This is a genomic window from Myceligenerans indicum (genome assembly GCF_016742955.1).
In the GTDB taxonomy this organism is placed as follows: domain Bacteria; phylum Actinomycetota; class Actinomycetes; order Actinomycetales; family Cellulomonadaceae; genus Myceligenerans; species Myceligenerans indicum.
Window position 1 is genome coordinate 1 of the sequence record NZ_JABBYC010000027.1, and the last position, 55807, is coordinate 55807.

Consider the following 55807-nt stretch of genomic DNA (forward strand, 5'->3'; position numbering starts at 1 on the left):
CCGGCGGGTCCTGGGCCTGCAGACGGGTCTGCAGCAGGTCCTTCGCCGCCGACCCGGCGCCACCGGCCACCGCACCGTTCACGAACTCGATGTCGGGGTGCTGCTCGTTGAACACGCCCACCAGCGCGTCCAGACCGGCCTTCTCCGAACCCGCGGCCCACCAGGTGAACACCTCGACCTGGTCCGCGCCGCCCTCGGACCCGGCGTCGTCGGACCCGCCGCCGCTGCCGCATGCCGCCAGGGTCATGCCCAGGGCGGCGACCGAAGCGGCCACAGCGGCCGACTTCTTGTTGATTCGCATTTCGTGTCCCTCAAACCTTCGTTGGTCGGTGGATCGAACCCTCCTCCGCAGCGGCACGATCCCGGGGCAGGACGGTGGCGCGTCCGGAGGTGGCCGGGCGTCTGAGGCGCCCGAGAACCGCGCCCTATCAAACGGGTATCCCGCCTTGATGTCAAGAAGTGAACGCAACGCCGCCTCGCTGGTGAGACTTCGTTCATGGCGTGTATTCAACGCGGGCACGTGCCTGGGGCGCCCGCGATATCGCAGATGGGGCCCGCCCAGCGGTCTATTGTGTGGCTGTGCGCGCGGATCGGGTGACCCCGGGTTCGCAGACCTCCCTCCGGGAGGCCAACAGAGCCCGGATCGTGAGCGCCGTCCAGCAGCGTGGCTCACTCACGCAGATCGAGCTGGCCGGCGTCACCGGGCTGTCCCCGGCCACCATCTCGAACATCGTCAAGGAACTGTCGGCCGCCGGCGTCCTTGCCACCTCCCAGTCCGTGCGCAACGGGCGCCGCGCCCTGCAGGTCACGCTCGCGCGCAACCTCGGGCTCGTCGCGGGAGTCCGGTTCGGCGTGCGGTCCCTGAGCGTCGCACTGGCGGACGCCTCGATGCGCGTCCTGGCCGAGCAGCGCATGCCACTCGCCGCCGACCACCGCGCCGACGTCGGGATGCGTCGCACCGCGCTGCTGGTCACCGAGATGATCGAGTCCGTCGGCGCGTCGCCGGACGAGCTGCTCGCCGTCAGCGTCGGAGTGCCGGTTCCGGTCGACCCCGCCAGCGGCGAGGTGGTCACCCTGGGCATGATGCGCGGCTGGGACGGTGTCGACGTCGCGGCCCTGTTCCAGGCCGAACTCGGTGTTCCCGTCACCGTCGACAACGACGCCACCCTCGCCGCGATCGCCGAGTACCGCTACGGAGCGGCCCAGGGGTTCGACTCCCTCGCCTACATCCGTGTCTCCCACGGCGTCGGTGCGGGCCTGGTCATCGGAGGGCATGCCGTGCGGGGCCGAGCCGGTGTCGCAGGCGAGATCGGCCACGTGTCGGTCGACGAGAACGGGCCCGTCTGCCGCTGCGGCAACCGGGGATGCCTGGAGATGCTGGTCGGCGCGACGAGCCTGCTGGGCATGCTGCCCGCCGGGGCCGGCCACCTCACGCTCGCCGACCTGGTCACGCGAGCGACCGGCGGCGATCCCGGCTGCCGCAGGGTGGTGTACGACGCCGGCCGCCATCTCGGAGTGGCGCTGGCCAACCTGTGCAACATCGTCGACCCGGCGATCGTCGTCGTCGGCGGGCAGCTCGTGGAGGTCGGGGACCTCCTGCTCGAGCCCCTGCGCACGACCCTCGGCCAGCGCGTGGTCGCGACCTCCCGGGGCCCGGTCGACGTCGTCCGCTCGGAGCTCGGCGGATCGGCCGGCGTCCGGGGCGCGCTGGCGGTCGCTCTCGATTCGGCCCGGTCGGCCGGCGTCCTCGGCGTGGTGGGATCATGATCGCACCACGAGCAGGAGGGAACGAGGTGCCACGAGGGCGACGACGGCGAGCCGGCCTGGCTGCCGCGCTGCTCACCGCCGGGGCCGCCGCGATGCTTTCCGCCTGCGTGGCCACTTCCGGGGCCGCGGCGACCCCCTCGGGAACGGTGGGACTCCTGCTGCCGGAGTCCCAGACGGCACGTTACGAGGCGTCCGACCATCCCACGTTCGCGCGCGTCGTCTCCAGCCGCTGCCCGGGCTGCGACGTGCTCTACGCCAACGCGGGCCAGGACGTCGCCAGCCAGCAGGAACAGGCCGAGTCGATGCTGGTGCGAGGGGCGGACGTGCTGGTGCTCGACGCCGTCGACACGGTTGCCGCCGTCGGGATCGTCGAGGAGGCGCACCGGCTCGGCGCCAAGGTGATCGCCTACGACCGGTTCGTCGACGGTGCCGACTACTACGTGTCCTACGACTACGAGTTCCTCGGCTACCTCATGGGGTCGGCGCTGGCCGGGGCACTCGATCCGGACGTCGACCCGGGGCTGACGACGATCGAGGCCCGGGCGGCCGCCGGGACCACGCAGGGGCCGGGCGTGCTGCTCGTCCAGGGAGCGGTCACCGACCCGAACTCCCGCGCGATCGCCGACGGCGCGCACCGAGCCCTCGAAGGCACCGACATCGACGTCCTCGCGGAATATCACACGCCGGACTGGAGCCCCGACAAGGCCACCGAGTGGGTCGAGGCGATGCTCACCAGATACCGCGGTCAGGTCGACGGCATCCTGGCGGCCAGCGACGGCGTCGCGGGGGGTGCGGTCGCGGCGGCCAAGGCGGCCGGCCTCGACCCGGTCCCGCCGACCACGGGCCAGGACGGCGAGCTCGCGGCGGTGCAGCGCATCGTCGCCGGGGACCAGTACATGACGATCTACAAGGCCACCGACCAGCAGGCGGCCACGGCCGCCGAGCTCGCGGTGCGCGTGCTGCGCGGCCAGGACCCCCGCACCACGGCCGTCACCGACGGCGTGCCCACCCTGCTGCTCGCGCCCCGCGCGGTCGGGGCCGACGACATCGAGCACGTCATCGTCGACGGGCACGTGTACACGGCCGACCAGATCTGCACCCCCTCGTACCGGGCCGCGTGCGAGGCACGCGGGCTCGTCGGAGGGACCCAGGAGGAGCAAGGATGACCGAGCCCATCGAGCCAGGCGCCACGCCTCCGCGCGCCTCGGGCGCCCCCGTGGTGTCGCTGCGCGGGGTGAGCAAGCACTTCGGGGGCGTGCGAGCCCTCGTCGACGTGGACGTGGACATCCACGAGCACGAGGTGCTCGCCGTCGTGGGGGACAACGGCGCGGGCAAGTCGACGCTCGCCGGCGTGCTGGCCGGCGCCCACCGGCCGGACGCCGGGCAGGTTCTGGTCGACGGGTCGCCCGTGGTGCTGGACTCGCCGGCTGCCGCACGTGCCCTCGGGATAGCCACCGTGTTCCAGGAGCTGGCGCTGGTCGACGACCTCGACGTGGTCGAGAACCTGTTCCTCGGGCACGAGGTGGGCTCCGGCGTCTTCCTCGACGAGGTGGAGATGGAGCGCCGCACCTGGCAGGTCCTCGACCAGCTCGCCGCGAGCGTCCCTTCCGTCCGCGAGCCGGTACGGGCCCTGTCGGGCGGGCAGCGTCAGGTCATCGCGGTGGCGCGGGCGCTGCTCGGGTCCCCGCGCGTCGTCGTGCTCGACGAGCCGACGGCGTCGCTCGGGGTGCGGCAGACGGCGGAGGTCCTCAACCTGATCACACGGCTGCGCGGGCGGGGGCACGCCGTCGTGCTGGTCAGCCATCAGGCGGGCGACCTGCAGGCCGTCGCGGACCGGATCCTGGTGCTGCGGCTCGGCCGGGTGCACGGGACCTACACCGGCGAGACGTCGTACGAGGACCTGTTGGCGGCGATGACCGGCGCGGTGCTCCCGGGCTCGGGGGGACGATGAGGCCTGCGAGCGCGCGCGGAGTGCGTGGGGTGGAGAGTTCGATGAGATCCGATGGAGCGCGGGAGTGTGGGGCCCGATGAACGCCGACGGCACACGCGGTGGCGGGAGCACGCTCGCCGCGGTCGATCCCGGACAGGCCAGGACCCGGGTGGGCCTGCGAGCCGTGCTGGGGCAGTGGTTCCACGGCGAGCACGGCGTCGCGCCGATCGTCGTCGGGCTGGCGTTCGTGTGGGTGGTGCTCGCGGTGATCCAGCCCGACTTCCTCTCCGCGGAGAACCTGGTCAATCTCACGCTGCAGAGCGTTCCCGTCGGGGTGATCGCGCTCGGTGTGGTGCTCGTGCTGCTGGTGGGGCAGATCGACCTGTCGGTGGGTTCGGTGAGCGGGCTGGCGGCCGCGATCGTGGCGGTCGGCACGGTGACGGCGGGCTGGCCGTTCGTCCTCGCGGTGGCCGTCGCCCTCGCCTGCGGCATGGCCGTCGGGCTCGTCTACGGCATCCTGTCCTCCCGGCTGGGCCTGCCCAGCTTCGTGATCACGCTGGCCGGGCTGCTCTTCCTCGCGGGCCTTCAGCTGCGGGTGCTGGGGCCGCTGGGCTCGATCAATCTTCCGTTCGAGTCGTGGTTCGTGCGCTCGATCCAGCAGGGATTCCTCGACCCGGCGGTGGCGTGGGCGCTCGTGGTGCTCTGGGTTCTGGCCTACCTGGCCATGCAGGTCTGGGGGCGTGAGCGCCGCCGGCGGGCGGATCTGGCGTGTGCGCCGTGGTCGCAGGTCGTGCTGCGGACGGGCGCCCTCGCGGCGGTGCTCGGTGCCGCGGTGGGGTATCTCTCCACGGCCCGGGGCGTGGGCTACTCGGTGGTGCTGTTCGTGGTCCTCGTGATCGTGGCCGACGTGGCGTTGCGGCGCACGAGGTGGGGCCGATCCGTGCGTGCGGTGGGCAGCGACAGGCGTGCCGCGCTGCTCTCCGGGGTCGCCGTGCACCGGACCGTGGTCTCGAGTTTCGTGGCCTGCTCCACGCTCGCCGCCCTGGGCGGCGTCCTGGCGGCCGGCCGACTGGGTGCCGCGAACCAGGGCACCGGGGGAGCGGACACGTACCTGACGGCGATCGCGGCCGCCGTGATCGGGGGCACGAGCCTCTTCGGCGGGCGCGGCAGCGCCTGGTCGGCGCTGCTGGGGGTGCTGGTCATCCAGTCCGTCGCGAACGGGCTGACGCTGCTCGACCTCGACCAGGCCACGCGCTACATGGTCACCGGCGCCGTGCTCCTGGGTGCGATCGTCGTCGACATGCTGGTGCGACGTCGTCGTCAGGAGGCTTGAGGATGCCGGTGCGAGGAGCCCGTCGGCCGACGCTCGCGGGAGTGGCCGACCATGCGGGAGTGAGCCTGAAGACGGCGTCCCGCGTGCTGAACGGCGAGCCGAACGTGGCCGAGGCGACACGGGAGCGGGTCCGTGCGGCAGCGGCGGCGCTCGGGTTCCGGCGCAACGCGGTGGCGGCCGATCTCGCGCGGGGCGGCGTGTCCAAACTGCTCGGCTTCATCTCCGGCGACATCGGCAACCCGTTCTACTCGGCGCTGGCCAGCGGCATCGAGCAGGTGGCACGGGACCACGACATGCACCTGATCACGACGTCGTGCGGCGAGGACGGGGAGCGCGAGCGCCTGCTCACGGAGGAACTGCTCGAACGGCGCGTCGGCGGCCTCGTGGTCACCCCTGCCACGGGGGACCACGCCTCACTGGCCGGCGAGCTCGCCGCGGGTACGCGCCTGGTGTTCGTGGACCGGCCGGCCGACGGCCTGGTGGCGGACACGGTGGTCATCGACAACCGGGGTGGTGTCCGGTCCGCCGTACGGCACCTGAGCGATCACGGGCATCGGAGGATCGCGTTCGTCGGGGACAACCCGCAGGTGTGGACGTTCCGGGAGCGGCGTGCGGCCTTCCTACAGGTGATGGCGGAGCTGGGGAACCCGGGCGCGGAGAACTGGGTGCGGTCGGGAGCGCACGACGCCGCCGAGGCGCGATCGCTCGTCACGGCCCTGCTCGACGGCCCCGAGCCACCGACGGCGGTGCTCGCCGAGAACAACCGTGTCACCGAGGGTGCGCTGCGCGCGCTGGCGGACGCGCCCGGTGGTGCGCGTGTCGCGCTCGTGGGCTTCGACGACTTCGATCTCGCGGACCTGCTGGGCGTGACGGTGGTCGCGTACGACGCCGTCGAGCTGGGCCGCCGCGCGGCGGAGCTGGCGGTCATACCGCACGACCCGGCCGCTTCGCCGAGGACGGTCACGCTGGCCACGCACCTCATCCCGAGGGGCACGGGGGAGCGCCGCCCCTGAGAAGGTGCCGCGCACTCCGCCGGGCGTGACCTGGGAGCCGCTCCGCCGGCGCGGGGCCGACCGCCGCCTGTCTGTTCCGGTCCGCGGCTCCCTCCCGCCTCTCCCTCTCGGCCCTCCCTCCCGCTCGGCCCCGCCGAGCGAGGCTCAGTCGTGAGCCCGGGTGAGCCCGGACGGGGGGAGGGAGGCGGCCGGGGCCGTGTCCGGGTGGCCGGTCCCGGCAGCCTCGCCGCGACAGGTCACCAGATCTTGACGCGCTCCTCGGGCGACAGGTAGAGACCGTCACCCGGGAGGGTGCCGTACGTCTCGTGGAACTCGTCGACGTTGCGCAGCACGCCGTTGCACCGGAACTCGTTGGGGGAGTGCGGGTCCACGGCGATGCGCCGCACGATCTCCTCGTCGCGGCCCTTGGACTGCCACACCTGCGCCCAGCCGAGGAAGATCCGCTCCAGCGCGCTCAGGCCGTCGATCTCGGGTGCCTCGGACAGCGGCTTGCCGAGTGCGATCCGGTACGCCTTGATCGCGATCGACAGGCCACCCAGGTCGCCGATGTTCTCACCGATCGTCAGCGACCCGTTGACGTGCACGTCCGAGTGCTCCTCGGCGTCGAGCTGCGCGGGGCGGAACGCGTCGTACTGCGCGATGAGGGCGCTGGTGCGCTTCTCGAACTCCTCGCGGTCCGCGTCCGACCACCAGTTCTCCAGCCGGCCGTCGCCGTCGTACTTGGACCCCTGGTCGTCGAACCCGTGGCCGATCTCGTGCCCGATGACGCCACCGATCCCGCCGAAGTTCACGGCGTCGTCCGCGGCCGGGTCGAAGAACGGCGGCTGCAGGATCGCCGCGGGGAAGACGATCTCGTTCATCCCCGGGTTGTAGTAGGCGTTGACCGTCTGCGGCGTCATGAACCACTCCTCGCGGTCCAGCGGCCTGCCGATCTTGCCCAGCTCGTGGTCCTGGTCGAACGCGTTCGACCGGCGCACGTTCCCCAGCAGGTCGGCCGGGTCCACGGTGAGGCCCGAGTAGTCCCGCCACTTGGTGGGGTACCCCACCTTGGGTGTGAACTTCTCCAACTTGACCAGGGCCTTCTCGCGGGTTTCCGGAGTCATCCAGTCGAGGCCCTCGATGGACTCCCGGTAGGCGGCCACCAGGGCGCCCACCAGGTGGTCCATCTTCTCCTTGTGCTCCGGGGGGAAGTGGCGCGCCACGTACTCCGCCCCGACGACCTCTCCGAGCGCGCCCTCGACCAGCGACACCCCGCGCTTCCAGCGTTCGCGCACCTCCTGCGCGCCGGTGAGCACGCGGCCGTAGAACGAGAAGTTCGCCTCGACGATCTCCTCGGTCAGGTACGGCGCCCGTGCGGTGATCAGGTGGTACGTCATCCACAGCTGCCAGTCGAGCAGGGACACGTCGTTCCAGAGGGCCGCGAAGCCTGTCGCGAAGCTGGGCTCGCGGACCACGATCTGGTCGAGTGCGCCCTGGGGCGTGCCGAGCGCGTCCACCCACGCGAGCCAGTCGAAGCCCGGGGCGTCCTCGGCCAGCTCGCCGAGGGCCATCGGGTTGTAGGTGAGAGTGGCGTCGCGCCGCTTCACCACGTCCCAGTGGTGCTCCGCGAGGCGGGACTCCAGCTCGACGACGCGCGCGGCGGCGTCGTCGGCGCCGATGCCCCAGGCCCCCGAGACGTCCGCGAACGCCAGCATGCGCGCCACGTGCGGCTCGTACTTCTTGCGCACGGACGCGTACTGGTCGTCGTGGTAGTAGGACTCGTCGGGCAGGCCGATCCCGGCCTGCACCAGGTAGACGACGTAGCGCTCGGTGTCCTTGGCGTCGTTGTCCACCCAGAACTGGACGGCCCCCGCGCCGCCTGTACGCTGCAGCGCGCCCAGGGCACGCGTGAGCTCGGCGTGATCCGCGGCGCCGCGGATCAGCGCGAGGTCCTCGGCGAGCGGCTCCACCCCGAGCGCCTCGATGCGCTCGGTGTCCATGAAGCTCGCGTACAGGTCACCGATCGGGGAGCCGGCCGGGGCGTCCGTGATGATCTCGCGGACGTGCTCCTCCGCCTGGTCGTGCAGGGCGCGGAACGCACCGTCCATCGCACGGTCCGCGGGGATCTCGTGGGAGTCGATCCAGCGGCCGTTCACGTGGCGGTACAGGTCGTCCTGCGGACGGACTCCGGGGTCGAGGGCGTCGAGGTCGATTCCCGACTTCACGGGGGTGGATTCGGTCGTCATGGCGTCAGGGTACGCGCGGCCGTCGTCGTCCATCGTGCGGGCCGTGCTGGAGACCACCCGGGCTCGTGATGGAAGATGGTTTCATGCACCTGCACATCGCCGCTGACCATGCCGGGTACGACCTCAAGACTCACCTGGTGCAGCACCTGACCGACGCCGGGCACGAGGTCACCGACCACGGCGCCCACGAGCTCGACCCGCTGGACGACTACCCGTCGTTCTGCCTCGCCGCGGGGGAGGCGGTCGTCGCGGAGCCCGGTTCCCTCGGCATCGTGATCGGTGGTTCCGGCAACGGTGAGCAGATCGCCGCGAACAAGGTCAACGGTGTGCGCGCCGCGCTGGCCTGGTCGATCGAGACGGCCAGGCTCGGGCGCCAGCACAACGACGCGAACGTCGTCGCCGTCGGCGGCCGCATGCACACGGTCCGGGAGGCGACGGCGATCGTCGACGCCTTCGTGGCCGAGTCCTTCAGCGGCGACGAGCGCCACCAGCGCCGGATCGACCAGCTCGCCGCCTACGAGAAGACCCGCTGACTTGCCCGAGGGGCACACCGTCCACCGCCTCGCGCGGACCCTGCGAGAACTGTTCGGCGACCAGGCGCTGCGGGTGACCAGCCCGCAGGGCCGGTTCGCCGACGGCGCCGCCGTGCTCGACGGCCGGCGGCTGGTGGCCGTGGAGGCGTGGGGGAAGCAGCTGTTCTGCGGATTCGCGGCCGGCACCGACGACTCCGGACACCGCACCATGCCGGGCGCCGGGGCCTCGCCTCGGGCCGGCGAGGGGACGCTGTGGCTGCGGACGCACCTCGGCCTCTACGGTGCCTGGACCTTCGCGGGGGCGCCGGGCGCGTCCGAGGTGGCTCACGCCATCGGCGCACCCCGCAAACGCATCGGCGAGCGCGAGACCCTTCCCCCGGCCCCGGCCCCGGCCCCGGATGCGTCACCGCCCGCAGTCCCGGCTGCGGCGTCGGCCTCGGTCCGTACCGCACAGGGTCCGCTCGACGACGCCGCCGTCCGCGGTGGTCGTGCGTCCACCGCGGAAGGCGGCGTTCTCGCCCAGCCCGCCGCGCGACCTGGCGCGCCCGGCGCGGAGTGGACGCCGCCCGCGCCTCGGGGGCAGGTGCGGGTGCGGGTGCTCGGGAGGCGGGCCGTCGCCGATCTGACCGGGCCCGCCGCGTGCGAGGTGATCACGACGGCCGAGAAGGAGGCCGTGACCGGGCGGCTCGGGCCCGATCCGATCCGGGACGGGGAGCCCGGGCACGACGCCGAGGCGTTCGTCGCGAAGGCCGGGCGTTCCCGTGTGACCATCGGGCAGCTCCTCATGGACCAGGCGGTGATTGCCGGCGTCGGCAACATCTATCGGGCGGAGGCCCTGTTCCGGGGCGGCGTGGACCCGCTGCGGCCTGGCCGGGAGGTCGCGCCGCCGTCGGTCCGCGCGATCTGGGACGACCTCGTCGTCCTCATGCGCGAGGGTGCCCGCACCGGCGCGATCGTCACCACACGCCCGGCCGACCGGGACGCGGCACCGTCGCCCGCCGGACCTGGCACCATGCCCGCTGCCGGGCCCAACGCCGGGCCCAACGCCGGGCCCAACGCCGGGCCCAACGCCGAGCCCACTGCCGGGCCCACTGCCGGGCCCACGCCCCGGCGCCAGACCCAGCGCCAGACCCGGCAGAACACCGACGGGACACCCGATGCGGTCGCCGCCGACCAGGCGTTCTACGTCTACCACCGCGACGGTCTGCCCTGCCGCGTGTGCGGCGCCCCGGTGCTGCTCAAGGAGCTCGCGGGCCGCAATCTCTTCTGGTGCGGAACCTGCCAGACCTGACCCGGCGGTACCCGCCCCGCCCGACCGGGCAGGCTCGCCGGACCCGACCGGGCAGGCTCCCCGGACCCGACCGGGCAGGCTCCCCGGACCCGACCGGGCAGGCCCGCCGGACCCGACCGGGCAGGCCTGCCGGACCCGACCGGGCGACGTCGGGGCCAAATGTCTCGCGCCCGCGAGCGCGGACGGGCACCATCGGCTCATGGACACCGCCACCCTCCCGGACGTGCCCCTGCCGGACGGCTACCGGCTCCGCACGCTCACCGAGTCGGACCGCCGCGCCGTCGTCGACCTGGACCTGTGGGCGTTCCCCTCGGGCGTCGCGCTCGACGACGCGGTCCGGCATCCCTTTCCCCTCGGCTGGGACCGTACGATCGGCGTCGAGGCGGACGGGTTCGACGGGCTCGCCGCACTGCACGGCTCCTATCCGTTCCGCGAGTTCGGCGTGCCCGGCGGCACGCTCGCGACAGGCGGGCTGACCTGGGTGGGGGTGCATCCCCAGCACCGCCGCCGCGGCTTGCTGACCGCCATGATGGACTGCCATCTGGCGCGCTGCCGCCGGCGTGGCGAGCCGTTGTCGGCCCTGTTCGCGGCCGAGGCGCCGATCTACGGACGGTTCGGCTACGGCCGGGCGGCCGACGACGTCCGGCTCACCATCGCCCGCGGGGCGGTCCTGCGCGACGTGGCGGGCGCGGGCGAACACCGCGTGCGCATCGAGCACGCGTCCCGGGCGCAGCACGGCGACCTGGTGGAACGGGTTCACCGGGCGGCGGGGAAGCGGCCCGCGGGGGTCGACGGGATCAACAGGCCCGGCTGGTGCGAGCGTGAGACCGAGGAGCTGCAGGCGCACTTCTGGGACGATCCGCCGGCACACCGCGGCGGACGGGAGTCGCGCCGGATCGCCGTCGTGGAGCGCGGCGGGGAGCCGCGCGGCTACGCGCTGTTCCGCCGGAAGCTCGACTGGGAGGCGTTCGGCCCGCGCGGCTCGACGGTCGTGGTCGAGGCCGTCGCCCTGGATGCCGCGGCCGCCCGCGCGCTGTGGGGCGTGCTGATCGACTTCGACCTGACGACCGAGACGGCCGTGTTCATCCTGCCGGTCGACGACACCGTCACCCAGCTGCTCGCCGACCCCCGTGCGGCGCAGCCGCGCGTCGTGGACAACGTGTGGGTCCGGCTGGTCGACGTGCCCTCCGCGCTCGCCGGACGGCAGTACTCCACCGACCTCGACGTGACGCTCGCGGTGACCGACTCCCGGATTCCCCGGAACGCCGGAACGTACCGGCTCCGGGCCCGGGCCTTCGGCGAGGCCACGTGCGACCGTGTCGCGGATCGCGCGGACCTGTCCCTCGACGTCCGTGAGCTCGGTGCGGCCTTCCTGGGCGGGACCTCTCTGATGTCGCTCGCCGCGGCCGGGCTGGTCACCGAGCACACGCCGGGCGTGCTCGCCGCTGCCGCCACGGCCTTCGGCTGGCCGGTTCGCCCGGTGTGCAGCTGGATCTGGTGAGGCCGGCAGATCACGACCGTACGGGCGCAGGTCAGCGCGCCGGGTCGGGACCGTCCGGGAACCAGACGGCGCGCTTCAGGTCGACGCGGCGGCCGTCGCGGGTCAGCGGGCAGCCCTCGGCGCGCAGCGCGTCCAGCGCGGCCGTCAGGTGCTGGGCCGGCGGTGAGCCCGCCGCGTTGACGACGCGCCACCAGGGCACGTCGAAGCTGTCCTGCGCGGGACCGACGACGACGGCGTCCTCCGGCACCAGATGCTGGTAGCGGTCCCCGGACCCCGCCATGACGTTCCCGACCTGCCGTGGCCCGCCACGCCCGAGGTCCTCCGCCACGATCTCCGCGATCAGCCCGTACGTCATCGCGCGGGCCGGCGGGATCCTCCGCACGAGCCCGAGCACGGCGGCCGCGTACTCCTCGGCATCCGTCAGCGCCGTAGCGCCCTGGGGCGGTTCGCCGCCCGCACCGTCGTCCGCCCGCAGCTTCCGGTCCACACCTGGCATCGTAGGCGGAGAACCACCTGGCCACCGCACACTTCGGAGCCGCGCCCCTCGTCCACTCAGCGTGCGCCCGGGACCTTGGACGGCGCCAGCGCCGCCAGCGCACGGCCCGCCACCGAGCGGGTGCGCGCGGTCCGGCGGGCCCGCGGGCTGCTCCCGGCATCCCGCGCGGCGTGCTCCTGCGCGATCGACAGGATCGTGAGCACCGAGGACGGGTCCCCCTGCACCAGCATCGTCGTCAGGAGGGTGTCCTCCCAGGCGGCGAAGCGCTCCCTGATGCGCTTCGCGGGACCGATCAGCGCCACCTCGTCCACCAGCTCGGTCGGCACCGCCCGGGCCGCGTCTTCCTTGCGGCCGGCCAGGTACAGGTCCTGGACCTCGTCCATGGCCTCCTTGTACCCCATCCTGTCGAGGGACTGCTTGTGGAAGTTCGCGCCCTTGGCGCCCATCCCGCCCGCGTACAGCGCCACGTACGGGCGGATGAGGTCGGCGGCGGCCTCGACGTCGTCGCGCACGAACACCGGGACCGTCGCGATCGCCTCGAACCCGCTCGCCGGCGAGCGCTCCTCACGGCGCTTCGCGAACCCTGCGTCCAGCAGCTCCCGGAACTCCCCGTCCAGCCGGGGCGCGTAGAACGACCCCATCCAGCCGTCCGCGATCTCCGCCGCCAGCGCGATGTTCTTCGGGCCCTGCGCCGCCAGCACGATCGGGATCTCGGGACGGAACGGGTGCACCGTCGGCTTCAGCGCCTTGCCCAGGCCCGTCGCGCCGGGCTCGTCGGCCGGCAGCGGCATGCGGTAGAACGAGCCGTCGTAGGAGACGGGGTGTTCGCGGGCGATCACCTCCCGCACGATGTCGACGAATTCCCGCGTGCGGGCCAGGGGCTTCTGGTACGGCTGGCCGTACCAGCCCTCCACGACCTGCGGTCCGGATGCGCCGAGTCCCAGCACGAAGCGCCCGCGGGACAGGTGGTCCAGGGTCATGGCGTGCATGGCGGTGGCGGTGGGCGTGCGTGCGGCCATCTGCGCGATCCCGGTGCCGAGGCGGACGTTCCTGGTCCGCGAGCCCCACCAGGCGAGTGGTGTGAAGGCGTCCGAGCCGTAGGCCTCGGCGGTCCAGACCGAGTCGAGGCCCAGCCGGTCGCCCGCCAGGATGGACTGCTGGATGCCCTTCGGGGGCTTGCGTGACCAGTAGCCGGTCTGGATGCCGATGCGCATGGTGAGTCCTCGTCGTCGAGCGGTCGGGGTCAGGCGGGCAGGATTTCCTGCGACTGCGCGTCTCAGGTACCGGTTGCCACCCTATCGTGGACGACGGCGTTCGTGGCCGGATCCGGGCATGTCCGCGGTCCCGGGAGGGTGCTGCCGGGCCGGCGGCGGCGGTCGGTCGTACGCTCGGGACCATGGCTTCCTACGACGACGTGGCCCGTCTCGTCGCGGATCTCCCCGAGACCGCCGAGGGAACCCGGTCCCGGGGCCGGGCCTGGTTCGTCGCGGGCCGGGCGTTCGCGTGGGAGCGCCCCTTCTCGAAGGCCGATGTCCGGCGGTTCGGGGACGACGACGTGCCGGCCGGGCCGATCCTCGCCGTGAGCGTCGACGACCTGGGTGAGAAGGAGGCGGTGCTCGCCGAGGGGCGACCGGGCGTGTTCACCATCGAGCACTTCGACGGCTACGCCGCACTCCTCGTCCAGCTCGATGTGGTGTCGGGCACACACCTCGCCGAGGCGGTCGAGGACGCATGGTGCGCGAAGGCGCCTCCCGGCCTGGCAGGACGCCGCCGCCAGGAGTGATCGTGAGTCCGTCACCAGGGGCGTCGGCGATCGGGCGGCGTCCGAAATCTGCTCGCCGCGTCGTGGTCCGCGGGGGCAGGATCGGCCCGTGACATCTTCTCCATCCCGCGGCGCCCTCGGCTTCTGGTCCGAGTTGCCCCGCGACGGCCGCTGGCTGTTGTCCACGGTGGTGGTCAACACGTTCGGCCGCGGCCTGACGCTGCCGTTCACGATCATCTACCTGCACGAGGTTCGCGGCTTCTCACTCGAGCTCGCCGGCCTTCTCATGGGTCTGATCGCGGTGTCCGGCCTGCTGGCCACCGGTCCCGGCGGGGTGCTGATCGACCGGATCGGCGCGCGGAAGGTGGTGCTGATCGGGCTGGCCTGCGCGGTCAGCGGGCAGGTCATCCTGGCGTTCGGCACCGTGCCCTGGGTGGTCGCCGTCGGGCTGGCGCTGTTCGGGGCCCAGTTCGGCATCGGCTGGCCCGCCAACACCGCCCTCATCTCCACGGTGGTCCGGGGGGATCTGCGGCAGCGGTACTTCGCGGTGAACTTCGCGCTGGTCAACCTCGGCATCGGGGTGGGAGGCGTGGTCGGCGGACTGATGGTCGACGTCGAACGGCCCGTCACGTTCGTGGTGGCCTTCCTCGTGAACGCACTGACGTTCTGCATCCCCGGCGTCGTGCTGTTCGGCCCGCTGCGGCACCTGACCGGGCGCGCGACTTCTGGTGCCGGCACCGCCGGGGGGGACGCCGCCTCGCGGGAGACGGGTGAGCCGGACGGGCCGCGACGGGCCACGAGCACGGGGTACCTCGCCATCCTGCGGCGGCCCGAGGTGGCCTGGCTGACCCTGCTCGCGGGGCTCGGCGCGTTTGCCGGGTACGGGCAGATGGAGAGCGGGTTCCCGGCGTTCGCGCGACAGTTCGCCGAGGTCTCGACCCGGACCGTGGGCTTCGCGTTCGTGGTGAACACGGCCGTGATCGTGTTGTTGCAGTTCTGGGTGATGGAACGCGCCCGGGGGCGTCGCAGGACCTCCGTGCTCTGTGCGCTGGGGCTGATCTGGGCGGCATCCTGGCTGCTGCTCGGGGCCGCGGGGGTGATGCCCGGCACCTGGGGTGCCGTCGCCGTCGTGCTCGGGTTCATGGGGATGTTCGCGCTAGGGGAGACCCTGCTGCAGTCCGCGATGCCCGCCCTGGTCAACGACCTGGCCCCGGATCACCTGCGGGGCCGGTACAACGCGGTCAACGCGGGAGCGTTCCAGGCAGGGACCATCGTGGGCCCTGTGGCGGCGGGTCTGCTGCTGGACCGTGGCCTGGCGGGCGGATTCACCGTGATGGCGGTCCTGGTGTGCCTCGGGATCGCGGTCACGGCCCTGATCCTGAGGAGGCAGGTCACCCCCGAGGCGGACGGCGTCGCGGTCCCCGAACCGGCGATGCGGTAGGCCCGCGTGCCGGTGAGGTGACCGTCCGCGGGGCGGCAGGGAGCGGCAGGGGGCGGCGCGGGCGCCGGGCCGTCCAGGGGACACCCGGCCCGCGTTCAGCCCCCGGCGGCCGCATACCGGCGCGCGAGCACCCGCAGGTGATCCACCAGCCCCGGCGGATCCTGCACGGTGAAGTCGAGCCCGAGCATCCCGATCCACACGGCGACGACCTCGAGGCTGTCCCCGCCGGTGACCAGGACGCAGGTGTGCTCGTCCACCGGCTCCACGGTCCCCACGGCAGGGTTGATGCGTTCGAGCACGACGCCGGCCGGTGCGTGGACCCGGATCCTCGCGTGCACCGCCCAGCCGGTGCGCGCCACCTCGCGTACCACGAACTCCGTGAGGTCGAACGGAGGTTCCTCCGGGGTGAACCGCCGCCCGCCCGGCGTGCGCAGTTCCAGCCAGTCCACCCGGAACGGAGCCCATCCGCCCAAGCTCGCGTCGCGTCCGACCAGGTACCAGCGGCGCTGCCAGGCCACGAGCCGATACGGCTCCACCTCCCGCATCTCCTCCTGATATCTGCATCGCAGCCCCTGGTGGTCGCGAATGGCCGTCGCCAGCGCGGTCAGCAGCCCGGGGTCGACCGCCGGGTCCTCGACGTTGCTGTCCGTGTTCGCGGGGCCGGCGCTCGTGGCGGAGCGCAGCGCGGAGACCTGGCGGCGCAGGCGGTCCGGCAGGACGTGCTCCAGCTTGCCGAGCGCGCGGGCGCTGCTCTCCTCGATCCCGGCGACGGCGGTCGCCGCCCGCAGGCCGATCGCGACCGCGACCGCCTCCTCGTCGTCGAGCAGCAGGGGCGGGAGCTTGCCGCCGGAGCCGAGCCGGTAACGCCCACCGGGTCCGCGGGCCGAGTCGACCGGATAGCCGAGGTCGCGCAGGCGGGTGACATCGTTCCGGATCGTCCGGTCGGTGACGTCCAGCCGCGCCGCGAGCTCCGGCCCCGACCACTCCGCGCGAGCCTGGAGGAGGCCGAGGAGCGCGAGGAGCCGGCCTGCTGTCGTACTCATCCCGGCAGCGTATCCATGCCCCGTGAATAGCGGAAAGATCTGTTCCTGAACCTTCCGTACCGTCGTTCTCATCAGCACGATCCCCGAGATGGACGTCACGCAGGAGGAACCATGAGCATCGACACGACCCCCGACATCCGCCCCTTCCGGATCGAGATCCCCGAGTCCGACCTCGACGACCTGCGCGAGCGGCTCGGCCGCACCCGCTTTCCCGTCGCCGCCCCGGGGGACTCGTGGGACTACGGCACTCCCACGTCCTACCTGCGCGAGATGGTCGGTCACTGGCGCGACGGGTTCGACTGGCGCGCCCTCGAGGAGCGGGCCAACGCATACCCGCAGTTCGTGACGACGATCGACGGGCAGGACGTGCACTTCGTCCACGTGCGCTCGGCGGAGCCGGGCGCACGCGCTCTGGTGCTGACCCACACCTACCCCGGGTCGTTCCTCGAGTTCCTCGACCTGATCGGACCGCTCACCGACCCGGTGGCGCACGGCGGCCGGGCCGAGGACGCGTTCGACGTGGTGATCCCCTCGATCCCTGGCTTCGGCTTCAGCACTCCGCTGGCCGAGGGCGCGTGGACCCTCGCACGGGTCGCTCGGACGTGGGACACCCTGATGCGCCGGCTCGGGTATGCCTCCTACGGCGCCCACGGCAGTGACGCCGGTGCCCTCGTCAGCCGCGAGCTGGCGATCCTGAACCCCGAGGGGTTCCTGGGGGCGCACGTGCTGCAGCTCTTCTCCTTCCCGCGGGGTGATGCGGGGGAGATGGACGGATTCGGCCCGAAGGAGTTCGCGGCCCTGGAGCACCTGCGGTGGTTCCAGAGCGTAGGTGGGTACAACGCCATGAACGGTTCGCGCCCACAGACGGTGGCTGCCGGTCTCAGCGACTCGCCCGTCGGGCAGCTCGCCTACAGCGAACTCTTCGAGAGCTTCGGGAACGGCACCAGCCTCGTGAGCCGGGACCAGGTCCTGGAGCAGGTCAGCCTCTACTGGCTCACCAACACCTCCGCCAACGCCGTGCGCTACCACTACGAGGAGGGGCACTCGGGGGCGGAGCCGGTGGTCAGCGACGGGCGCACCGGGGTGGCCGTCTTCGCCTCCGACTTCCAGACGATCCGCGCCTTCGCGGAGCGGGACAACAGCCGCATCGAACACTGGGCGGAGTACCCGGAAGGTGGCCACTACGCCGCACTGGAGGTCCCTGGACTCGTGGTCGAGGATCTGCGGGTGTTCTTCGCGAAGCAGCCCTGATCCGCGGCCGACGCCGCCCCGGCACCCTCGGTGCGGGGGCGGCGTCGGCCGGCGTGCTACGCCTGATCGCCCTGGTGGCCGGTAATGCCGCCGGGAGCGGTCCGCGACCGGTCCGCCAGCGTGTTCAGCAGCGCCGCGGCCTGATCGGCGCCGTCGACCGTCACGACGAACGCCCGGCCGTTGGTCTGCCGTACCTCCAGAGCGTCGCCCGACCGCAGGACGACGCCAGTGCGGCCGCCGCGCCCGACGCGCCAGCCCCAGCCGCCGAACTCGGCGAACGCCCGCACCTGCGCCCGATCTGCGCGCTCCACCTCGTCGGCCGGGAGGTGCGTGCGCGGCCAGCCGAGCGCCGAGCGAACGGTGAGCCCGGTGGCGTCGACGCGCACGGTGAAGGTCAGCATCGCCGCGAGCAGGAGCACCAGCAGTGCCGGGACCGTCAGCATCACCCAGGTCTGCGTGGCGACGGCGAGCACCGTCGTCACGGCGATGGACCCCACCGCCACGACGCTTCCGGGGCCGCCCGACGCGCGCCCCAGCCACACGGCCCGCTCGGCGTCGCCGAGCGCGGCCCGCGGTGCATCCGCCGCGACCGGTCCCGTGGCCGGTGCCGGGGCGTCCCGCGGCACGAGGAGCGCGGCGGCCACGGCAGGCAGCAGCGGTGCGACGATGGCGAGCGCCGTCACCGTACCCAAACCCCCGGTACTCCGGGCGTCGTCGAGATCGCGCTGGATCCACAGGCTGCCCAGCAGGGCGATTCCCAGGAAGGCGTTCAGCCACACGATCGACCCGATCGCGGTGCGGCGCGTGGAGGAGGCCTGCCCACGGGCGGCGGCGAGAACGGCGAACGCGGCGGTGAGCGTCGCGCCGATCCCCACCATGCCGCCCACGAACATGCCGAGCGCCATGAACCCGTCCGGAGTCCCCGTGCCAGACCAGTGCGTCGCCACGGGGTCCGGGAGGTCGCGCCGCCAGGACAGTGCCACGCCGCCCGCGAGGAGGAGCGCCGAGAACGCGACCAGGGCGGCGATCAGGACCCGCCCCCGGTGGTTGTCCCCGAATCTCCGGCGCAGCAGGATTCCTGTGGTCATCTCATCGCCTCCTTGACGAGGGCCGCCGTGGCGTCCGGTGACAGTTGTGCCGCCTTGGCGGCTCGGATCAGCTCGGTCATCGCCTGCTCGACCGCGGACAGGTCCGCCTCCGGGCGTCCGGTCACGATCGCGCCCCGCCCGCGCCGCAGGTCGATCAGTCCCTCGTCCCGGAGCACCTGGTAGGCGCGTAGCACGGTGTGCACGTTCATCTCCAGCGCATCGGCCAGCTCGCGGGCGGCCGGGAGCCTCTCCCCGTGTACCAGGCGGCCGCGGGCGATGCCGACGCGCACCTGGGTGACCAACTGCTCGAAGAGCGGCTGGTCACTCGCGGGGTCGATCCGGAAGATCATGTGCGCAAGACTAGTTCATCTACTGCAACTAGAACAAGTGGCGCCCGGGTGAGCCTCGTGACAGCGGTGTCGGCGGCTGTCCCGGCCAGGTGCACCGGCCGCCGGTCAGCGCCTCAGATCACGTACTCGATCAGTTCCGACGGGTCCTCGACCGGTGACGCCGCTCGTGCCGGTGCGGGCGTGCGGTTCCGCGCGGGAATGCCTACGGCCACGGCGCCGTTCGGCACGTCCCGCGTCACCACCGCGTTGGCACCGACCTTGGCGTCGTCCCCGATCCACAGCGGCCCGAGCACCTTCGCACCCGATCCGACCAGCACGCGGTCACCCAGCGTCGGGTGCCGCTTGCCGGGCCGCATCGAGCGCCCGCCGAGCGTCACGCCGTGGAACAGGAGGCAGTCGTCGCCCACCTCGGCCGTCGCACCGATGACGACGCCCATGCCGTGGTCGATGAACAGTCGCCGGCCGATCCGCGCCCCCGGGTGGATCTCCACGCCGGTCAGCAGACGGGAGACGAGGGAGAGGACCCGCGCGGGCAGCCGCAGCCCGGGGCGCTGCCACATCGCGTGCGCGATGCGGTAGTGCCAGACGGCGTGCACGCCCGGGTAGGTCATGATGACCGCGCTCAGTGAGGTCGCGGCCGGGTCCTGGGCGCGCGCCGTCTCGGCGTCCTCCTTGAGGAGTCGCCAGAATGCGGGCGCCCAGGACGTCGCCATCAGTCCACCAGTCCCTCGAACAGCGGGGTCGACAGGTAGCGCTCGCCGAAGTCGGGGGCGATCACGACGATCGTCTTGCCGGCGTTCTCGGGGCGCTTGGCGACCTCCAGGGCGGCCGCGAACGCCGCACCCGAGGACGTGCCCACGAGCAGGCCCTCCTCGGCGGCGGAGCGCTTGGCGGTCTCGACGGCCGTGGCGAAGTTGATGTCGACGACCTCGTCGTAGACCTCGGTGTCGAGGATCTCCGGGACGAAGTTCGCGCCGATGCCCTGGATCTTGTGCGGGCCGGGCTGGCCGCCGTTCAGGATCGGGGACTCCTCGGGCTCCACGGCCACGATCTTGATCTCCGGCTTGCGCTCCTTGAGCACCTGGCCGACGCCGGTGATGGTGCCGCCCGTGCCGATGCCCGCCACGACGATGTCGACGTCGCCGTCGGTGTCGGCCCAGATCTCCTCGGCCGTGGTCTCGCGGTGGATCTTCGGGTTGGCCTCGTTGGCGAACTGGCGGGCCAGGATGGCGCCGTCGCGCTCCTGGGCGATCTTCTCGGCGGCGGCGACCGCGCCCTTCATGCCCTCCGCGCCCGGGGTGAGCACGATCTCGGCGCCGAAGGCCCGAAGCAGCGCCCGGCGCTCCTTGGACATGGTCTCCGGCATGGCGAGGACGACGTTGTAGCCGCGGGAGGCGCCGACCCAGGCCAGGGCGATGCCCGTGTTGCCGGACGTGCCCTCGACGATCGTGCCGCCCTCCTTGAGCTCGCCCGACTCCTCGGCGGCGTTGATGATCGAGACGCCGATCCGGTCCTTGACCGAGTTGGCGGGGTTGTAGAACTCGAGCTTGGCGAGGACGGTGGCCTCCAGGTCCTTCGCCAGGGAGTTCAGCTTCACCAGGGGAGTGTTCCCGATGAGCTTGGTCGCGTCGTCGTAGATGCGGGCCATGGTGTCTCTTTCCTTCGTGTCGTCCGGCGTTTGCGGTGGTTCTTCTGCTCGGCGGCCCAGCGGCAGGTGCGTGCGCGTGGCTGTGCACCGTGCATGGCGCTGCCGGTTGTCCCTGAGGTCAGGAGGGGTCAGGATGGTTCGGGAGCGTCACACGGGCGTCGCGACCGGTGGTCCGTGGGGGCACGGTGTCGACACGGGTCAGACGTGGCGTGGACGCTCTACCGACAGAGGCGGCACATTCGGACGATCCGCATGTGGCGAGCCTAGCCTCGGCGCGACAGATCGACAAGATCGGTCTCACTGATTGGTCACGTCGATGTGTGGCGTCCAGGCTCTGATCCTCGTCGCTCCGGACGCCGGACCGGCGCCGTCCTGCGGGAAGCCGGAGGCGCCGCGCTCGTGGCCGTGCCCGGCACGGCATCGCCCGCCGTGATCGCCATGAGCGAACGCCGGGGCGCCGACCGCGCGTGAGGTCGGCGCCCCGGCGTCGGGGGTCACCGGGACGGATGGGGCGGCCGTCCCGGCCTGCCGCCGGGCGGGTCGTCAGCCGGCGGAGCAGGCGGCCGCGAGGCCGTCCGCGCTGCCGCTGCCGATGAACCCGGCGGTGGTCGAGCCTCCTGCGGCGAGGGCGCCGTTCCAGTCGGCGTTGGTCAGGGTGTCGCCCGACACGGTGGCGTTCCAGGCCTGGGTGATCGTGGCGCCGTCCACCGCGACCTGCCAGCCGCTGATGGCCGAGTCGCCCGCGGTCACGGTCACGTCGGCCTGGTAGCCGCCGCTCCAGGAGTTCGTGACCGTGACGGTCGCGGTGCAGCCCGCGGTGCCGTCGCCCGGGTCCGAGGGCTCGGGGCCGGGATCGGTGGGTTCGGGCTCCGGCTCGGTCGGGTCCGGGTCGGGCCCCGGCTCCTCGGGCCACAGATCGCCCCCGCCGATGTTGATGTCCGAGCACAGGAAGTACTTCTGGTCCATGTGCCCCGCCAGCCAGACGGTGAACAGCACGGCGCGGCCGCTGCGGTCACCCAGGTCGACGTCGGTCTCGTACGTGCCCTGCGACGGGTAGTAGCCGGTCTCCTGGACCAGTTCGACGTCGTCCCACCCGAGTGCCTCCGTGGTCGGGTCGAAGCCCGGCCGGGACACGTAGATCCGCAGGTAGTCGGCGCCGTGCTCGGCACCGTCGGTCAGGGTGAGGTGGAACTGCGGGTCCACCCCTGTCGCGACCCACTCGCCGGGAACGTCCAGCGAGTCGTACCGGCCGGACTCGGCGTGCCCGCCGGAGCAGAGCTGCCCGTCCGGGATGGCCTGCTCGTAGTTCTCGCCGAGGCCGTTGACGTACAGGCCGTTCCAGTTCCACATGGCGTTCGGGTTGGCCTGCCACGCCTGCCAGCACATGGGGTCGACCGTGGCCATCTCAGGGTTGAGGTGGTCGTCGCCCCACCGTTCGAGGCAGCCGTAGTTCCGGCTGGGCGGGTCGGTGACACTGCCGTGGGCCGCTGCCGGCGGTGCCATGGCGGTGTCCGCCGAGACGGCGGCGACCAGCCCCATCGGGGCCGCCAGCGCCATGGCGGCGGCGAGGATCAGGCCGCGCGTTCGCGCACGCACTGTCATGGGATGCTCCTCCTCGAGCTCCGGGCCGTCCGGGTGGGCGACCCCTCGGTGTGGCGCCAGCCTGGGCATCGCCGCCGTGCCCCGGCCAGGGGGCGAATCGTTTACGGCAGGCCGGGGCGACGTGCGCCGGGGACGCCGTCCCCGGCGCGCCGCCCGTCCCGGCCTGCCGCCGTCCCCGGCCGTACCGCTGTTCCTGGCCGTACCCCTGTCCCCGGTCGCGTCGTCGTTCAGCCGAGCAGGGGGGCGAGGTGCGGCGACCCGAGTGCCCGCACGGCCTGACGGGCCCCGGCACGCAGGCACTCGCCCGTGCTCGCCCCCGTCAGGTGCGCCGTGAGGAACCCGGCGAAGAACGCGTCCCCGGCGCCGTTCGTGTCGACGATCTCGGCCGGCTCGGCCGGGCACTCGGCCCACCCGTCGCGGGTCAGCGCCACCGCGCCCCTGGCCCCGAGCGTGCAGACCACCGTGGTCGCCCCGCGGTCGAGCAGCGCCCGCATCACGCCCGCGTGGTCATCGGTGCCGTCGTCGTTCAGGAAGATGTGGGAGCAGGCGTTCGCGAACGGCTGGTGGAACTCGCTCACCCCGTCGTAGTCGTGCAGGTCCGTCCACAGCTCGGCGCCGCCGGCGCGAGCCGCGTCGAGCAGTTCCAGGCTGCTCGCGGCGAGGTCGAGCACCACGTTGTCGGCCGCGGCCAGGCGCTCGGCGACGTGGGCGTCGTCGAGGCGGGCGGGCTCCGCCGGGACCGCGAGGTAGACGGAGACGCGCTCGCCGGCGTCGGTCATGAGGTTGAGGTGCTGTTCCGTGGGGCCGGGCGCGCGGTGCGCGAGGACCTCCAGGCGGTCCCCGGCCCGGGCGAGCGCCCCGAGCACCAGCTCGGCCTCCGGGTCGTCGCCGACCGCGGTGACAAGGGTGGCCGCGGTGCCGAGATCCGCGAGGTGCAGCGCCTTCCCGGCGCTGGTCCCGCCCACCGTGCGGACGGTCTCCCGGGCGAAGACGGTGTGGGGCCGGGGCTCGGGCAGCGCGTCGAGCCGCACGAGCGTGTTCCAGGAGGCGGGGCCGACGACGACGGTCGTGGGTGTGCTCATGCGCCCATCCTCGCCGGACCGTACAGCCTGTTTCGCCTCGCGCCCTCCACCGACGTCGGCGGTGCCTCGCCGCGGTGCGTCGCCGCGATGCCGCCGGGATGCCGCCGTTCGCGCCCGGCGGCGTGGTTCCCACCCGCGGGCGTCCCCCGTGGAGCGTTGCGCCGCACAGCGGACCTGTGACACATTAGGAACCGAACGTTCGGTCAGTAATTAGCCGGATCATGGAGGTCACGATGACGTCGGCCGTCGAGCCGGGCACCGTGCCCGGCGGGGAGCCGGGTGCCGCCCCGGCGGAGCTCGAAGCGCACTTCGAGGCCACGCTCGCGCACAAGGACCGTGTCGAGCCCCGGGACTGGATGCCCGAGCGATACCGCAGGACGCTGGTGCGGCAGATCGCGCAGCACGCGCACTCGGAGATCATCGGGATGCAGCCGGAGGGCAACTGGATCAGCCGCGCGCCGTCGCTGCGCCGCAAGGCGATCCTGCTCGCCAAGGTGCAGGACGAGGCCGGCCACGGGCTCTACCTCTACTCCGCGACGGAGACCCTCGGCGTCACGCGCACCGAGCTCACCGAACGGCTCGTGTCCGGCGCCCAGAAGTACTCCTCGATCTTCAACTACCCGACGCTCTCCTACGCCGACGTCGGCACGATCGGCTGGCTCGTGGACGGCGCCGCCATCTGCAACCAGGTGCCGCTGTGCCGCACCTCCTTCGGCCCCTACGGGCGCGCCATGATCCGCATCTGCAAGGAGGAGTCCTTCCACCAGCGCCAGGGCTACGAGCTGCTGATGACGATGATGCGCGGCACGGACGAGCAGCGCGCCATGGTGCAGGAGTCCGTCGACCGCTTCTGGTGGCCGTCGCTGATGATGTTCGGCCCGCCCGACGACGCCTCCCCGAACACCGCGCAGTCCATGGCCTGGGGCATCAAGACGCACACCAACGACGAGCTGCGCCAGCGCTTCGTCGACATGACGGTCCCGCAGGCCGAGGCGCTCGGCGTCACGCTGCCCGACCCGGAGCTGGCGTGGAACGAGGAGCGCGCGGCGCACGACTTCGGCGAGATCGACTGGGACGAGTTCTGGCGCGTGGTCGGGGGAGACGGCCCCTGCAACGCCCAGCGTGTCGCCCACCGCAAGAAGGCATGGGACGACGGCGCCTGGGTCCGTGAGGCGGCCACGGCGTTCGCGAGGAAACAGGAGCAACAGCAGGAGGCGGCATGAGTGATCATGGCGGAGCCGCGCTCGTGCCGGCCGACCGGGTGCGGGTGTCCCGCATGGAACAGCAGGAGGCGGCATGAGTGACGAGGTCCGGGCCGAGTGGCCCCTGTACGAGGTGTTCGTGCGCGGCAAGCGCGGACTGAACCATGTTCATGTCGGCTCCCTGCACGCTCCCGACGACGCGCTGGCACTGCGGCACGCCCGTGACGTGTACACCCGGCGCAACGAGGGCGTCTCCCTGTGGGTGGTGCGCTCCGACGCGATCGCGGCGTCCAGCCCCGACGAGAAGGACCCGCTCTTCGCGCCGAGCGGCGACAAGGTCTACCGGCATCCGACGTTCTACACCATCCCCGAGAACGTCCCCCACATGTAGCGGAGAACCACCCATGCCCGACGACCACGTGACAGACCCCACCGCCGCGGACCTCAACGCCGCGGAGCCCGTCGTCACCGAGCCCACCCGGCCCGACGAGCACGACAACGCCTACGCGGGCCTCCTCGTCAACGACGCCCACTGGGCCTTCGGCACGGACTTCGAGGACCCGCTGGCCGGTGTGGACACCACCGTGCCCGACGGCGTCGAACCGTCCGTGCTCGCCGGCTACTGCCTGATGCTCGGCGACGACGCCCTCGTGGCGTCCGAACGAATCTCGGAGTGGTGCAGCCGCGCCCCGGACCTCGAGGAGGACATCGCGCTCGCGAACATCGCCCTCGACCTGCTCGGACAGGCCCGGCTCCTGCTCGCCCGCGCGGCCGCCGCCGACCCTTCGGTCGTACCCGCGCTGCCCGGCGACTCACCCGTACCCGACGAGGACCGCCTGGCGTTCTTCCGCGACGACCAGCAGTTCCGCAACGTGCGCCTCGCCGAGCTGCCGGGCGGCGACTTCGCGGAGATCATCACCCGCATCCTGCTGCTTGCCACCTGGCGGCTCGCCCTGTTCGAGCGCCTCACCCGGAGCAGCGACGCGGTCCTGGCAGCCGTCGCAGCCAAGGGCGTCAAGGAACTCACCTACCACCGCGACTTCGCGGGCCGCTGGTTCCTCACCCTCGCCCAGGGCACCGACGAGTCCCGCCGCCGCGTGATCGCCGCCCTCGGCGAGCTCATGCCCTACTGGGCCGAACTGACCGAGACTCACCCCGTCGAGGCTGCCGCGGCCGCCGCCGGAGCCGGCGTCGACCCCGCCGACGTCGCGGACGAGGTCGACGGGGTGCTCGGCCAGGTGCTGTCCGTCAGCGGCGTGGAACGGCCCGAGACCGCGCCGCGCGCCGGCATCCAGGGGCGCACCGGACGCGACGGCGTGCACACCGAGGCGCTGAGCCGGATGCTCGCCGAGACCCAGTCCGTCGCGCGCGCCCATCCCCGAGGGCGATGGTGAGCATGGCCCCGACACGCACCGGAGTCGCCTCCGGCGTCGAGCGAGCCCGCCAGGTCGCCGCGTCCGTCGTCGACCCCGAGCTGCCCATGCTCACCCTCGCCGACCTCGGCGTCCTGCGCGACGTCGAGGCCACCGACGACGGCACCGTCGTCGTGTCCATCACGCCCACCTACTCCGGCTGCCCCGCCATGGCCACGATGCGCGACGACCTCGTGCGCCGCCTGCAGGAGGAGGGGTACGACGACGTCCGCGTCCGGGTGGCGCTCCACCCGGCCTGGACCACCGACTGGATCACCGACCGGGGGCGGGCGGCGCTCGCGGAGGCCGGCATCTCGCCGCCTGCCCCCCGGGCGGCGGCGGGCGCGCTGCGCTCCGCGAGCCGCGCTCCGGTTCCGCTCACGCTCGGCCCGACGCGCCGGCAGGTGCGCTGCACCCGCTGCGACTCGGCCGAGGTCGAGCTGATCTCGGAGTTCGGGTCGACGGCGTGCAAGGCGATGTACCGCTGTCGCGCCTGTCTGGAGCCGTTCGACCACGTGAAGGAGATCTGATGACGCTCAGTGCCGAGGGGCCGGCCACCGTGGACGGTGACACCGTGCAGGCGCGGGAGCCTCGCAGGTCGGCGTCGTTCCACACGCTGACCGTCGCCGACGTGCAGCGTCTCACGGACGACGCCGTCGCCGTCACCTTCGACGTGCCCGGCGAACTGCGCGAGGTGTTCGACTTCGCCCCCGGGCAGTCCCTCACGCTCCGGCGGGTGATCGACGGCGTCGAGCATCGCCGCACCTACTCGATCTGTGCCCCCGCGGGTGCCCGTCCTCGGGTCGGTGTCCGGGAGATCCCGGGCGGGCTGTTCTCGACCTGGCTGGTCCGGGAGGTGCGGCCCGGCACGAGGATCGACGTGGGGGCGCCGTCGGGCAGCTTCCGCGCCGACCCGGCCGCCGGCGGGCGGCACCTGTGCATCGCCGCGGGCTCCGGGATCACGCCGATGCTCTCGGTCGCCGCGTCGGTGCTGGCGCATCCCGACGCGCAGGTGACGATGCTCTACGGAAACCGCACCACGACGTCGGTGATGTTCGCCGAGGAGCTTGCCGACCTCAAGGACGCGCACCATCGGCGCTTCGACCTGATGCACGTGCTGTCCCGGGAGCCCCGCGACGTGGAGCTGTTCTCGGGCCGCCTCGACGCCGGTCGGCTGCGTCTGCTGCTGACCACGCTGGTGCCCGCCACGGAGATGGACCATGTCTGGCTGTGCGGCCCGTTCGGCATGCTGTCCGACGCCCGACAGGTCCTCGACGAGCTCGGCGTGCCGCGGCACAAGGTGCACTTCGAGCTGTTCTACGTCGACGAGCCGCCACCGCAGCTCCGCCACCCCGATGCCGTGGTCGAGGGCGTGACCAGCGACGTCACCGTGATCCTCGACGGCCGCAGCACGACGACGCCGATGGCGCGCGACAGCAGCGTGCTGGACTCCGCCCAGCGCGTTCGCGGTGACCTGCCGTTCGCGTGCAAGGGCGGGGTCTGCGGCACCTGCCGGGCCAAGGTGTGCGCCGGCGAGGTGGACATGGTGCGCAACTACGCCCTCGAGCCCGGCGAGGTGGAGCGCGGCTTCGTGCTCACCTGTCAGAGCTTCCCGGTCAGCGACCAGGTGACGGTCGACTACGACGCCTGACGGCGGGTGTCCCGGGACGTCCCGGGGGGCCGTCACGCCGCGAGTGCTCCCGCCACCGCCTCGGGAACGGTCGTGTCGCCGCCGACGAGGTTCCACTGGTGGCCGGCGGTGTCGTCGTTCTCCAGCACCGCGGCGAGCACGGCCGCGACGTCGGCCCGGGTGACGTCGCCGCGCGGGACGTGGGGACCGAGCGCGACCAGGCCGGTGGCCTCGTCGTCGGTGAGCCGTCCCGGGCGGATGATCGTCCAGTCCAGGCCGGAGGCGCGCAGCGCCGCGTCGGCGTCGCGCTTCGCCTCGACGTAGGCCCGCCACACCTCGCCGCGGTCACGAGGTGGCGGGTTGTCCACGCCGATGGCCGACACCTGCACGAACCGCGTGACCCCCGCCTGGCGGGCGCCGTCGATCGACTTCAGGGACCCTTCGAGGTCGACCGTGCGCTTGCGCACGATGTTGCCGTCGGGACCGCCGCCCGCCGCGAACACCACGGCGTCGCAGCCCGCGAACGCCGCCGCGAAGGCGGCGGCGTTCGCGTTCTCGATGTCGAGGATGCGGACCTCTGCCCCGAGACCGTGGAGCTCGTCGCGGTAGGCGTTGTTCCGCACGAGTGCGACGGGCGTGTGCCCGGCCTGGGCGAGGAGTGGGTGGAGCCGCAGGGCGACCTTGCCGTGGCCGCCGACGATCGCGATGTGCATGCGAACCACGATACGGCCGGCTCTCGTCGCGCGTGGCGTCGGCCCGACGGCCCGGCCGGGACGTGCTCGCGGCGCCGGCGGCTCAGTCCTTGCGCCGGCACGCGCCGGCCACGACGTCGTAGACCCCGTTGAGGTCGGTCATCCTGGGCAGGTCGGCCCGGTCTATCGTGATGCCGAGGGTGTTCTCCAGCGTCGTGATGATCTCGACCATGACCAGGGAGTCGGCGCCGTGGCGCTCGAGCGGAGCCGTCTCGGGGACGTCGCGCGGGTTGACGTCGAGGATGTCGCATACCAGGTTCCTGATGTATCTCTCGGTGGTGTCATCCAGACTCGACACGCTCGCTCCCATGCAATCGTGATCGGGTTGGTCCAACCTTAGAGGTGTCGTCGGCCGATGGTGTCGCCGTGAGTGTCATCCGAGCCTGATCACGACGTCCGGATCCCGGGCGGCGCCCCCCTGAGCGAGGACGGGCAGGCGCCGCGACCTGCCGCGACGCCTGCCCGCCTTTCAGGGCCGTGCGCGGCTCCCCCCGAAGCTCACGCACGGCCGGTCTCAGCAGTTCACGGGCGGCCCTGCGGCTCGCCGAGCGTGAACGTGAAGTCCCGGAACATGCCGGGATCGGTACTGTCCGCGCCGCGTTGCCTCAGCGCGTACCCGATCAGCGCGTGATCGAGGATGTGGAGCCGGCTGCCCTCGGCCGTGGCGTCCGGGGAGAGCTGCGTCGCGACCCACTCGAAGGCCGACCTGCCCGCGTACCGGTCCCGCGGCTCGAACAGCCGGTCCAGGGCGTCGAGCTCGCCGAGGACGTTGACGAGATACCCGAACGGATACGGGCGGTTCACCCGGTCGATCTCGTTCCGTTCCAGGTCGGGGTAGGAGTCGACGACCCGGTCGAGCATGTCGTCCGTCACCAGGTCCGTGCGGCCGGTCACCATCGCGGTCTGGATCATGTACGGATAGGCGATCCCGTTGAGGAAGAAGTTGTCGCCCGGATCGACGCTCCGCCAGGTGCCGACGATCTCCTCCACGAAGTGGTCGAGCGACGGCAGCTCCTCGTGTGTCCGCCCCAGGTTGTGCAGCGCGACCAGGTAGTAGAGCCCCATGTGGGTGCGCTCCGCGGGCGAGATCGCCTCGAACAGGTCTCGGGCCTCCCCCAGGCGGTCCCTGCCGTGGGTCAGGTACTCCGCCCGGCCGGTCACCGCGATCGCGTTCAGCATCGTCAGGAGCGGATAGATCCGCCCGAAGGACTCCGTCATCGCCTGCGGGAACGCCGGCGGGAGCCGCAGTTCGTCCGCCCGGTCGAGATAGTCGAGCACGTCGCGCAGACGATCCCTGTCCCCGTCGAGCGCCAGTTCGTCGTACCCCAGCAGGGAGGTGGCAGACAGCAGCATCGAGCCGCCGCGCCCCCGGAAGAACGGCCCCGGGATGCGGTCCAGGAGATCGAGGCTTTCCAGCACGAAGTTCCGCGGGCCCGTGACGAGCCGGTCGGAGATGCCCAGCTGACCGTGGGAGAGCAGGATCGCCGTACCGGCGGAGAGACGTTCGTAGTCGCCGTGCCGTCCCTGGTTCTCGTCCCGGATGCGGTCCGGCTCGATGTCGTCGGCCATGGACACGATCTCGGCGGGGACGTCGATGCCGTCGCCCGAGACGAGCGAGAGGTCGAGTCCGAGCTTCGCGACCCCGTCCAGCAGGATGCAGCCGGCCATCACGCGCCAGTAGGGGTCCTTGACGCTCCGGACCGCGTTCAGGACCTCGGTGACGTGCCGTTCGGTCTCTCGGCGGTCGAGCGCGACCCTGGGATCGGTGACGTCCAGGACGAAGCCGGCCATCAGCCTGCTGAACCGGTGGTAGGAGTTGGCGTCCGTCACCCGGTTGCCGATCAGCGCGAACGCCGTACGGATCCGGTCCGCCGCCTGCGGGTCGAAGGCGGCCGGGTACTGGCCGAGGCCGATGCCGCGGACCAGCCTGCTCCAGGGCGTGGCGATCACACGGGACTCGTTCCCCAGGTCGTCGAGTCCGGCCACGGGCGGCTTGGTCGAAGCTGTTCTCATGGTGGTTTCCCCCTTGTTCCGTCGTTCGGGACCGTCTGCGCGGTGCGACCCGGTCAGGGCAGCGCCGGGACGGGGATACCGAGGAAGGACGTCCGCTCGCCCTCCAGGATCTCGACCGCCCAGTTGAGCCACTTGACGCCCTCGCAGTAGATCGCGACCGGCCGCCGCTGCACCTGGTAGGTGTCGGTGAGCGTGCCGTCGAGCTCGGCCTGGAAGTGGAAGGGCGGCATCGCCGTGAAATGGGTGCCCATCATGAAGACGAACCGCACCAGCCAGTACGGGTCGTCGGCGAGGTAGGGGGAGGCTGGGTCGTCCAGACCGAGAGCCTCGGTCATCACCGCGGCGAAATGGTCCTCCATGCCGCGAGGCTCCGCGGGATGCACGGCCAGGCCGTGCGGAACGACGTCCCGGACCCGGTAGGCGCGCTGGAACGGGTTCCCCTCGTCGAACTCGACGCGTACCTGCGGGGCGGTGCCGGAGGTGCGGACGTCGAGCTGGAAGTGTTCGAAGTGGATCTCGTCGTAGTGCCCGATCGAGTTGTGCCAGGGCTTGTTGTCGTACATCGGGTCGTCGATGGTCTCCCGACCGGTGCTGCGGTACCCGATCGCCCGCGGGTCGAGGAACTTGATCCCCAGCGTCGTGGGCGTGATGGCGGCGAGTGCCGCGTCGACCTCCCGCCGGGATGCCCCGTGCTCGATCAGGTCCTGGGCCGTCCGGAGCGGACCGGTGTGGGAGATCTTGATGTTCTCGGTGTTCGTGTCGCCCATCACGAGGGAGTGGAAGCGCGGCTCGAGGACCTGGTGGTACTCGGGGTGCTCGCGGAACCAGCGCACGAGTGCCGTCGCGTTGCGCTGCGTGTGCCCGTTGATGGTGATGGTCTCGGGGTCGAGCAGTTGCGGGCCGAAGGTCTGCGGCGCGGTCCGGCGGCACAGGTCCAGCCGGTCCTCGATCTTGCGCAGGTAGGACTCGTCGAGCGTCCCGCCGGGGGCGGGCACGCGGTTGACCGCGTGGATGTCGCGCTCGAGCACCTGGTAGACCGCCTGGTAGATCTTGGCGACGACGCGCGGCGGCGGGGAGTGACGCTCGACGTAGCGGCTGACCTCGTCCCCCGCGACGAAGCTCATCTCGTAGATCACCTCGTGGTGGGTGCCCGGTCCGTCGGGCCCGGCGCCCGGGACGGGCAGTTCGCGCTCCAGCACGTCGTACACCTCGGGGAAGTACCGGCTCACCGGTTCCGGGAGGTGGCGCAGGAACTCGGCCTGCTGACGTGCCTTGGCGAACGGGGGCAGCATGACTCCCTCGCCGTCCGCCCGCCAGGCCGCCGTGACGAGCGCTTCGCTGAGGATCTTGCGGACGACCGTGCGCGTGCTGCCGTCCTTGACCAGGAACACCGTCATGGACTCGCTTCCACCTGCGCCGAAGCCGACGACGCGCTCGTCGGTCTCGATGTAGGCGTTGACCGTGGTGCTCAGGATCCGGCGGCCTTGCGCGTGGTGCAGGACCAGCCCCTTCTCGACGGTGAGCTCCAGCGCGGAGCTGTCGTCGAGTCGGTCGAGCGGGGTGTTGACACCGCGCTTCGACACGTCGAGGTCCGACGAGATCACGACCGTCCGTGCCGCCGCCTCGCGCCCGGGGTCCGGTACGGCCCCGGGGTCGAAGGCGATGCTCCAGGTGTCACCGGCGAGGTGCGTCGCCGCGACGCCCGTGTCGAGCGCGCCGGCGAGGAACACGGATCGTGTGGCGGTGGCGATGTCGCGCCGGGCGTAGAGCGGTACGCCGTCGGGGGCGATCACCGGGGTCTGCGCATCCTGGAGGGCGGCGTCCAGCCGGTCCAGCGCACGGCCGAGGACCTCGCGGTCGTGTGTTCCGTGCAGCCGCAGCTCGTAGAGCTCGACGACGTCGGCAGGGGTGGCGGCGCCCGAGACGGCCAGTGCGGACAGCCAGCCGAGGGGGTCGTCTCCCCGCAGGTAGCGGTCGCGCTGGGCCAGAACGGCGGGGCGGTGCAGGCGCATCAGATGGTAGAGCGTGTGGTGGTAGGTGATCCGGTCCGCGGTGCTCGTGGCCGGGACGGCCCGTTCGGCGCGTTCGGCCAGGCTCTCGCGCACCATGCGGGCGAGCGGCTGGTCGGTGACCAGTCGCCGCACCTGCCGGCGCAGCGCCATCTCGTCGGCGCCGGGCAGGCCGGTGAAACGGACCACGAGCGTCTCGGGACTGCCGCTGTCCTCGACGCAGCGGTCGGACAACGTGCCCCACCCGTCCACGGTCCGCAGTTCCAGGTAGTTCCTGCCCAGGTTCGCGGCGTCACCGACGTTGCGCTTCTTCCGCCGGGCCCGGAGCACGAGCTCGCCGGCCTCGACGTCCACCTCGGCCCGGTGCGCCAGGGTGTGCTGGAACGCCTCGAGCAGCCGGTAGTAGGCGGGAGATCCGTCCTGGTCGGCGCGGAGCATCTCGCGGGTGATGACACGGCTGATGGCACGTGCGGTGTAGGCCTCGATGAACGGGTCCTGGGCGAAGGACCGGAACAGGGCGCGCAGCACGTCCAGGTGGCGGGGTTCGAGGTGGTCGCCCTCGGGGCGGATCTGCTCGAGCTCCCGCTTGAGACCGCTGACGCCGTTGATCGCGCGGAAGAGCCGGCGGGCCTCCGCGGAGGTTCCGGTGTACGCGGTGACCGGCGTGCGCACGTTGCTGTCCTGGAGCAGCGTGACCGACCTGCGGCCGGGGCCGAGCTCGATCGCCAGGTCGGCGTGGAGGCTGTCCAGGGTCTCCACGGTCGCGTGGGAGTCCATGACCTGGTCGGTCATGGCCAGGACGGCCTCGTGCACGTCCTCGGCGGCGGTCAGCACCCCCGTCCGGTGGTTCGCGATCACGGGGACACGGGGTGCGACGGCCTGGATCCCGTTGGCCTCCATGAACCATCCCAGGCCGGTGCGCAGGGCCTCCATACGCGCGGAGTGGGCCAGGAACGTCGTCGGCTCCTTCAGCTCGACGACGTCGACGTGGCCGAGGCCGCCGAGCAGCCGGTCGAAGGCCCGTCGTGCGCCGTCGCGGACATAGACGTTGGTCTGGGTGGGGGAGTAACGCTTGTGCACCTCGACGTCCTGCGTGTCGAACGCACCGGCGACGGCCTCGAGAGCCGCGGCGAGCGCGTCCGGCGCTCCGCGGACGCCGAGCACGTGGAAGGGCTCGGGTACCACGGGTTTGCCGACGGCCGACTCGGGAACATATTCGGCCAGTTCCCGGGCAAGCGGCTCACCGTCGTGCAAGCCCTCGGCGACGACGAGCGACAGGGGAGTGAACACGCGGGCGATCCGGGCGCCGTCGGCCACGGAGAGGCTGCCGCTCGCCACGGCGGCGCTCAGGATGCCGAAACTCTCACCGGTGTAGGCCCGGAAGGTCAGCGCGGCGCCGTTCCGTTCCGCGGTCGCGCGGAGGTACGCCTCCAGGGCCAGGCTGTGGGTCACGACCAGCGCACCGACATGGCCCTGGCGTTCGAGCCGGCCGGAGGGCAGGTGCTCGGGCGCACCCTGGAGATGTTCGGGGGCGATGCCCAGGGCGCCCGCCGCCTCGTGATAGATCCTGGTGACCTCCTCGATCCCGGATTCCCGCAGGAGCGGGCCGAGGTTCCGGTAGGCGGCCCGGCTGCCCAGCCCCGGGAACATCCCGACCAGCCGCGCCTCGCGTCCTTGCGCGAGGTACTCGGTGATCGAGTGGGGGGAGGCCGCGGCCAGGTCCTTGTGGTAGAGCGACTCGACGATGCTGCGGTGCCCGGCGTCGGCCGCGTCGAGGTATGCGGTGGTGCCGCCCTCGAGTGCCGGGGAGATCGTCGATGTTCCGTGAGCCATGGTGCACACTCCTTACCGAGGAATGGTGCTGTCTTCTGGGTCGCCCGCCGTGACGGCGGGAAATTGCATGGCGCGGTCACCCCCGTACGCGGTCGGCGCACTGCGGGGTGAGATGGTGACGTGGTGGTGCGACCGCCGGGAACCGGCGGGGTGGGTCAGCGCTGCGTTCTCAGGAGCACGAGGCAGGCTGGGACTCGGCCGCGCGGATCCCGGCCACGATGGGCGCGAGGTCGGGGTTGCGCGAGGCTTCGTCGAGGGCGTCGCTCAGGATCGCGTCGTGGTCCGGACGTGCGCGGCCGAGCAGGGCAAGGCCTTCGGAGGTCACGTTCGTGTAGATCCCGCGGCGGTCGTCGTCGCACAGGGCGCGGGCCAGGAGCCCGCGGCCCTCGAGACGCGTGACCAGCCGGGTCGTCGCCGCCTGGCTGAGTACCATCGCCATGGCGAGCTGACCCATCCGCAGGTGGTGCTTCTCCTGGCGGGAGAGCAGCTCCAGCACTCCGTACTCGTTGACGCTCAGCTTGTAGCGCTCCTGGAGCATCCGCTCCAGGCGGACCTCGATCCTGGAGTGGAGAACTGCCAGCAGGCGCCATCCGTGGACGAGGGCTTCGACCTCGTCATCTGGCATGACCACGGATCGACCTCCCGAGGGACCGGCTGGGCTGGGCCCTGACGGTAACACAGGCAGGATTCCCCGCGGCCCGCGCCGCTCGTCCGGCGGCACGGACTCCTGCTCCACTACGACGACTGGTGACGACGGCCGGCCGCCGCGGCGACGACGGACGGCGCGGTGATGCCTCAGCGCGACGGCGCGGACACGGCCGACGGTGTGTCCTGGGACGCCGACCCGGCAGAGCCGAGCGAGGCCTCGCTCCGCGTCGCGGACGGACGGCGCATCGCCGCCGTGCCCACGAGGAGCACCACCAGGCCGGCCGCGGCGAGCGACGCGCCGACCCACAGCGGCGAGACGAACCCGTACCCCGCGGCGATCGTCACGCCACCGAGCCACGCTCCGAAGGCGTTGCCCACGTTGAGCGCGGCGACGTTTGCGCTGGAGGCCATGGTGGGCGCCTCCGGTGCGAAGGTCATGATCCGCAGCTGCAGGCCTGGTGCGGTGCCGAGGCCGACGGCGCCCATGAGCACCAGCCCCACGACGGTGGCGACCTGGCTCTGCGCGGTGAGGGCGAAGACTGCCAGGACGGCGGCCAGCAGCGCCATCAGCGTGATCAGCGCGGGCGTCAGTGCGCGGTCGGCGAGCTTCCCGCCGACGAGGTTCCCGATGAACGCGCCGACGCCGAAGACGACCAGCAGCCACGGGACCGCCGAGTGGGAGAAGCCGCTCACCTCGGTGAGGGTGAAGGCCATGTAGGTGAACGCGCCGACGACCGCGCCGAAGGCGAGGAGACCGACCAGGATGGAGATCCAGACCTGGAACTTCCGGAAGGCGACGAGTTCCTGGCGCAGGTTGCTGCCCTTGGCGGCCTCGATGGCCGGGACGAGCACCAGGATCCCGATGAGCGTGACGACGCCGATGGCGGTGATGGCCCAGAACGTGGAGCGCCACCCGAGCTGCTGGCCGAGGAAGGTGCCGAGCGGGACACCGGCGACAGTCGCCACGGTGAGACCACCGAACATCAGCGAGATGGCGCTCGCCTGCTGGTTCTCCTTGACCATCTTCGTGGCCACGACGGCCCCGACGCCGAAGAACGCGCCGTGGCAGAGTGCGGCGACCACACGGCCGGCCAGCATCGTCAGGTAGTCGGGAGCGACCGCGGAGATCAGGTTGCCCAGGATGAACAGCACCATGAGGGAGACCAGCACGGTCTTGCGGTCGAACTTCACGACGGCCGCCGTGAGCGCGATCGCGCCGATGGCGACGGTCAGTGCGTAACCCGAGACCAGGAGCCCTGCGACCGACTCGGTGACGCCGAAATCATCGGCGATCTCCGGCAGCAGGCCGACGATGCCGAACTCCGTCAGCCCGATGCCGAACCCTCCCAGTGCCAGGGCGATCAGCCCGATAGGCATGTCAGTTCCTCTCGTAGTTCCGGGTGGAGCGAACGGTTCGATACTTGCACACGCGCACTATCTCGACAAGCGGTTTATGTATCATCGGAGTTAAGTGTTACGGTCTGCGCCACCTGGCCGGATGGTGCCGGGGGACCGGACTGAGCTTCGGATCCGAATCGATGGACAGGCCGATGGAAAGGACCGACGCATGAGCGGCAACAACCCGTTCGCTCGTCTCCCGGAGACCGCGACCTTCACTCTCACCAGCAAGACCCTCACCGACGGCGGCCGGTGGCCCGCCGCGCAGTTCTCGGGCGTGTTCGGCGTGCCCGGCGGCGAGGACGTGTCGCCGCACCTGGCCTGGAGCGGCGCTCCCGAGGGGACCAGGAGCTACGCGGTCACCGTGTACGACGCCGATGCCCCGACCGGCTCCGGCTTCTGGCACTGGGCGGTGGCAGACATCCCGGCCGACGTCACCGAGCTGGCCGAGGGCGTAGGCGCCGAGGAGGGCGCCGGCCTGCCCGACGGTGCCCTGCAGCTCCCGAACGACGCCAGGATGGCCCGCTTCATCGGCGCGGCGCCGCCCGCCGGTCACGGCGAGCACCGCTACTTCGTGGTCGTTCATGCGCTGGACGTCGAGTCCATCGGCGTTCCGGCCGAGGCCGCACCCGCGTTCCTGGGCCTCGCGATGTCCGGCCACACGCTCGGCCGGGCGGTCTTCGAGATCACCGGAGAGATCCCGGCCGGCGACTGAGCGGCTGAGTCGCGCGGGCGGGGGCCGACGCCGCGGCCCTCGCCCGCGCGAAAGTGGCCGTGGCGTGAGCGATGTCAGATATGCGCGGTAGGGTCTGCTCGGTTCGTCGCAGGAAAGGGACGAGACGATGCACGACGCCGGACCGCCGGCCAGGGCCGGCGTCGCCAGCCTGATCACGTGGGTGCTCGCGGCACTGCTCGTGATCGGCGCACTCCTCGGCCTGGCATGGCTGTTCACCCAAGACCTGTCTCCTGATCCCGGCGCGTCTCCCACGCCGGCCGGGAACTCGGCGGAGCCGGTCGCGGGCGGATCTCCTGAGGCGTCGGCGTCGGCGTCGCCGGATGCCGAGCCGGGGGCGTCGCCGAGCGCCCTGCCCGGCGAGGCGCCGTCACCCGAGCCACCGGTCGTCGCGCTCACCGGTGCGGGGTCCGGGCGCTGTCTCGACGTCCCCGGAGGGAACCTGGCCGACGGCGCCACCCTGCAGATCTTCGACTGCAACGGCAGCTCCGCTCAGCGGTGGACGATCACCGCCGCGGGCGAGCTTCGCGTCGGCGGTGCGAAATGCCTGGACGACGCGAGCGGCGGGGCGGACGGCACACCGGTCACGATCCAGGAGTGTCACGGCGGCGACACCCAGCGATGGAGCGCACCCGGTGACGGCAGCGTCCGGAGCGTGGCCACCGGGCTGTGCCTCGACGTCGAGGGCGCGGCCACGGAGAACGGCAGTCGCGTGAACGTGTACCGGTGCCACCTCGGCGACAACCAGCTCTGGACGATCGGCTGACACACCGCGCCGCCCCGCAGGTCAGTGGTGGAACGCCGAGGCGCGGTCCCGGTCCGTCGTGGGGTGCGCCGGCGGGCTGCCGTTCAGGTAGGTGACCGACGTGCCGATGTCGTCGAGCAGCTTGTCGGCGAGCTCCATGCCCAGGCCGTTGCGCACGACGACGCGCTGCACGGTGACGTCCTCCAGATCGGCGGGCATCGGATAGGCCGGCACCTGCCAGCCGTGCATGCGCAGCCGGTCCGACAGGTCGTAGAGGGTCCATGGTGGTGTGCCGTCGCCGGCCGCGCGCAGGTGCCAGGCGAACACCGGGATGTCCGAGGCGTCGTTCCAGAGCTCGAAGGGCCCCAGCGCGGCGATCTCACGCGCGAGGTGCTGCGCCACGCCGAGCGTGGCGCGCTGGATCCGGGAGAACCCGGCGACGCCGTGCCGCAGGAACGTGTAGTACTGCAACAGCACCTGTGCGCCGGGGCGGGAGAAGTTCAGGGCGAGCGTCGGCATGTCGCCGCCGAGGTAGCTGACGCGGAACACGAGCGACTCCGGCAGGAACTCCGTGCCGCGCCACACCACCCAGCCGACGCCCGGGTAGACGAGCCCGTACTTGTGACCCGAGGTGTTGATCGACACCACGCGCTCGACGCGGAAGTCCCAGGCGAGGTCCGGCTGGGCGAACGGCGCGATCATCGCCCCGGAGGCCCCGTCGACGTGGATCGGCACGTCGAGGCCGGTCTCCGAGGCGAGGGCGTCCAGCGCGGCGGCGATCCGTGCCACCGGCTCGTACATGCCGGTGTAGGTGACGCCCATGATCGCGACGACCCCGATCGTGTTCTCGTCGACATGGTCGCGGACCACGTCGCCGTCGAGCGTCGGGTGCTCGGCGCTGATCGGCACGTAGCGGGGCTCGATCTCGAAGAAGTTGCAGAACTTCTCCCAGCAGACCTGCACGGCGGAGCTGAGTACCAGGTTGGGCCGGTCGGCCGGCCGCCCGGCCTCCTGGCGGCGTTCGGCCCAGCGCCGCTTCAGCGCCAGCCCGGCCAGCATGCACGCCTCCGACGAGCCCGTCGTGGAGCTGCCGATCGCCCGGTCCGGGTCCGGCGCGTGCCAGAGATCGGCCAGCATCTTCCAGCAGTAGGTCTCGATCGCCGCCGTGGCCGGGTACTCGTCCTTGTCGATCATGTTCTTGTCGTAGGCGGCGGCGTACAGCCGGTCCGCGTGCTCGTCCATCCACGTGGACACGAACGTGGCGAGGTTCAGACGGGCGTTCCCGTCGAGCATCGCCTCGTCGTGCACCACCTGGAAGGCCGTCTCGGGAAGCATCCGGTCGGCCGGGAAGCGGTCCCGCGGGGCCGACGTCGTCTCACCGGGCCGTGCGAAGATCGGGTTCAGCTCGATGTCACGGGGACGGCGACTGGTCATGGCGGGCTCCGGTCTGTGGGCGCTGTTCCGTGGTCCACACTGCCCGCCGCCGCCCGCGTCCGCAGCCGGAACGTGCAGCGGCGCCGCCTGGTGCGTGAACTCCCGTACTTTCCTTGAGTTCCACGCTGCGTGCTGACAGCGTCTGGCCCTATGAAGACCATCCTGCGCAGGGGTCCTGCGATCGTCCCGATGCTCGTCGCCGGTCTGCTGGCCGGGTGCGGCACCGCCGCACCCGAGCCGGGTGACGTCGGCCCGGCGACGGCGGCCGCCACCGCGACGGCCTCCGAGCAGGCGCAGGCAGCCGGACCGGACCAGCCCGCGGTCTCCGAGTGCGATGACGTCGAACTGCGCGCCGGGCGGACCGTGTCCGGGCAGGCGCTCGGGGACTGCGTTGCGGCGGCGATGGTGGCCGTGGGCTCGGGCGTGCAACGCGTCGAGTCCAGCGACGGGACCGACGACGTCGTGAACTTCCGGTGGGACCCCGACTACTCGATGAGCATCGACGGTGGCGACCGCGAGGTCGTGGTCCAGGGCGAGACGGGCTGGGTGCGGTTCCCCGGACAGGGGTGGGTCCAGGCGGACTCGTCGTCGACCGATCCGGCCGTGGTGATGGCTACCGGCATCGTCGACCTCGTGCGCGTCTTCTCCGATCCCCGTGTCATGGCCGCCGGGCTCGCGACGTCGGAGAGCTGGACGGTAGTCGGCGACGAGAACCCGCCGGTGGACGACGCCGACACGACGATCGCCTACCTGCTCACTCCCGACACCCCGATGACGATGATGGGTGTCGCCGTGAGCGACTTCGAGCTCTACCTGCGTTCCAACCACCTCCCTGCGTATGCCGTGGGTACCGGATCGTTCGGCGGCTTCTCCGCGACCACGAGCAACACCTTCACGCAGTGGGGCGGCGCGGTCGAGATCGCGGATCCCACACAGGACTGAGGCCACCCGGCCCGGAACCCGCCGGTCGACCGGGCAGTGCTCCCGGTCGACCGGCCGGGTGTCGTGCACCGCGGAATCGCGCGAGCGAGACCGGGTTCACCCGCTCATGGCCTGCTCCCGCGGACTCGCAGGCATAGTGTGGTGGCGGAGGTGCGACATGGCTGACAGGAGCGGCGCCACGGGAGGCGCGATCTACGGGCTCGGGATGATCGGGGCCTGGTTCTATTTCTGGCAGCAGGCCGACGGATTCTGGGAGTACGTGTGGGCCGTCGTCCAAGGGATCTTCTGGCCGGCCTTCATGGTGTACCAGGGATTCCAGGCGCTCGGAGGCTGACCTCGCCGGATGCCTCGACCCGGGGCGCCGGCAGGCAGGTCTACGACCGGCTCAGGACCTTGCGTGCCAGGTCCCGGGCGTAGCCGGCCGCCTCCTCGTCGACGTGCGACTGGGTGGACCGGCGCAGCCCGACGACGCGCCCCAGGGCATTCATCCATCGGGGCAGGTCGAGCTCGACCCGGCAGGTCAGCACGGAGCTGTCCGACGTCGCAGGTCGGACGGCCATCGTCCAGCGGACGCCGAGGCGGGCCGGGATGAGGTGCGCGAGGTAGATCGTGGACCGGGGTGAGTGCATCACCGCTTCGCTCCGCGTGCCGCGTTCGAGGACGTAGTGCTGGACCAGCAGGTTCCCGCCGATCGACTCGACGTTGACCATGTGCCTGCCGTCGCGGTCGGTGGAGGTTCCCAACGCCTGGTGTCCGCGGGCGGTGTCCTGGTAGTCGCGGTCGGACATGCCGAACAGCCAGCCCGTGACGTCCACCTCGTCCGCGGGAACGTCCATGGTGGCATCGTGCTCGAACGACAGCGTGTCGTGTCCCTGACTCATCTCGTGTACTCCGTCCGATCGGTGGTTCATGGGCCTTCCGGCGGCTCCGGGGGGCGTGCCGTCCGCAGGTCGTGTCCGTTCTCGCGGGCGTCGAGCACCCGCAGGGCGAACTCGCACCAGCGGACGGTCTCCTGCTCGAAGGCGATCCCGCGTGCCAGGGTGAGGTAGGGGCCGATCCGTGGGTCGCGCGCGAGGTACTGCTCCTCGGGGCGCCCGTCGAGGAGCTGCTCGCGGGACTGCTCGTAGTGCTCGAGCTTCCGGCGGGAAGCCGAGAGCTTCTCCGCGAGGTGGGAGCGGATCTGTGCCACGTCACCCAGCGCGAGCGCCTCGACCTGGACGAGCAGCTCGTCGCGGATCGCGACGGGCTTCGGTGGCCGGGCGGTGAACTCGTGCAGCGCGGTCCGGCCGGCATCCGTCAGCGAGTGGACGCGCTTGTCCGGCCGCCGTCGCTGGTGCACCAGACGTGCCTGGACAAGCCCTTCGGCCTCCAGCTTCTCCAGCTCGCGGTAGAGCTGCTGGGGTGTGGCCGCCCAGAAGTTGGCGACCCAGACATCGAACGACTTGGCCAGGTCGTAGCCCGAGGACTCGCCCTTGGCCAGGGTCGCCAGGATCGCGTGTCGCAGTGCCATGCCCGCAACCTATACCCACCAAGGCAAGTATTCAACAAAGTGACTATCACGATGTCGGCACTCCTACGGCTTCATGCCGTTGATCGCGAGGTCCATCACACGACGGGCCTGGTCCGCGCCCTCGCGGTCGTCGCTCACCCGCCACAGGAACCCCATGAGGAGCAGGACGTCGGCGGGGTCGAGATCCGGCCGGAGGCTGCCGTCCTCCTGGCATGCCGACAGCAGTCTCGCGACGGCCGAGATCACCGGGGCGTAGGTCTCGTCCACGACGTCGCGGGCCGCCGCGGAGTGCAGGGCTTCGCCGAGTCCGTGCTTGACCCGGACGTAGGCCGCCAGGGTCTCGAACCAGGTGCGGAGGGCTGCGAGCGGCTCGTCGTCGGCCAGGAAGTCGTCCACCTCGTTCACGAGGTGCTCGATGTCGCGCCGGTAGACGGCAAGGACGAGGTCCTCCCGCGTCGGGAAGTGCCGGTACAGCGTTCCGGGGCCGACGCCGGCCCGCTTCGCGACGAGATTGAGCGAACTTGCGCCGTCCTCGGTGAACGCCTCGTGCGCCGCCCTGAGGATCTGTTCGCGGTTCTTGAGCGCGTCGGTGCGTGAGGGCTCGCGTCGGTTCGGCATCTGGTCCCTTCCCAAGGAGTGCACTTGCTAAACGGAGAACTCTCCGCTAATGTCGGTGTCCTTAGCGGAGAACTCTCCGCTAAGGATCGACCATAGCCGCCCTTCTCGGCGGGCGACAGTCAGGAGCGTCACATGCGGGTCGGGATCATCGGAGCCACAGGGCGAGCCGGAGCTCGCATCGCGGAGGAGGCCGCCGCACGGGGGCACCAGGTCCGTGCCCTCGTACGTGACGCCCGTTCGCTCCCGAGCCGGTACGAGTCCGTCGTCGAGAAGGCGGTCCTCGACCTGGAGGCGGCGGACCTGCGCGGGCTCGACGTCCTCGTGTCCGCCTACGGCGTCCCGCTGGACCGCGAGGCCGAGCACCTCCCGGTCATCGAGCACCTCATCGGCCTCCTGCGGGGCTCGCCGACCAGGCTCATCGTCGTCGGCAGCGCCGGGCACCTGTTCACCGACGCGAGTCGCACCCGCCGCTACTACGAGGCGGAACTCCCCGCAGGACCCCTGCGGTCCGGGTCCCGCATCCTCCAGCAGGTCAACCAGCGCCTCCTGGACAGTGCGGGAGTCACCTGGACCTACCTGGCCCCGGCCGTCGAGTTCCTGCCCGAGGGCCCGCGCACCGGCTCCTACCAGCTCGGTGGTGACGTCGTGCTGCGCGACCCGAGCGGGCGCAGCCACATCAGCTACGCGGACTACGCCCTCGCCGTCCTCGACGAGGCGGAGCGCCCACGAGCAACGAACAGGACGGCCACCGTCGCCACGACCGACCCGGCCGCATGACCCGCACCCGTCCCACGGCACCATCCCTCCGTCCGAAAGCACGCACATGACCACCACCGAGCGACCACGACTCCTCGCGCGCACCGCCCCCACGCCGGGAGCCTCCCGGCGCGCGCTGCCACCCCTGATCTTCACGAGCCTCGCGATCGGGGCCGCGACCTTCTCCGCCCTGCAGTCACTGCTCGGTCCCGCCCTTCCCGCTCTGCAGGGCGACCTCGGCACCACCCCCGCCGGAATCGCCTGGACCATGACCGCCTGGCTGCTCGCCGCGGCCGTCGCGACGCCGATCATGGGGCGGGTCGGCGACGGGATCGGCAAGAAGCGCGCCCTGCTGGCCGTTCTCGCCGTGGTGATCGTCGGATCGCTCGTCTCGGCCTCCGCGTCGACACTTCCGGTCATGCTCGCCGGGCGCGTCCTGCAAGGACTCGGCGCCTCGGTCTCGCCGCTGGCGTTCGGCATCATCCGGGACACGTTCCCCGCGCGCCGTGTCCCCTCGGCGATCGGAGCCATGGCTGCCGTTCTCGCGGCCGGCGGCGGACTGGGAACGGTGCTCGCCGGGCCGATCATCGAGACGACCGGCTGGCGCGGGCTGTTCTGGATCCCCGCTGCACTGCTGGCGGTGACCACCATCCTGGTCACGACCGGCGTGCCGGCCTCGCCACGCCAGGGCACCGCCCGGTTCGACCCCCTCTCGGCAGTCCTGCTCGCGACGTGGCTCGTGGCTCTTCTCCTGCCTCTGAGTGAAGGGCCGACCTGGGGATGGGGCTCGCCCGCCACGATCGGGTCGTTCCTCCTCGCGGCCGGGGCCGTCCTCTGGTGGGTGCGGACCGAGGCGCGCAGCGCCAGGCCGCTGATCGACCTGAGCACCATGCGCCGGCCCGTCGTGTGGCGGACGATCGTCGTCGCCGCACTCCTCGGTGCTGCCCAGTTCGCCCTTCTCACCTATGCGCCCGTCCTGCTGCAGACCGACCCGTCGACGGGCTACGGGCTCGGCCTGTCGGCGGGCGCCGCCGGACTCGTCATGCTCCCCATCCTGGTCGGCATGACGCTCGGCGGGATCGTCGCCGGCCCCGCGACCCGGTACGTCACCCTCCCTGCCCAGCTCGCCGGCGGGGCGGCCCTGATGGCGTCCGGCTCGCTGGCCTACGCCCTCCTGCACGAGTCACTGGGCCCGACCCTGGCGGCGGGCGGCCTGTTCGGGCTCGGCCTCGGCCTCGGCTTCGCCGCGATGACCAGCATTGTCGTCGTCAACGTGCCCGCGAGCCAGACCGGCGCGGCCACCGGAGCGGTGCAGAACGCCAGAACCATCGGCGGCGCCCTCGGCACCGCGGCGTTCAGCGCGCTCGTGGCCGCCGCCACGGGCGGCGGCGACATCCCCCACGAATGGGCCTACACGTCCGGCTTCCTCGTCCTCGCCGCCGCGGGCACACTGGCGATCCTGTTCGCCGTCGCCACACCCCGCGGCGACCGCACCGCCAAGACACCCTGAGCCCGCGCGACACCGGCCGCCCGCCGCCGCGGCCCCCGCCGTGGCGACGGCCCCCGCCGCGTACGGGCGTGGAAGAATCAGGGAGTTCATCACGCGACGTCAAGGAAGGCACCACCCCGTGGAGGACGTGACGGTTCCCTGGCCCGACCGGCGCAAGGCACGCACCCGCGCCGCGCTCGTCTCCGCCGGCCAGCTCCTCCTCGCACGAGGACGGACAGACGTCAGCATCCAGGAGATCACCGACCTCGCCGGAGTCGGGTTCGGCTCCTTCTACAACCACTTCGCCACGAAGGGCGACCTGTTCGAGGCCGCGGTCGAGGCGGCGCTGAACACGTGGGGCACCCTGCGTGACGAGGCCGTCCACGGCCTGACGGACCCCGCGGAGATCTTCGCGGTCAGCTTCCGGATGACCGGGCGCATGCAGCGCAGGTATCCCGAACTGGTCGCGGTCGTCCTCAGGACGGGGACCGCCGTGCTCTCGAAGGACCAGGGGCTTCGGCCCCGGGCGCTCGCGGACATCGCGGAGGGAATCGCTCAGGAGCGGTTCCGCGGGCCCTCACCCGAACTCGCCCTGATGGTGGCGGGGGGAGCGCTGCTCGGCCTGCTGCAGATGCTCGCCTCGGACGCCTCCCTCGACGACGGCCCCCTCTCCGACGAGTTCGCGGCACGGGTCCTGGTCATGCTCGGCCTGGAGGAGCGGGAAGCCCGGGAGATCGTGGGCCGCCCCCTGCCCCCGAGCCCCAGCCTGCTGGGGGAGGACGGCGGCGTCACGCTGGACTCCCCGCCGTCGCTCTCACAGGCGTGACACCCGGTCCGAGCCACGACGGCCGGACCGCGACGACTCCCACGCCGTCGTCCGCTCCCGGATGTCCGCCGCACGCGTCGTGACCCGGCCCGGGAACGGCGGCGGCACCAGTGCGCCCGACGCCCGAGCGGAGCCGTAGACGAACCGATCCGGTCGGAGAACGACGACATCGCACCGGTGCGCGGCCATCCACCGCAGGAGCGTGCCCTCGACGTCGACGATCGCGTCCGGCCGCGTGCCCGAGCCCCCGGGGAGCACGTCGAGCACCGGAACGCCGGCATCGGCCCAGGCCCCGGTCGCTGTGCCGGTGCGCCGCAGCACGACCCACCCCTCCGGAAGGGCGTCGTCGAGCCGGACGTGCACGTTCTCCGCGTCGGCGACCCAGGGCTGGGGGAGCAGCCACCCCACGCAGTCGGCGCGGGCGAGACGCATCCCCCGCCTCCCGCCGGAGAAGAAGCCCCGCCGGTACCGGGGATCCGGGAACCATCTGCCCGCGCGGAGCCAGCTCCCCAGGAGCGGCACGCGCATGACCGCACGCAGGACCGGGTCGCGCAGCGCCGCCGCGAACGGCCGGCGCTCGATCACGAGCTGCCCGAACCGCACCGCCCACGCGGTCACCCGGCGCACGTGCGGCTTCCTCTCGGCCTCGTAGGAGTCCAGCACCGTCTCCGGCAGCGTGCCCCGGAGAACCTCCGCGAGCTTCCAGGACAGGTTCGCGACATCGCGAACTCCCGAGGCCATGCCCTCGCCGATCCACGGCGGCATCACGTGCGCGGCGTCCCCGGCGAGGAAGACGCGCCCGGCCCTCCAGCGCTCCGCGAGGCGGACATGATGGCTGTAGACCACCGCCCGCGCCACCTCGACGTGCTCGGCGGTGACTCCCTGCTCGCCCAGCAGCCGGAGTACTGCGGCCTGCCGGACGAGCTCGTCCTCGTCGTCGCCCGGCAGCACGGGAAACTCCCAGCGATGGTGTCCGAGCGGGGTGGGGCAGTCGACGGCGGGCCTGCGGGGGTTGCAGTGGAAGCGCAACCTGTCGATGTCCGGCCAGGGCCGCCTCACCTTCGTGTCGACCACCAGCCACCGGTCCTCGTACGTCCGGCCCTCGAAACCGATGCCGAGACGGGTCCGGGTCGGGCTGGAGCCGCCGTCCGACGCGATCACGTACCGGGCCCGCACCGTGCCCACGCCGTCGGGACCCCGGACGAGAAGACGCACCCCGCCCGGCAGTTCCTCGTGACCGACGCACTCGTGGCGCAGCATGACGGTCACGTTCGGGTAGCGGCCGACACCGGCGCGCAGAACCTGCTCCACGGCCGGCTGGTAGATGAACATCTGGGTCGGGTGCCCGTTGCCCCTCGGCTCCGGCGCGAGGCTCAGGAACGAGTGTCCCCCGGCGTCGACGAAGTCGATCGGCCGGTCGCCGAGCATGTCGGCCTTGAGCCGCTCCGCCAGGCCGACGCCCTGCCAGATACGCAGGACCTCCTCGTCCGTCGAGATCGCCCGTGCCCGCCCGTACGGCGACGGCTCGCGCTCCAGGACCGCGACCCGCACCCCCGAGGCGCCCAGGAGGTTGGCCGCGGTGGCACCCACCGGTCCGTAGCCGATGATCGCCACGTCGTACACGTCCTCGGACACGTCGTCACCCGGGTTCGTCGCGTCCATCTCGATGGTCTCCTTCGCGGTGGTTCCTGCTGTGTCGCCGTCCTGCTCCGCCACGCCCCTCATCGCGCCTCCCCGCCGAGCCCGGCGACGACGGCCTCGCGCTCGCGGAGCGACCGCAGAGCGCGCCGGAACTGCGCCATCTTCGTGACGACGGTCTCGCCGACCGGCGTGTGTCCCCAGACGGAGATGCCCTGGTAGGTCGACGGGTCCCACGTGGACTCGAGCTCGGGGGTGATCACGACGGGATTCCATCCGACCTCGAGCTCGAAACCGGACGGGGTGACGCAGTAGTAGGACAGCTCGCGGTCGTTGGTGTGCTGGCCCACGCTCCACGCCATCGCGAAACCGAGCCGGGTCACTCTCTCGAAGGAGGCCAGCAGGTCGTCGAGTGTCTCGACCTGGATGTTCATGTGCTGGATGCTCGTGCGGACCGGGTCGACGGCGATGCCGTTGACGTTCGCGACGGCGATCGAGTGATGCCGCTCGTTGACCCTCAGGAACCTGATCTTCAGCGTGAGGCCGCTGACGTTCTCGTCGATGAAGTCGGTGATCCGCGCGTCGAAGACGGTGTCGTAGTAGCCGCGCAGCTGTTCCGGGTGCTTGGTCGTGATGGCCAGGTGCCCCATGCCGGCGGCACCCGTCACGAACGCCGAGTTCAGCATCCGCAGCGGCGCCGGGGTGGTCACCGCCCGCGTGAAGATCTCCGTGGAGATGCCCTTGGGGCCGGGGAACCGCCACAGTCTCTCCACCCCGCGCAGGGCGCACTCCTCGGCGCTGCCCTCGCTCACCGGCACTCCCCGGCCGGTGACCCGGGACAGGATCTCGTCGAACGTCTCGTGGTCGTCCACCTGCCAGCCGGCCGCGACGAGATCCTCCGCGGGCCCGCGCCGCAGCAGGAAACGGCACGCGCGGTCGTCCATCCGGAACCGCATCGCGTCCCGGTCCAGCTCGTCGACGTGGAGCCCGATCGCGTCGGACCCGAACCGGCGCCACGCAGGGAACCGCTCGGTCTGGATCACCACGTAGCCCAGGTGCACGGCCCCGAAGACCGGCGTGGACCGGGCGCTCGCGGCGGCGGTCATGACTCGCCCCGCGTGAGGAACTCCGTGGTCAGCGTGTTGAAGAGGTCCGCTCGTTCCCACTGCACCCAGTGTCCGGTCCCGGCCATCAGGTACAGGTCGCACCGCGGGATCGTCGCGAGCAGCGCCCGGCCTCCCGAAGGGCGGTTGACCCGGTCCTCGGTTCCCCAGAGCACGAGCGTCTCGGCGGGCAGCCGGCGCAGCCGCCGATCGCGCAGCAGGTCCATGCGCAGCAGCGTGGCCGGCGCACCCGGACCGCTCGGCCGTCGCAGGGGCGGGTTCGCCACGACGTCGGGATCGACGCTGGCGGCGTAGCGCTGCTCGATCAGTTCCCGGGGCACGGACGCGGCGTCGTGCACGAGGTAGGTGCGCACGAAGCTCTCCAGCTTCCGCAGGGATGGTCCGTCTCCCCGGTAGTAGTCGAGCAGCGCGTTGAGGCCACGAGTCGGCAGCCGGCGGGTGGTGCCGATCCCGCCGGGGCCCATGAGGACCAGGCGGCCGACCCGGTCGGGGCGGTCCAGCGCGCACCGCAGCGCGGCCGCGCCGCCGTAGGAGTTGCCCACCAGGTGCGCCCGCTCGACGTCGAGGGCGTCGAGCAGGCCCCGGACGAACCCGGCGAGGTCCCCGAAGGGGTCGTGACGGTCGATGCCCTTGGTCGAGCGGCCGTAGCCCGGCAGGTCCGGGACCACCACGCGGAACCTGGCCGCGAGCGCGTCCAGGTTGCGGCCGAAGTTGGACAGGCCGGATGCGCCCGGCCCGCCGCCGTGCAGCAGCACGACCGGTGGTCCCGCACCCGCCTCGGTGAGAAAGATCTCGCGGCGGCCCACCCGGACCGTGCGCTGCGTCCGTGGCGCTCCCGTGCGCGGTGACGTCGTCGTCATCAGCTCCTCCTTCGACGGATGGATTGATGAAATCATCAGGTACGCTTCTCGCGATGTCAACCGGCCTGCTGGAGGGGTGCGTGCCAGACGTGCGCCCCCTCCGGCGGCCCGATCGCGAGGGAGCGACGATGAAAGGCACGAGCCGTACGGCCGCGCTGCGGCCTGAGCTGCAGGCGCTGGCCGATGCCCTCTGGGAGGCGCGACGGTCGGGTGAGCCGATCGAGCGGCCGAGCGCGACGACACACCCCGGACTCCGCCTCGACGAGGCCTACGCCGTGCAACGGGCGGTCGTGGCACGCAGGGTCGCCTCGGGCGAGCGGGTGGTCGGCCACAAGGTGGGGCTCACGTCCCGGGCGATGCAGTCGCAGCTCGGCGTGTCCGAGCCGGACTTCGGCACGCTCACGGACGCGATGGTCGTGCCGGACGGCGGCCGGATCGACACGGAAGCGCTGCTCGCGCCGAGGATCGAGCCCGAGTTCGCGTTCCGGGTCGGTGCGCCGCTGGTGACCAGCCCCTCGATGGGCGAGGTCCGGGAGGCGATCACCGACGTCGCCCTGGCGGTGGAGGTCATCGACTCCCGGGTGCGGGACTGGAGGATCGGGCTCGTCGACACCGTCGCGGACAACGCGTCCAGCGCGTGCCTCGCCGTCGGGCGGTGGCGCCGGGCCACCGCGGAGGTGCTGAGCCGGATCCCGGACACCGTGGTCACGCTCGGCCGCGACGGCCAGGAGGTGGCCGCGGGGCCCGGGAGCGCCGTCCTCGGCGGCCCGGTGGCCGCCGTCCACTGGCTGGCCACGGCGATCGGGCGCCACGGAAGGGCTTTCGCCCCGGGCGACGTCGTCCTGGCCGGAGCCGTGGCGGCAGCGGTTCCGCTGACGCCCGGCACCAGGTGGGAGGCCGCCGCCGAAGGGTTCGGACCGGTCGCGGTGACGGCCGCCGCGACGAGGGAGAAGGAGTGAACCGTATGAGAAGGACCAAGGTGGCGATCATCGGGTCGGGCAACATCGGCACGGACCTGATGCTCAAGGTGATCCAGCTTTCCGACGTGCTCGAGATGGGAGTGATGGCCGGCATCGATCCGGCGTCGGAGGGCCTGTCGCGGGCGGCGCGTCTCGGCTACGAGACCACGCACGAGGGGGTCGAGGGGCTGATCGCGAGCCCGCAGTTCGGCGACGTCGGCATCGTGTTCGACGCCACCTCGGCGCAGGCGCATCTCGCCAACGCGGAACGGCTCGCACGCTACGACAAGACCCTCGTGGATCTCACGCCGGCCGCGGCCGGGCCGTTCGTGGTGCCCGCCGTGAACTTGTCCGAGCATCTGCGGGAGCGGGACGTGAACATGGTGACGTGCGGGGGCCAGGCGACGATCCCCGTCGTCGCCGCCGTGTCCGCGGTGACACCTGTGCTCTACGGGGAGATCACCGCCTCGATCGCGTCCCGGAGCGCGGGCCCCGGCACACGGGCGAACATCGACGAGTTCACCGAGGCCACGGCCCGGGCGATCGAGCAGGTCGGAGGAGCGGCGCGGGGCAAGGCGATCATCGTCCTGAATCCCGCCGAGCCGCCGATGATCATGCGCGACACGGTGCAGCTCCTCACCCGCCGTCTCGACGCCGGCGGGCGCGACGCCGTCGTCTCGGCCGTCGAGCGGCGCGTGGCGGAGGTGGCCGAATACGTGCCGGGCTACCGCCTCAAGCAGCCCGTCCAGTTCGGCGACGAGCTCGCCGATCACGACGTCCTGGTGCCCGAGGGGGCGCGGCAGGCCGCCGGCTACACCCGCGTCGGCGTGTTCCTCGAGGTGAAGGGCGCCGGGCACCACCTGCCGGAGTACGCGGGGAACCTGGACATCATGACCTCGGCCGCGATGCGGACCGCGGAACGGATCGTGCGCGCCGCCGCGGCGGACGCGCGGGAGGGTGTGGCATGAACACGAGGCCGGTGCACAAGGTCTACCTGCAGGACGTCACGCTGCGCGACGGCATGCACGCCGTCCGCCATCGTCTGGAGCCCGCGAGGGCCGCCGAGATCGCCCGGGCGCTCGATGCGGCGGGAGTCGAGGCGATGGAGGTGTCGCACGGTGACGGGCTGTCCGGTTCCTCGCTCACCTACGGTCCCGGGTCGCACACCGACCGCGAGTGGATCGAGGCCGTCGCCGGCGTCGTCCAGGACGCCGTGCTGACCACGCTGGTGCTGCCGGGCATCGGCACGCTGCGTGACCTGCGCGAAGCGTTCGAGCTGGGCGTGCGCTCGGTGCGCGTGGCCACCCACTGCACCGAGGCCGACGTGGCGGCCCAGCACATCGGCGCGGCCCGGCAGTGGGGCATGGACGTCTCGGGCTTCCTGATGATGGCCCACCTGACCGACCCCGCCACGCTGGCGGGGCAGGCGAAGCTGATGGAGTCCTACGGAGCCCGGTGCGTCTACGTCACCGACTCCGCGGGCCGGCTGACGACCCACGGCGTGCGCGAGCGGGTCCGCGCGTTCCGTGACGTCCTGGACGAGAGCACGCAGATCGGCATCCACGCGCACCAGAACCTCTCGCTGGCGGTGGCCAACTCCGTGGCCGCGGTCGAGGAAGGAGCCTTCCGCGTGGACGCGTCGCTGGCCGGACACGGCGCGGGCGCGGGCAACACGCCGATCGAGGCCTTCCTCGCCGTGGCCCGCCTGCAGGGATGGGACGTCGCCGCCGATCTGTTCGCCCTGCAGGACGCCGCCGACGACCTGGTGCGCCCGTTGCAGGACAGGGCCGTCCGGGTGGACCGCGAGACGCTCTCGCTCGGCTACGCGGGCGCCTACTCCAGCTTCCTGCGCCATGCCGAACGTGCCGCGGCGACCTACGGCCTCGACGCCCGCGCGATCCTGGTCGAGGTGGGCCGCCGCAAGCTGATCGGCGGACAGGAGGACATGATCACCGACGTCGCTCTCGATCTGCTGGGCCGGGGCCGGCGGACGCAGGCGCGCTGACCCCGAGCATCAGCTCGGTGAGGGACCGTGCCATCTCCTCGGCGCCGCCGTCCGTGACCTCCCGCAACAGCATGCGGGTCAGCATCGCCTCGTACATCGACCGCACGACGAGCGCGAGGTCGTTCTCGTTCACCGTGAACCGGAGACCGAGGGCTCGGGCGGCCTGCTGCAGGGCGTGGGCCAGCGTCGCCTCGAACCGCGCCTCCGCGGCGGCCGTCGGCGCACGCAGCTCGGACCGGCGCAGCGCCTGGGCCCGGAACTCGGCGAAGACCGGGTACCAGCGCACATCGTCACCGAGGCCCTCCACGAACTGCGCGGCGATCAGCGCCACCGCCTTCCCGGCACCCCGGGGGCCCGGCGTGCCGACCGCCCGCAGCGCGGCCTCGGCGCCGGCGGCCAGCCGCTCCGCGCGGGAGGACATCTGGATCTCGTACATGGCCAGGAAGATCTCTTCCTTGGAACCGAAGTTCGAGTAGAACGCCCCGCGCGTGAATCCGGCGCGCTCGCAGATCAGCTCCACCGGCGCATCGCGGATCCCCACCTCGGCGAACACCTCGTAGGCGGCGTCGATCAGGCGCCGGCGCGTCTCCGCGCGCCGGCGCGTGAGCCGTTTCGACGTGGCCTCCGGGTCCGTCGGCTGCACCGTGCTCCTCACCTCCAGGGGTCTTCGTGTCGGCGACCGCGCCCCCGGCCGCCGACTCGAAGGGTATCCAAGGGTCGCGACCCGCCGGACCGTGGTTCCTGCTCAGCGGCTCGTGCCGGTCCCGGTCCGCGTCAGGCCCTGAGCCGGGGGAAGAGGGCCTCGCCGTTGCCCCGGTCGATCGCGTTCCGCAGCGTCGCGTCCAGCGGGTACTTCTCATACTGCCGGTTGAGGAACGCGATCGCCGGGGCAGGGGCGAACGGGAAGTCGCTGCCGTAGGTGATGTGGTCCGGCGCGGCCACCTCGAGCAGGCTGGGGAGAGCCGCGGGGCTCGCCGAGAGCGCGATGTCGAAGTAGAAGCGCTTGAAGACCTCCATCAGCTTCGGGACCTGGTGGCCCTGGTCGAGGATCGTCCAGGCCTGCCGTGCCTTGCTCTTCTGGCTGAGCATCGTCAGCAGGATGCGGTACGAGATGTAGGGGACGAACCCGCCGGCGTGGGCGAGGATGAACTTGATGCCCGGGTGGCGGTCTATGGCGCCGGACAGGATCAGGCTCGTCGCGGTGCGGGTGGTGTCCAGCAGGAAGTCGGCGGTGAAGGTGGGGATGCCGGGCACCTCGGGCGCGGGAAGCTCGCCCGGATGCACGAAGGTCGTGACCTCGCGGCGGTCGAGCAGTTCCAGCAGCGGTGCGAAACCCGGGTCGCCGAGGTAGCGGCCGTCGTTGTTGGCGAGCAGGACGACCCCGTCCGCTCCCAGCTCGTCGAGGGCGTACTCCGCCTCGGCGACGGCGCCCTCGACGTCGGGCAGGGTGAGAGTGGCGAAGAAGCCGAACCTGTCGGGCCGGCGCCGGACGAGGTCCGCGCTGTACTCGTTGATCTCGCGCGCCCAGCGCCGCGCCTGGGCGTCGTCGCCGAACCAGACGCCGGGGGTCGACAGCGACAGGATCCCCGTCCGCACCCCGTGCCCGTCCATGAACCTCAGCGCCGAGCCCTCGGACCACCTCGGCAGGTCGACCCCGCCCGGGCGGATGCCCTCCGCGTGCATCCAGTCCGCGTAGCGCGGGGGGATCAGGTGCTGGTGGGTGTCGATGCGGCGTGCGCGGCTCATGGAGAACGTCCTTCGTGGGTGGGGAACGGGCGGGCGGTCGGCTCGGTGCGGGGCCCGGCGTCGTCGGAGGCGGGGCCGGACCGCTGCTCGGCTACGGGACCTGCATGGTCGACCTCCCGTCCCGGAAGTTCCTGATGCGAGGAGTCGCGTCTCTCGATACGCTGTGTATTAAGATACAGGATGTATCGAGGATGCACTCTGTATCCGTTAGCGTCCGGAGGCCGTCGTGTCGTCATTCCTCTACCGGCTCGGCCGCGCCGCGGCGCGACGGCGCGGGCTGGTGGTCGCCGCATGGCTCGTGGTGCTGCTCGTGTGCGGGGCGGCGGGCGCGCTGCTGAACGAGGGCACCGACGACACGTTCGCGATCCCGGGCTCGGAGTCGCAGGACGCCCTGGACCACCTCGGCCATGTCTTTCCCGAGGTCAGCGGGACGTCGGCGCAGCTCGTCCTGGTGGTGCCGGAAGGGGAGGACGTCGACACCGCCGGCACGCGCCGGGCCGTGTCGGACGCCGTCGCACGCATCGAGAACCTGCCGCAGGTCGCGCTCGTGGCCGACCCGTTCGCCGACGACGTCGACGGTGCGGTCTCGGACGACGGCCGGGCGGCGATCATCGCCGTCCCGCTGAACGTGGACCTGGCTCAGGTCACCGCCGGGACGAGGTCCGGTCTCACCGGGGCAGCCGAGGACCTGGCGGCCCGGATCGGCGGCGGCGCCGAGGTCCATACCGGTGGCGACGCGTTCTCCGACAGGGTCCCCCGGCTGAGCCCGACCGAGGCCCTCGGACTGGGAATCGCGCTCGTCGTGCTGCTGCTGATGTTCCGCTCGCTGATCTCGGCGGTGATGCCACTGGTCACGGCTGTTCTGGGTGTGGGCGTCTCCGTCGCCGTCGTGTACCTGGCCACGATCGTCGTGCCGGTCTCCTCGACCGCTCCGATGCTCGCCGTGATGCTCGGCCTGGCGGTCGGCATCGACTACGCGCTCTTCCTGCTGTCCCGGCATCGCGATCAGCTCGCGGAGGGGTTGGACGTCGAGGAGTCGATCGCCCGGGCCGCGGCCACGGCCGGCTCGGCCGTGGTCTTCGCGGGGCTGACCGTGGTCATCGCGCTTCTGGGCCTGTCGGTCGCGGGCATCCCGTTCCTGACGACCATGGGGGTTGCCGCGGCCTTCGGCGTCACCGTGGCGGTGTGCGTCGCCGAGACTCTCGTACCCGCCCTCCTGGCGTTCGCCGGGACCCGCCTCGTGCCGAGGACGCCGAAGCGATCCACCGCGGTGAGCAGGCGCAGGCGTCTGCGCTTCTCCCGGCCCCGCGTCGCCCGGCCCTGGGTCAGGTTCGTGACCCGGCGGCCGGCGGTCACGATCGCCGTCGTCGTCATCGGGCTCGGCGCCCTCGCCGTGCCCGCGGCCGACCTGCGGCTCGCGCTGCCCGACAACGGGACCGAGGAACCGGGCTCGGTGGCACGCGAGACCTACCGCGCCGTGGCCGAGCACTTCGGCGTCGGCTACAACGGTCCGCTGATCGTCACCGCCGACATCATCCGGTCCACGGATCCCGTCGGACTCGTCGACGAGCTCGCCGACGAGATCCGTGGGATACCCGGGGTCCGGTCGGTGCCGCTGGCCACGCCCAACGAGAAGGGCGACACGGGGATCATCCAGGTCATCCCGACCACCGCGCCGGACGACGCCCGCACCGACGCGCTGGTGGAACGGATCCGGGACCAGGAGGGGCGCTGGCTGGACGAGTACGGCACCGCGACGGCGGTCACGGGCATCACCGCCGTCGGCATCGACGTCTCGGCGCAGCTCGGCGCGGCGCTGCTCCCGTTCGGGCTGCTCGTCGCCGGGCTCTCCCTGGTGCTGCTGGCCATGGTCTTCCGCTCGGTCTGGGTACCCGTCAAGGCCACCTTCGGGTACCTGCTGTCGGTGGGCGCCGCGTTCGGTCTGACGTCGCTCGTCTTCCAGCAGGGACACGGCGCCGGACTGTTCGGCGTGGCTCATGTCGGAAGCGTCATCAGCTTCCTGCCGATCATCCTCATGGGCGTGCTGTTCGGCCTGGCCATGGACTACGAGGTCTTCCTCGTCTCGCGGATCCGTGAGCACTATGCGCACCACGGTGACGCACACGAGGCGATCGAGGAAGGCTTCGTCTCGGCCTCCCGCGTCGTCGT

General features: G+C 72.0%; 52 protein-coding genes and 1 pseudogene (1 of these 53 cut by a window edge). 27 read left to right on the forward strand and 26 right to left on the reverse strand.

The window, feature by feature from the left end; all coding sequences use genetic code 11:
* Positions 1–301, reverse strand: a pseudogene (locus HGK34_RS13955) (carbohydrate ABC transporter substrate-binding protein); the annotation flags it as partial.
* 278 nt (positions 302–579) lie between these two features.
* Here HGK34_RS13955 and HGK34_RS13960 point away from each other — a divergent pair.
* From HGK34_RS13960 to HGK34_RS13980, 5 genes are all read left to right on the forward strand, one after another.
* Positions 580–1767, forward strand: coding sequence for an ROK family transcriptional regulator (locus tag HGK34_RS13960; RefSeq protein ID WP_307815960.1), 1188 nt, complete (start codon positions 580–582; stop codon positions 1765–1767).
* Entirely contained in the window at positions 1764–2933 is a 1170-nt protein-coding gene (locus tag HGK34_RS13965; protein ID WP_201848383.1) for a substrate-binding domain-containing protein, read from the forward strand. The genes HGK34_RS13960 and HGK34_RS13965 overlap by 4 nt, the downstream gene beginning before the upstream one ends.
* On the forward strand, positions 2930–3718 hold the full coding sequence (locus HGK34_RS13970; protein ID WP_201848385.1) for an ATP-binding cassette domain-containing protein: 789 nt from the start codon (positions 2930–2932) through the stop codon (positions 3716–3718). The genes HGK34_RS13965 and HGK34_RS13970 overlap by 4 nt, the downstream gene beginning before the upstream one ends.
* A 64-nt stretch (positions 3719–3782) precedes the next feature.
* Positions 3783–5030, forward strand: a complete 1248-nt coding sequence (locus HGK34_RS13975) for a sugar ABC transporter permease (RefSeq protein WP_307815961.1) — start codon at positions 3783–3785, stop codon at positions 5028–5030.
* 2 nt (positions 5031–5032) lie between these two features.
* Complete coding sequence (locus HGK34_RS13980) at positions 5033–6043, forward strand: LacI family DNA-binding transcriptional regulator (RefSeq protein WP_280517920.1); 1011 nt, start codon at positions 5033–5035, stop codon at positions 6041–6043.
* Positions 6044–6279: 236 nt separating this feature from the next.
* Here the strand turns inward: HGK34_RS13980 and HGK34_RS13985 are convergent, their stop codons facing one another.
* Positions 6280–8268 (reverse strand): M13 family metallopeptidase, encoded by a 1989-nt coding sequence (locus HGK34_RS13985; RefSeq protein WP_201848387.1) that lies wholly within the window; start codon positions 8266–8268, stop codon positions 6280–6282.
* Positions 8269–8351: 83 nt separating this feature from the next.
* On the opposite strand from HGK34_RS13985, the gene HGK34_RS13990 reads away from it, so the two are divergent.
* The 3 genes from HGK34_RS13990 (at position 8352) to HGK34_RS14000 (ending at position 11593) form a co-directional block, all read left to right on the forward strand.
* Complete coding sequence (locus HGK34_RS13990; protein ID WP_201848390.1) at positions 8352–8801, forward strand: ribose-5-phosphate isomerase; 450 nt, start codon at positions 8352–8354, stop codon at positions 8799–8801.
* 1 nt (position 8802) lies between these two features.
* Positions 8803–10092: an Fpg/Nei family DNA glycosylase gene (locus HGK34_RS13995; RefSeq protein WP_201848392.1), complete on the forward strand. Its 1290-nt coding sequence runs from the start codon at positions 8803–8805 to the stop codon at positions 10090–10092.
* Positions 10093–10291: 199 nt separating this feature from the next.
* On the forward strand, positions 10292–11593 hold the full coding sequence (locus HGK34_RS14000; protein ID WP_201848394.1) for a GNAT family N-acetyltransferase: 1302 nt from the start codon (positions 10292–10294) through the stop codon (positions 11591–11593).
* 31 nt (positions 11594–11624) lie between these two features.
* On the opposite strand, the gene HGK34_RS14005 is transcribed toward HGK34_RS14000, so the two are convergent.
* Positions 11625–12080, reverse strand: a complete 456-nt coding sequence (locus tag HGK34_RS14005; protein WP_372433132.1) for an MGMT family protein — start codon at positions 12078–12080, stop codon at positions 11625–11627.
* 65 nt (positions 12081–12145) lie between these two features.
* A complete protein-coding gene (locus HGK34_RS14010; protein WP_201848398.1) occupies positions 12146–13303 on the reverse strand; it encodes an LLM class F420-dependent oxidoreductase in 1158 nt (385 codons plus the stop codon).
* Positions 13304–13485: 182 nt separating this feature from the next.
* Between HGK34_RS14010 and HGK34_RS14015 the strand changes: the two genes are divergently transcribed.
* Together HGK34_RS14015 and HGK34_RS14020 are read left to right on the forward strand one after the other, a co-directional pair.
* Positions 13486–13872: a hypothetical protein gene (locus HGK34_RS14015; RefSeq protein ID WP_201848400.1), complete on the forward strand. Its 387-nt coding sequence runs from the start codon at positions 13486–13488 to the stop codon at positions 13870–13872.
* 88 nt (positions 13873–13960) lie between these two features.
* Positions 13961–15292, forward strand: a complete 1332-nt coding sequence (locus HGK34_RS14020) for an MFS transporter (RefSeq protein WP_307815962.1) — start codon at positions 13961–13963, stop codon at positions 15290–15292.
* A gap of 95 nt (positions 15293–15387) precedes the next feature.
* On the opposite strand, the gene HGK34_RS14025 is transcribed toward HGK34_RS14020, so the two are convergent.
* On the reverse strand, positions 15388–16335 hold the full coding sequence (locus HGK34_RS14025; RefSeq protein WP_201848404.1) for a helix-turn-helix transcriptional regulator: 948 nt from the start codon (positions 16333–16335) through the stop codon (positions 15388–15390).
* A 111-nt stretch (positions 16336–16446) separates the two neighbouring features.
* Here HGK34_RS14025 and HGK34_RS14030 point away from each other — a divergent pair, with 111 nt between their 5' ends.
* A complete protein-coding gene (locus HGK34_RS14030) occupies positions 16447–17586 on the forward strand; it encodes an epoxide hydrolase family protein (protein ID WP_201848406.1) in 1140 nt (379 codons plus the stop codon).
* Between the two features lie 56 nt (positions 17587–17642).
* Here HGK34_RS14030 and HGK34_RS14035 read toward each other — a convergent pair whose 3' ends face one another.
* The 6 genes from HGK34_RS14035 to HGK34_RS14060 form a co-directional block, all read right to left on the reverse strand.
* A complete protein-coding gene (locus tag HGK34_RS14035; protein WP_201848408.1) occupies positions 17643–18674 on the reverse strand; it encodes a DUF1648 domain-containing protein in 1032 nt (343 codons plus the stop codon).
* The gene (locus HGK34_RS14040; protein WP_201848411.1) at positions 18671–19024 is read right to left on the reverse strand and encodes a GntR family transcriptional regulator; all 354 of its coding nucleotides are present in this window, start codon (positions 19022–19024) and stop codon (positions 18671–18673) included. The genes HGK34_RS14035 and HGK34_RS14040 overlap by 4 nt, the downstream gene beginning before the upstream one ends.
* 113 nt (positions 19025–19137) lie before the next feature.
* Positions 19138–19737, reverse strand: coding sequence for a serine O-acetyltransferase (cysE, locus tag HGK34_RS14045; protein WP_201848413.1), 600 nt, complete (start codon positions 19735–19737; stop codon positions 19138–19140).
* On the reverse strand, positions 19737–20672 hold the full coding sequence (gene cysK / locus HGK34_RS14050) for a cysteine synthase A (RefSeq protein WP_201848415.1): 936 nt from the start codon (positions 20670–20672) through the stop codon (positions 19737–19739). Before cysK ends, cysE begins: the two co-directional genes overlap by 1 nt.
* A gap of 543 nt (positions 20673–21215) precedes the next feature.
* A complete protein-coding gene (locus HGK34_RS14055) occupies positions 21216–22274 on the reverse strand; it encodes a lytic polysaccharide monooxygenase auxiliary activity family 9 protein (RefSeq protein WP_201848416.1) in 1059 nt (352 codons plus the stop codon).
* Positions 22275–22501: 227 nt separating this feature from the next.
* Complete coding sequence (locus HGK34_RS14060) at positions 22502–23356, reverse strand: carbohydrate kinase family protein (RefSeq protein ID WP_201848418.1); 855 nt, start codon at positions 23354–23356, stop codon at positions 22502–22504.
* A 233-nt stretch (positions 23357–23589) separates the two neighbouring features.
* Between HGK34_RS14060 and paaA the strand changes: the two genes are divergently transcribed.
* The 5 genes from paaA (at position 23590) to paaE (ending at position 27621) form a co-directional block, all read left to right on the forward strand.
* A complete protein-coding gene (paaA, locus tag HGK34_RS14065; RefSeq protein ID WP_201848420.1) occupies positions 23590–24579 on the forward strand; it encodes a 1,2-phenylacetyl-CoA epoxidase subunit PaaA in 990 nt (329 codons plus the stop codon).
* Positions 24580–24652: 73 nt separating this feature from the next.
* Entirely contained in the window at positions 24653–24949 is a 297-nt protein-coding gene (gene paaB, locus HGK34_RS14070) for a 1,2-phenylacetyl-CoA epoxidase subunit PaaB (protein WP_201848422.1), read from the forward strand.
* Between the two features lie 13 nt (positions 24950–24962).
* Complete coding sequence (gene paaC / locus HGK34_RS14075; protein ID WP_207193455.1) at positions 24963–25952, forward strand: 1,2-phenylacetyl-CoA epoxidase subunit PaaC; 990 nt, start codon at positions 24963–24965, stop codon at positions 25950–25952.
* 2 nt (positions 25953–25954) lie between these two features.
* Positions 25955–26500, forward strand: a complete 546-nt coding sequence (gene paaD, locus HGK34_RS14080; protein WP_244666743.1) for a 1,2-phenylacetyl-CoA epoxidase subunit PaaD — start codon at positions 25955–25957, stop codon at positions 26498–26500.
* The gene (gene paaE / locus HGK34_RS14085) at positions 26500–27621 is read left to right on the forward strand and encodes a 1,2-phenylacetyl-CoA epoxidase subunit PaaE (RefSeq protein ID WP_201848426.1); all 1122 of its coding nucleotides are present in this window, start codon (positions 26500–26502) and stop codon (positions 27619–27621) included. Before paaD ends, paaE begins: the two co-directional genes overlap by 1 nt.
* A 32-nt stretch (positions 27622–27653) precedes the next feature.
* Here the strand turns inward: paaE and HGK34_RS14090 are convergent, their stop codons facing one another.
* From HGK34_RS14090 to HGK34_RS14115, 6 genes are all read right to left on the reverse strand, one after another.
* A complete protein-coding gene (locus HGK34_RS14090) occupies positions 27654–28313 on the reverse strand; it encodes an SDR family oxidoreductase (protein WP_201848428.1) in 660 nt (219 codons plus the stop codon).
* 82 nt (positions 28314–28395) lie between these two features.
* Complete coding sequence (locus HGK34_RS14095) at positions 28396–28650, reverse strand: acyl carrier protein (RefSeq protein ID WP_201848430.1); 255 nt, start codon at positions 28648–28650, stop codon at positions 28396–28398.
* A gap of 224 nt (positions 28651–28874) precedes the next feature.
* Complete coding sequence (locus HGK34_RS14100; RefSeq protein WP_201848432.1) at positions 28875–30365, reverse strand: hypothetical protein; 1491 nt, start codon at positions 30363–30365, stop codon at positions 28875–28877.
* Positions 30366–30418: 53 nt separating this feature from the next.
* On the reverse strand, positions 30419–34207 hold the full coding sequence (locus HGK34_RS14105; RefSeq protein WP_201848434.1) for a hypothetical protein: 3789 nt from the start codon (positions 34205–34207) through the stop codon (positions 30419–30421).
* A gap of 169 nt (positions 34208–34376) precedes the next feature.
* Positions 34377–34832 (reverse strand): MarR family winged helix-turn-helix transcriptional regulator, encoded by a 456-nt coding sequence (locus HGK34_RS14110; protein ID WP_201848436.1) that lies wholly within the window; start codon positions 34830–34832, stop codon positions 34377–34379.
* A gap of 170 nt (positions 34833–35002) precedes the next feature.
* Positions 35003–36232, reverse strand: coding sequence for an MFS transporter (locus tag HGK34_RS14115; RefSeq protein ID WP_201848437.1), 1230 nt, complete (start codon positions 36230–36232; stop codon positions 35003–35005).
* A gap of 190 nt (positions 36233–36422) precedes the next feature.
* Here HGK34_RS14115 and HGK34_RS14120 point away from each other — a divergent pair, with 190 nt between their 5' ends.
* Positions 36423–36968, forward strand: coding sequence for a YbhB/YbcL family Raf kinase inhibitor-like protein (locus HGK34_RS14120; protein WP_201848440.1), 546 nt, complete (start codon positions 36423–36425; stop codon positions 36966–36968).
* Positions 36969–37095: 127 nt separating this feature from the next.
* Entirely contained in the window at positions 37096–37752 is a 657-nt protein-coding gene (locus tag HGK34_RS14125) for an RICIN domain-containing protein (protein ID WP_201848442.1), read from the forward strand.
* Positions 37753–37773: 21 nt separating this feature from the next.
* On the opposite strand, the gene gad is transcribed toward HGK34_RS14125, so the two are convergent.
* Complete coding sequence (gad, locus tag HGK34_RS14130; protein WP_201848444.1) at positions 37774–39165, reverse strand: glutamate decarboxylase; 1392 nt, start codon at positions 39163–39165, stop codon at positions 37774–37776.
* Positions 39166–39315: 150 nt separating this feature from the next.
* Here gad and HGK34_RS14135 point away from each other — a divergent pair, with 150 nt between their 5' ends.
* A complete protein-coding gene (locus tag HGK34_RS14135) occupies positions 39316–40107 on the forward strand; it encodes a hypothetical protein (protein ID WP_201848446.1) in 792 nt (263 codons plus the stop codon).
* Between the two features lie 157 nt (positions 40108–40264).
* The gene (locus tag HGK34_RS14140; protein WP_201848448.1) at positions 40265–40441 is read left to right on the forward strand and encodes a hypothetical protein; all 177 of its coding nucleotides are present in this window, start codon (positions 40265–40267) and stop codon (positions 40439–40441) included.
* A 40-nt stretch (positions 40442–40481) separates the two neighbouring features.
* On the opposite strand, the gene HGK34_RS14145 is transcribed toward HGK34_RS14140, so the two are convergent.
* From HGK34_RS14145 to HGK34_RS14155, 3 genes are all read right to left on the reverse strand, one after another.
* Entirely contained in the window at positions 40482–40988 is a 507-nt protein-coding gene (locus tag HGK34_RS14145; RefSeq protein WP_201848450.1) for a hypothetical protein, read from the reverse strand.
* 26 nt (positions 40989–41014) lie between these two features.
* Positions 41015–41617 (reverse strand): PadR family transcriptional regulator, encoded by a 603-nt coding sequence (locus HGK34_RS14150; RefSeq protein WP_201848452.1) that lies wholly within the window; start codon positions 41615–41617, stop codon positions 41015–41017.
* A gap of 63 nt (positions 41618–41680) precedes the next feature.
* Positions 41681–42235: a TetR/AcrR family transcriptional regulator gene (locus HGK34_RS14155; protein WP_201848454.1), complete on the reverse strand. Its 555-nt coding sequence runs from the start codon at positions 42233–42235 to the stop codon at positions 41681–41683.
* Positions 42236–42367: 132 nt separating this feature from the next.
* Here HGK34_RS14155 and HGK34_RS14160 point away from each other — a divergent pair, with 132 nt between their 5' ends.
* The 3 genes from HGK34_RS14160 (at position 42368) to HGK34_RS14170 (ending at position 45306) form a co-directional block, all read left to right on the forward strand.
* Complete coding sequence (locus tag HGK34_RS14160) at positions 42368–43012, forward strand: NAD(P)-dependent oxidoreductase (RefSeq protein ID WP_201848456.1); 645 nt, start codon at positions 42368–42370, stop codon at positions 43010–43012.
* A 46-nt stretch (positions 43013–43058) separates the two neighbouring features.
* Entirely contained in the window at positions 43059–44501 is a 1443-nt protein-coding gene (locus HGK34_RS14165; protein WP_201848458.1) for an MFS transporter, read from the forward strand.
* A gap of 118 nt (positions 44502–44619) precedes the next feature.
* Entirely contained in the window at positions 44620–45306 is a 687-nt protein-coding gene (locus tag HGK34_RS14170; protein ID WP_201848460.1) for a TetR/AcrR family transcriptional regulator, read from the forward strand.
* Here HGK34_RS14170 and HGK34_RS14175 read toward each other — a convergent pair.
* Genes HGK34_RS14175 through HGK34_RS14185 form a run of 3 tightly spaced genes read right to left on the reverse strand, consistent with a single transcriptional unit; the run spans position 45295 to position 48928 of the window.
* Positions 45295–47031 carry a bifunctional 3-(3-hydroxy-phenyl)propionate/3-hydroxycinnamic acid hydroxylase gene (locus tag HGK34_RS14175; protein ID WP_201848462.1) on the reverse strand — a complete coding sequence of 579 codons (1737 nt, stop codon included), beginning with the start codon at positions 47029–47031 and terminating at the stop codon, positions 45295–45297. The genes HGK34_RS14170 and HGK34_RS14175 overlap by 12 nt on opposite strands.
* Positions 47028–48050, reverse strand: coding sequence for a VOC family protein (locus HGK34_RS14180; RefSeq protein ID WP_201848464.1), 1023 nt, complete (start codon positions 48048–48050; stop codon positions 47028–47030). The genes HGK34_RS14175 and HGK34_RS14180 overlap by 4 nt, the downstream gene beginning before the upstream one ends.
* A complete protein-coding gene (locus HGK34_RS14185) occupies positions 48047–48928 on the reverse strand; it encodes an alpha/beta fold hydrolase (RefSeq protein WP_201848466.1) in 882 nt (293 codons plus the stop codon). The genes HGK34_RS14180 and HGK34_RS14185 overlap by 4 nt, the downstream gene beginning before the upstream one ends.
* Positions 48929–49056: 128 nt before the next feature.
* Between HGK34_RS14185 and HGK34_RS14190 the strand changes: the two genes are divergently transcribed.
* From HGK34_RS14190 to dmpG, 3 genes are read left to right on the forward strand one after another with little or no spacing between them, the layout of a single operon-like run.
* On the forward strand, positions 49057–49887 hold the full coding sequence (locus tag HGK34_RS14190; protein WP_201848475.1) for a 2-keto-4-pentenoate hydratase: 831 nt from the start codon (positions 49057–49059) through the stop codon (positions 49885–49887).
* 5 nt (positions 49888–49892) lie between these two features.
* Positions 49893–50855 carry an acetaldehyde dehydrogenase (acetylating) gene (locus HGK34_RS14195; RefSeq protein WP_201848476.1) on the forward strand — a complete coding sequence of 321 codons (963 nt, stop codon included), beginning with the start codon at positions 49893–49895 and terminating at the stop codon, positions 50853–50855.
* Complete coding sequence (gene dmpG / locus HGK34_RS14200; RefSeq protein WP_201848478.1) at positions 50852–51892, forward strand: 4-hydroxy-2-oxovalerate aldolase; 1041 nt, start codon at positions 50852–50854, stop codon at positions 51890–51892. The genes HGK34_RS14195 and dmpG overlap by 4 nt, the downstream gene beginning before the upstream one ends.
* On the opposite strand, the gene HGK34_RS14205 is transcribed toward dmpG, so the two are convergent.
* Both HGK34_RS14205 and HGK34_RS14210 read right to left on the reverse strand, forming a co-directional pair.
* The gene (locus HGK34_RS14205; RefSeq protein ID WP_201848480.1) at positions 51837–52535 is read right to left on the reverse strand and encodes a TetR/AcrR family transcriptional regulator; all 699 of its coding nucleotides are present in this window, start codon (positions 52533–52535) and stop codon (positions 51837–51839) included. The two genes, dmpG and HGK34_RS14205, sit on opposite strands and share 56 nt — an antisense overlap.
* A gap of 131 nt (positions 52536–52666) precedes the next feature.
* On the reverse strand, positions 52667–53638 hold the full coding sequence (locus tag HGK34_RS14210) for an amidohydrolase family protein (protein WP_201848482.1): 972 nt from the start codon (positions 53636–53638) through the stop codon (positions 52667–52669).
* Positions 53639–53864: 226 nt separating this feature from the next.
* Here HGK34_RS14210 and HGK34_RS14215 point away from each other — a divergent pair, with 226 nt between their 5' ends.
* Positions 53865–55807, forward strand: the 5' portion of a protein-coding gene (locus tag HGK34_RS14215) for an MMPL family transporter (protein WP_201848484.1). The gene runs 787 nt beyond the window's last position; the window shows 1943 of its 2730 coding nt (coding positions 1–1943); its start codon is at positions 53865–53867; its stop codon lies off the right edge, out of view.

What these genes read in the sequence shown, in the direction of transcription:
- HGK34_RS14000 (WP_201848394.1), top strand. Translation starts at nt 10,292, where the DNA reads ATGGACACCGCCACCCTCCCGGACGTGCCCCTGCCGGACGGCTACCGG.
- HGK34_RS14135 (WP_201848446.1), top strand. Translation starts at nt 39,316, where the DNA reads ATGAAGACCATCCTGCGCAGGGGTCCTGCGATCGTCCCGATGCTCGTC.
- HGK34_RS14040 (WP_201848411.1), bottom strand. Translation starts at nt 19,024, where the DNA reads ATGATCTTCCGGATCGACCCCGCGAGTGACCAGCCGCTCTTCGAGCAG.
- dmpG (WP_201848478.1), top strand. Translation starts at nt 50,852, where the DNA reads ATGAACACGAGGCCGGTGCACAAGGTCTACCTGCAGGACGTCACGCTG.
- paaD (WP_244666743.1), top strand. Translation starts at nt 25,955, where the DNA reads ATGGCCCCGACACGCACCGGAGTCGCCTCCGGCGTCGAGCGAGCCCGC.
- HGK34_RS14195 (WP_201848476.1), top strand. Translation starts at nt 49,893, where the DNA reads ATGAGAAGGACCAAGGTGGCGATCATCGGGTCGGGCAACATCGGCACG.
- HGK34_RS14180 (WP_201848464.1), bottom strand. Translation starts at nt 48,050, where the DNA reads ATGACCGCCGCCGCGAGCGCCCGGTCCACGCCGGTCTTCGGGGCCGTG.
- cysK (WP_201848415.1), bottom strand. Translation starts at nt 20,672, where the DNA reads ATGGCCCGCATCTACGACGACGCGACCAAGCTCATCGGGAACACTCCC.
- HGK34_RS14210 (WP_201848482.1), bottom strand. Translation starts at nt 53,638, where the DNA reads ATGAGCCGCGCACGCCGCATCGACACCCACCAGCACCTGATCCCCCCG.
- HGK34_RS14015 (WP_201848400.1), top strand. Translation starts at nt 13,486, where the DNA reads ATGGCTTCCTACGACGACGTGGCCCGTCTCGTCGCGGATCTCCCCGAG.
- cysE (WP_201848413.1), bottom strand. Translation starts at nt 19,737, where the DNA reads ATGGCGACGTCCTGGGCGCCCGCATTCTGGCGACTCCTCAAGGAGGAC.
- paaC (WP_207193455.1), top strand. Translation starts at nt 24,963, where the DNA reads ATGCCCGACGACCACGTGACAGACCCCACCGCCGCGGACCTCAACGCC.
- paaE (WP_201848426.1), top strand. Translation starts at nt 26,500, where the DNA reads ATGACGCTCAGTGCCGAGGGGCCGGCCACCGTGGACGGTGACACCGTG.
- HGK34_RS14140 (WP_201848448.1), top strand. Translation starts at nt 40,265, where the DNA reads ATGGCTGACAGGAGCGGCGCCACGGGAGGCGCGATCTACGGGCTCGGG.
- HGK34_RS14150 (WP_201848452.1), bottom strand. Translation starts at nt 41,617, where the DNA reads ATGGCACTGCGACACGCGATCCTGGCGACCCTGGCCAAGGGCGAGTCC.
- HGK34_RS14185 (WP_201848466.1), bottom strand. Translation starts at nt 48,928, where the DNA reads ATGACGACGACGTCACCGCGCACGGGAGCGCCACGGACGCAGCGCACG.
- HGK34_RS13990 (WP_201848390.1), top strand. Translation starts at nt 8,352, where the DNA reads ATGCACCTGCACATCGCCGCTGACCATGCCGGGTACGACCTCAAGACT.
- HGK34_RS14105 (WP_201848434.1), bottom strand. Translation starts at nt 34,207, where the DNA reads ATGGCTCACGGAACATCGACGATCTCCCCGGCACTCGAGGGCGGCACC.
- HGK34_RS14010 (WP_201848398.1), bottom strand. Translation starts at nt 13,303, where the DNA reads ATGCGCATCGGCATCCAGACCGGCTACTGGTCACGCAAGCCCCCGAAG.
- HGK34_RS14110 (WP_201848436.1), bottom strand. Translation starts at nt 34,832, where the DNA reads ATGCCAGATGACGAGGTCGAAGCCCTCGTCCACGGATGGCGCCTGCTG.
- HGK34_RS14155 (WP_201848454.1), bottom strand. Translation starts at nt 42,235, where the DNA reads ATGCCGAACCGACGCGAGCCCTCACGCACCGACGCGCTCAAGAACCGC.
- HGK34_RS14035 (WP_201848408.1), bottom strand. Translation starts at nt 18,674, where the DNA reads ATGACCACAGGAATCCTGCTGCGCCGGAGATTCGGGGACAACCACCGG.
- HGK34_RS14175 (WP_201848462.1), bottom strand. Translation starts at nt 47,031, where the DNA reads ATGAGGGGCGTGGCGGAGCAGGACGGCGACACAGCAGGAACCACCGCG.
- HGK34_RS14115 (WP_201848437.1), bottom strand. Translation starts at nt 36,232, where the DNA reads ATGCCTATCGGGCTGATCGCCCTGGCACTGGGAGGGTTCGGCATCGGG.
- paaA (WP_201848420.1), top strand. Translation starts at nt 23,590, where the DNA reads ATGACGTCGGCCGTCGAGCCGGGCACCGTGCCCGGCGGGGAGCCGGGT.
- HGK34_RS14145 (WP_201848450.1), bottom strand. Translation starts at nt 40,988, where the DNA reads ATGAGTCAGGGACACGACACGCTGTCGTTCGAGCACGATGCCACCATG.
- HGK34_RS14160 (WP_201848456.1), top strand. Translation starts at nt 42,368, where the DNA reads ATGCGGGTCGGGATCATCGGAGCCACAGGGCGAGCCGGAGCTCGCATC.
- paaB (WP_201848422.1), top strand. Translation starts at nt 24,653, where the DNA reads ATGAGTGACGAGGTCCGGGCCGAGTGGCCCCTGTACGAGGTGTTCGTG.
- HGK34_RS14120 (WP_201848440.1), top strand. Translation starts at nt 36,423, where the DNA reads ATGAGCGGCAACAACCCGTTCGCTCGTCTCCCGGAGACCGCGACCTTC.
- gad (WP_201848444.1), bottom strand. Translation starts at nt 39,165, where the DNA reads ATGACCAGTCGCCGTCCCCGTGACATCGAGCTGAACCCGATCTTCGCA.
- HGK34_RS14060 (WP_201848418.1), bottom strand. Translation starts at nt 23,356, where the DNA reads ATGAGCACACCCACGACCGTCGTCGTCGGCCCCGCCTCCTGGAACACG.
- HGK34_RS14125 (WP_201848442.1), top strand. Translation starts at nt 37,096, where the DNA reads ATGCACGACGCCGGACCGCCGGCCAGGGCCGGCGTCGCCAGCCTGATC.
- HGK34_RS14165 (WP_201848458.1), top strand. Translation starts at nt 43,059, where the DNA reads ATGACCACCACCGAGCGACCACGACTCCTCGCGCGCACCGCCCCCACG.
- HGK34_RS14030 (WP_201848406.1), top strand. Translation starts at nt 16,447, where the DNA reads ATGAGCATCGACACGACCCCCGACATCCGCCCCTTCCGGATCGAGATC.
- HGK34_RS14025 (WP_201848404.1), bottom strand. Translation starts at nt 16,335, where the DNA reads ATGAGTACGACAGCAGGCCGGCTCCTCGCGCTCCTCGGCCTCCTCCAG.
- HGK34_RS14190 (WP_201848475.1), top strand. Translation starts at nt 49,057, where the DNA reads ATGAAAGGCACGAGCCGTACGGCCGCGCTGCGGCCTGAGCTGCAGGCG.
- HGK34_RS14100 (WP_201848432.1), bottom strand. Translation starts at nt 30,365, where the DNA reads ATGAGAACAGCTTCGACCAAGCCGCCCGTGGCCGGACTCGACGACCTG.
- HGK34_RS13965 (WP_201848383.1), top strand. Translation starts at nt 1,764, where the DNA reads ATGATCGCACCACGAGCAGGAGGGAACGAGGTGCCACGAGGGCGACGA.
- HGK34_RS13985 (WP_201848387.1), bottom strand. Translation starts at nt 8,268, where the DNA reads ATGACGACCGAATCCACCCCCGTGAAGTCGGGAATCGACCTCGACGCC.
- HGK34_RS13980 (WP_280517920.1), top strand. Translation starts at nt 5,033, where the DNA reads ATGCCGGTGCGAGGAGCCCGTCGGCCGACGCTCGCGGGAGTGGCCGAC.
- HGK34_RS14055 (WP_201848416.1), bottom strand. Translation starts at nt 22,274, where the DNA reads ATGACAGTGCGTGCGCGAACGCGCGGCCTGATCCTCGCCGCCGCCATG.
- HGK34_RS13970 (WP_201848385.1), top strand. Translation starts at nt 2,930, where the DNA reads ATGACCGAGCCCATCGAGCCAGGCGCCACGCCTCCGCGCGCCTCGGGC.
- HGK34_RS14090 (WP_201848428.1), bottom strand. Translation starts at nt 28,313, where the DNA reads ATGCACATCGCGATCGTCGGCGGCCACGGCAAGGTCGCCCTGCGGCTC.